Below are 57,671 nucleotides of genomic sequence, written 5' to 3'. Positions count from 1 at the left end.
AATGCTTCTTTTTTATAGGAAAAATTAATACTTCCCCCACATGAACCTACTTTTGTTATCAGAAATAACATTATCAAGAAGAATGCAAGAAAAATTAATATCAAAATTATTATATGGTTGAATAGAAGAAGTACTTTTGCTAAAAAGCATCTTTATATGGACAGATGCACAAATTTAATTAACAAAGCATGTAAGGTAAGGTCTGAACGAAGAGGGTACAGGCATTGTCGCCAACTACCCTTAAAATGCTATCGTATAATAATGTATTATTTAATACAACTTGCACATAGATTATATTATTTTTTAATCGACAAGCTGCCAACACCTTACCCGTAGGTTTCCAATTGTTTCCTATTTTAAGTTCTAAACTGTCACCAATATCAGGAAGATAGCTAGAAACACCTGAACACCAATAAAGAGCGCGATTATTAGCTCCACGATATTTAGCTCTTGCGACTATTTCTTGTCCTATATAACACCCCTTTGTAAAGCTGATACCACCAAGTGCTTGTATATTAACCGCTTGAGGAATAAATTCTTCGACATTAGCACTATCGATTATTGGATAACCTGCTTCTATTTCTAAAGATAACCATTGTTGACTATTATTCAGTTGAACTTGCCCCATCAGTATTTTTTGAAACATATCACATATAGTTGGCGTTGTTATTAATAAAAAACGCGGCTTTGGAAGATTAAAATAAAGAACTGTTGTATTCTGATGATATACAACAGGACAACTGATATCGGGTAAAACAGTAAACAATTTATTCATTGCAACCCTTGCTTGAAAACCAGCTAAACCTAATAATACAACACTATCATTAACAATGATTCTAGTTTTAGAAAAAACGGCATATTTTTTCATTTCTTTTAACTGAAAGTCTAGTACACTACGTCGTTCAAATAATCCAATTCCATCATAATAATGAAATACACATAGATAACTTAACATTTTACCTTTAGGGTTACAGTGAGCTGAAAAACAAAATTGGTTGCCTTTTAATGAACAAACATCACAGGTCAACTGCCCTTGAAGATACTTAATAGTATCTTTACCATTCAACATAACTAATACCCAATCTTCTAGAGAAATTAGAGTTAATGGAAGCTCGGCAGAATGCGAAGGTAAACGTGAAGGAAAAGGAGGTTGATATAACATGAAGTAATCTCCTAATAAGAAAAAAAATACTATCCTGGCAGTAAAAAAACTTTAGATAAAAAGGAAAAATTAAAACACTTAGATAAAATTTAAGCGATAGACGCTACAAAAAAAAGAATGTAGCTAAAGTTATTTTATTTTTCTGAAAACAGAAAAAAATAATACATTTATATATTAGTGATATTTTTATTTTTAAAAAATAAAAATTATTTTTTTATAAAAAAATCGTAATTGGAATTAGACTATATCTATATAGTTGAATTGATAAAAAAAGCTATCACTTTTCTATTAAAAATCAACATCTAACTTATAAAGTTTTTCTTCTATTAATTGAATCACATAAATTACTTTACTATACCAAGTAAAAATATTTTTCCCCTGTTAACCTTATAAAGTAGAAATTACATTCCTTCTTTTATATTTATTTTAAGTTCTAGGGTGATTTTTTTAAGAAAATATCTAGCAACTCTCTCATCAAAGAACTCGGTAGATTAAATTAATTAGTAACCCTTTTCACATATAAAAAGAAATTTGTAAAAATATACTTTTTAATGTCAATTCAGTTGATATTTACATTAGTATATGAACAATAAGTATCAGCATTGAGTATTTATGCAAATAGAAAAATAATAAAATTTATTAAATAAGAACATTGAGAAAAACTTAATTCTTTTAAGAATTTTATCCTTAATCAATGTATTGATTTCTAAAAATTCATGCTGTAATTTAAAATTAAACTCTTAAAATAACAATATTATTATGATACTAATGTTATGAAAAACAAACAACATATCTAGTATAAATGCTTGAATTATTATTTTAGAAAATACAGCGATTATTTTAAATAATAAGGATTTTGATAACCAAGCTCATTCATTATCTTAATTTCCAATGATTCCATATTGTATGCTTCTTTAATCTTAACGTGATCATATCCTAATAAATGAAGCGAACCATGAATAACCATATGAGCCCAATGCGATTCTAGCAATTTTTCTTGCTGATATGCTTGGCGTTCTACTATTTGACGACAAATCACTAGATCTCCTAACAACGGCAGTTTAATTTCTTCAAATACATTACATGGAAAGGATAACACATTAGTTGTCTGATTTTTACCACGATACATCATATTTAACGCGTAGATTTCAGGTTCATCTACAACCCGAATTGTAATTTCAACCTGTTTTTTGAATAATGAAAGCATTCCATAAAGCCAGCGAAGAAAATCTCTTTTTTTAGGCACACCATTAACTTCCTCACAAGCCATTTGTAAATTTAGTCTTATGTAGTTCATATATTCAAGTCTTTAGGGTATAGTAAAATATATCCACTTAACTGGATATCCTTATTTGAACCTATAACTTTTTTTAATTGTTTTATTGAAAAACACTTAATTAATTATTAGCATTCTTAATAACATTAAAATTAGATTTTAATTCTTTCTATATGGTAGAGAGAAGGGTATTTCCTATACATAACATCAAAATTAAAATACAATTCTTTATACAGGTTCCACTGAATATTATAATTTCACCACTATTTCTTAAAATCTAACCGAAGAATGGGATATAAATAGCAACACATCTACTACTATAATTTAAAATTATAAGCTATATTAGGCTTATAGCCTATAGACCAACTACAACCCCATCTTTTTAAGAAATTATTTTTATTAGTAATTTCTTATGAATTACGGCACCTTCACACATTCGTTTTTAATAAACGTGCTTTTATAACATACTAATTAATCAATTTTTCAAATCAAGAAAAACACGGCATATATTTATATGTTATATAAAAAATCAAAAACAACTGAAATTTAATCAGTTAACTTTTATAAAGTTTATAACATTCATTGTTTTACTGTATTTTAAACAATCATTTTCATAACCCATCCTCCATAAATAATTAGAGTTAGCTCATCAGATCATTATTATAATGATGTTATTTTTTTATAAAGTATCTAAAGACATATAATCTATTAATTTTTATGTACTATATATTATTATATCTAATTTAAAAAGATTACTCGCCTGATAATAACCATTGCGTATGAAAATCTCCTTCTTGATCAATACGCTTATATGTATGAGAACCAAAATAGTCTCGTTGAGCCTGAATAAGATTAGCAGGCAAGATTGCAGATCTATAACTATCATAATAAGCAATAGCTGAAGAAAAAGTCGGCATTGGTATACCATTTTCAATGGCATAGATTACTACATCACGTAATGCCTTCTGATAGTCATTAGTAATTTTTTTAAAGTAGGGAGCCAAAATTAAGTTACTAGTTTCCGGATCTACGATATAGACATCAACAATTTTTTGAAGAAACTGAGCCTGAATAATGCAACCAGATCGAAATATTCTCGCAATATTTGCGTAATTTACATTCCAACTATTTTTTTCAGAAGCTGATTTTAGTTGAGAAAAACCTTGAGAATAAGAAACAATTTTTCCTAAATAAAGCGCACGACGCACTTTTTCAATAAATGATGACTTTTCACCGAAAAATACTTTTTTCTTAGGACCGATCAGGACTTTAGAAGCAGTGATCCGCTGCTGTTTAAATAAAGAGAGATGACGAGCAAATACTGATTCCGTAATCAAACTTAATGGTTCCTCTAATTCTAAAGCGCTTTGAGAAATCCATTGTCCAGTACCTTTATTTTCTGCTTCGTCTCGAATAAAGTCGAGCAGATAACATCCATATTTATCTTTCTTTATAAGAATATTTTTTGTAATACCTATTAGATAACTGTTCAACTCTCCTTCATTCCACTTATTAAATATACTTGATAACTCATCATTATTTAACTCTAATCCATTTTTTAAAACCGAATAAGATTCGGCAATTAATTGCATATCCCCATACTCAATACCATTATGCACCATTTTTACATAATGACCAGAACCAGCGGAACCAATATATGTAACACAAGGTTCCCCATTGAATCGTGCAGCGATTTTTTTTAAAATGGGTGATATATGCTCATAAGCTTGTTTTGAACCACTTGGCATTAAAGAAGGTCCTTTCAAGGCGCCCTCTTCACCTCCAGAAATACCCATGCCAATCAGGTACACTCCTTCTTTTAACAAAGTCTTAGTACGACTAATGGTATCTTTATAAAATGTATTACCACCATCTATTAGTATATCACCTCTTTCCAAGAAAGGTCTTAATGAGTCAATACTTTTATCTGTATCTTTACCCGCTGGTACCATTAATAGAATGCAGCGCGGTTTTTCTAGTGAACTTACAAATTCTTTTAAGTTATAATAAGGTATTAATTTTTTTCCTAAATTACTCGCTACCACATCATCTGTCTTTTTTTTAGAACGATTGAAAATCGATACACTGTAACCACGACTCTCAATATTAATTGCTAAGTTTCTCCCCATCACTCCCATACCGATGACGCCTATTTTCTGTAAAAACATTAAAATACTCCCGCAGGTAGTAAGAATTGTTGTACCTTCTAATAAAAACTGTTACTTATATTGCATTAATATTTAAATAATATTTATCTATAATATTATTAATCTAATGGTCATTAATACAATCATAAATAACACTCTACTAATCTTCTTATAATTTCAGAATGATTAAATGTCATTTATAAACTTTCTTTCATTGTTTCGAACAGATATATCTTAAAAAACTAATTTTTCTCTATAAATTAATTCTATTGTATAAATAAAATAATTACATATTTTTATAAAAAATTAGATTATTTTTATATTTTAGAAATTAATCTGTTATAAAATCTCCAAAAAAATAAAGTTATTAACTATTTTTTTAATAGTTCATTATTTTACTATCATTATTTAGTTAGACTAAAAGATTTATGAATGAATCTAGTTCATAGAAATAAACTACACGCGAATTTAATTATCAATAAAAAATAATTTTTATCTAAATATTACTGTTTTTGGTAAACTTTTAATTATTAACTAACTGATAATAGGCAACTTACTTTTATCAAGATTTTTCTATAATGGTAAGTAAGTGACTTGTTTATTTCTACCATTTGTGTAAAATAAAACAATCCTCATCTTTTTAACTAAATTAATATTAATTATAAATTATGTGATGCTAAATTTTTTATTCAGTCTATGACTATTACAAAAGATGATGAATATCTTGCTTCCTAAGATTTCACTATTTCCCTGAAATCTTTAAGTGGTTTATGCTACATATGTATAATATAATTTTTATATCTTTAAATTTAGTGAAGTCTATTTTGTGTTTAATTTTAGACAAGGATATAGTTATATTTTTTATAATTCACTTATTAAAAACTTTTAAATTAAATTATTTATATTTATAGAATATAATTCTATTCGCGTGAGCAAATACGTGATACTATATCCAACTACCGATCTAGATTACTTACTAGAGCACTTATGTTAGTGTTAAAAAAATTAAAAAACTTTTATTTATAATAAAAAAGTAAATAACAAAATAATTTATTTTCTCTATGAGCGCGATGACTCTGATGATTCTGTAATATATTTAATTCATAAATCTAATAATTACGCTAATCCCGGCTCTCCCTTACGATGAGAAGACAACAAACTACCTCCTATATCGACGAGAAAAATTATACATAAAATTTACTAGTGCCTGAACACCTTCTAGTGGAAGAGCATTATAAAGAGACGCACGCATACCACCTGCCACTCTATGTCCTTTTAACGCACGTAAACCAACATTAAAGGACTCATCTAAAAAAAGTTTTTCTTGTTCTTGGTATTCTAATTGAAATGGTACATTAGTTCGAGAACGATTAGCTGGTGCAACAGTATTGCGATAAAAATTACTTTCATCAATTGCACGATATAATAGAGATGACTTAACCTGATTACGTTTGTCCATTTCTTCTAGACCTCCTTGAAGTTTTAACCATTTAAACACTAAACCCGACAAATACCATGAAAATGTTGGAGGAGTGTTAAACATAGAATGATTTTTAGCTAAAACTGTATAATCTAGAATAGATGGAGTTGCTCTATTAGCTCGACCCAATAGATCTTCACGCACGATAACTAACGCAAGACCAGCAGGACCAATATTTTTCTGAGCTCCAGCATAAATTATTCCAAATCGACGGACATCTAATGGATGAGATAAAATCGTGGAGGAAAAATCACCTACAATCACCTTATCCCGAAAATTCGGAACTTCATGGATAGCAATACCATCAATGGTTTCATTAGGACAATAATGTACATAGGCGCTATTAGGAGACAATTTCCATTCGCACATTGGTTTAATTGCCCGAAGACCATCTATTTTTGTAACAACATTAATAACTTTTGGATTACAATATTTTTTTGCTTCTTTTATAGCACTTCGCCCCCAATAACCACTATCGATATAATCAGCACACGTAGCTTTCCCAAGCAAATTCATTGGTACCGCAGAAAATTGTGCACGTGCTCCCCCGTGACAAAATAAGACTTTATAATTATCTGGAATTGCTAATAATTCACGTATATCTTCTTCGGAAGACTGAGCTACTTCTTGAAACTCTTTACTACGATGACTAACTTCCATCACAGATGTTCCCAGACCACACCAATTACATAAATCTCGCTTTGCTTGATGCAAAACCTCTATAGGCAACATTGATGGACCGGCGCTAAAATTAAACACCTGAATCATTTTCCCTCACAAAAATTTAGAAGTATAATTCAGCATTATAATAACTAATGATTACTATTCTCTACAGCTTGTTTTGTTTAATAAGTTAAATTTATAAGCAAGAATCTCTAAAAAAATCCCATGCTTGTTTTTAAGATTGGTCCTACGAAAACAGCAATATTTTACAACAATTGATTTATTTAATTGTAACATAGTTTAACTACGATAATATCGCAAAAAAATGTATTCATCAATGTTGTCTAAATATAATAAAACAAACTAAACGCTACGAAAAATTTGCTTCATAAACATAATCATACTTGTATTATATTGTTATAAATAATTTATATTAAAGTCATTTTCTTATTCCTATTTTTAATAGGATACCAGTTTCACTTAAAAAAACCCTAAATTGTGCTATCTAGAAATCCATTCACTAAAAAAACAACTCCCATTGCACAAAAAATATGCTTTTAAATAAAACTTACATCCCTATATCATTGCCAAAACGGTATTAACAATCTACAGTATGAAGATAAGAGAAAAGCTTTCAATCAATTATTATTAAAATAATAATATATTCATCTAGATAATTTATAACATAAAGCATGTCAATTTTTAGTGATTCATACAATACTCAATGTTATTTGAACCCTAATAATTTTTTCTCCTAAAAAAGATAATATCTATTGATATTCTTACTCAAGAATAAAATTATTTAATGCGCTATAAATCAAAAAAATATTATCGATTCCTTCTTCATTTTTAAAAAATATTCAAACTAAATTAACAAGATACTTTAAATATATCTAAGTATTTATAGTAAAGAAAAATTAATTAAAATCCAGTTAAATAAATTACCCCTAATTCACAATACTCATCGTTTAATTTTAAAAAATAGATAATTTTTAATAAATATTAAATATCCTGTGATCTGAAAAAGTTATTGGTTTTTTTAGATCGCTCAAAACACTAAAAAATAAATTTATTAAAATTTATATAACGTACTTATAAATATTTTATTTATAATATAGTTAATAACTATTTTTTTTAAAAGACACTATATAAAAAATGAGCTAAATTAAACCTCGTTTTTAATTTATTATTAAGTCTGTATAGATGAGTTCATTAATAGTCAATATTAAATTAACTATATTAAAATCTTTAAATTATTTAATTGAACCTCCTAACCAACATAAGATGCATATATTTTTAAATTTAAATTAAGACAGAAAATACTATTTACATTATTGCGCTGCACAATAAAATAATATAATTATTTATTAAGTATTTATTATATTAATCAGATTAATAAAATTAAAATGATAACAATTAAAGATTTAATTAACTAAATATTAAAATAATATTTGAGTTTGAAATAATCGAACTAATTTAAGTTAAGCATAAATATAGAGAAAAAACAATTAATAAGCTATGGTAAATTTATATAATATAAGTGAGATATGAATACATTTTAAGTTGCTATTAAATATAAGTAATAAAAATTACACCTTATATAATAACATATATAGACGTATAGATAGATTAAAAAGCTGAAATTAAATTTCTTAATCTATTTAACAATACTGCTAATATAAAAGATCATACTAAATTACATTGAACACCTTAATAAAATACTAGTCCATTGACTAACAATCAAGATAAGAAATATAACAAGCATTTGTAAATAGAGGTTATCTAATACTAAACTAATACTTCATCTTATTGATTTTGTTTTATAAATTTTTTTTAGTGACAATAATTGGCGCAAAAACAAAGACAGCTATAAAGATAGCTAGCATCGTAATCAACACAAACTTCAGTTTGTAACTTATTATGATAAAAAAATAAATAACAAGCACTGTAAATTAGAAATTAATAAACTGATAAAACGAGATATATTAACAGGTTGAAGATTAGAAACATGATGAATAATAACACGCACAACATCAACTAAAAAAACATCATCTATTAAGCTTCCTAAAAACCAGAAAAAGGCCTGTACTAATATTTTTACGGTTCCACAAATATCTGATAGACGAATTGCTGACGACTTGTCGGGGAATACAAAGTACATCAGTAACATTATATAAAATTACTAAATTGTTTACTGTAAAGCAAAAAAAATAAATATTCAATCATTACGTTTATCAAAATACTAAACTCTTAAAAAAAAAGAAAATACCAAATAAATTATTACAAAATAAAATAAAAAATACCCCAATATAAACTACTTACCATATTTGAATTATATAAAATCCTTTAAAACTAAAGATTTAAAAATATTATTTTCTTTTCTACACTAACAACATGAAATATTTTAATAATTATTTTAATGTCGATAAAAATAGAATGTTTTTATAAAAAAAGTAATATTATCATATTAATTAATTATTAAATCATTTAAGATGGTTTTAATATTTTTACGCAAATAATTTTGTTAATTTATTTGCTATAAATTAAGTCCAACTAAATATTTTTTCGCAATTTAAAAAAAATGTTCAATTAAACTTCAACAATTAAATAATAAATATTATTAAAAGTAATTAATAAAAACAGCTGATGCTGTTAAAATTTATTATTTTAATCATTTCTAATGATCTGCGTCTTTTATAAAATTAAGGTGATCAGAGCAATGAACATTCGACTTTATAATAAAAATTATACTTCAAGGTCTATTTAGCTTTTCATAAGATCTAATTTATTAAAATAATGAAAAATTAGCTTTAAATTATATATAAAACAAATCTTATAACAAACCCTCTGTTACAGAGTATATACTATTTAAGTATAAATGCTGACTACTCTTTATTTTCTTAACACAGCATTCTACTATTAGATTTTTACGACTTTATGTCTATATTGTTTATTTTTCAAAAAAAATTAAATATTAGTCTATGGATGATGTTGATAACACAAGTTTCTTTGTTCTGCATACATTTATTAATAAAGAAATGATTTATACAATTTTATTAAATTTTCTGCTTTATGAAAAATTAAAATTAATTAGACCTAATACGCCTCAAATAGAGAAGGATAAAATGACTTTATCATTTATTTAAAATAAATGTAGCTACAACTTAATAATAAAATATTTTATAAATACTTAAAATTTCTCTTTATTTTTTTAATATCAGATGAATCATCTAAGTATCTAACGAAGGATCCATTCTTACTTAAGCATTATCTTATCAGTAAAATATATTTTACTTCCAATGATTGTTTTCATGAATACCAAAGAAAAAACCCTTAAAAGTTAAAATAATAATAGTCTCTAAAAAAAATAAAAATTATCAAATTTTTTTACGCAATAAATCTATCTATAAATTTAATCGCGAAGTAAATTTACTTTATTTATTAAAATACTCACTCGTCATGATAACTAAATTACATTATTCTTGCTATTTATGAATCATTTTATAAATAAGGAGATTCTTATGTCTATCCACAGTTATAAGGTTAACCGTTATAGAGCAAAATTGCTTTCTCGCATTCAAGAAGATATTCCGTTATCTGTTAATATGGCACTAAAAGAAGATCTGGGTGGTAATGTTGACGCCCATGCCGATGTCAGCGCACTTTTACTTCCTGTAGAAAGTAAAGCTAAAGCTATCATTTTCGCACGTGAACATGGTATCTTTTGTGGCCAACTCTGGCTCGAAGAAGTTTTTAAACAATTGGGAGGTGGCGTAGCAATTGAATGGTTTGTAAAAGATGGAGACAAGGTTTTCCCTAATCATTCGCTTTGTCGATTGAGTGGTTCAACTCGACTACTACTTACTGGAGAACGAACTGCCCTTAATTTTATTCAGATGTTATGTGGAGTGGCTAGCGAAGTAAGACGATACGTTGCGGCAATAGCTGATACTACTACAACGGTAGTTGATACACGAAAAACTATACCTGGACTGCGCACAGCTCTAAAATACGCGGTGTTATGCGGTGGGGGCAGTAATCATCGACTTGGACTGGACGATGCATTTCTCATTAAAGAGAATCACATTATTGCTGCAGGCTCAATCAGTAACGCAATCGCTGGTGCCTTAGCATTGAGCAATGATCTACCAGTGGAAGTCGAAGTTGAATCTTTAAATGAACTCGTTCAAGCATTAGATGCTGGCGCTGACATTATTATGCTTGATAACTTTAACTATCACGACATTAGAAAAGCGGTAGAAATAACACGCAAACGCTCAGTGTTAGAGGTTTCCGGAAATATTACGCTAGCTACATTAAGAGATTACGCACTAACTGGTGTTGATTATATTTCTGTTGGTGCGCTAACCAAACATCTACGAGCACTTGATTTATCTATGCGTTTTCATTAAAACCATCATTAATATAATAGCGAGCAATATATTTTAACCTATTGATATCTAATTAATTTTACGTATCAAGTGTCGTTTTTTTTATAAAAAAAATAGTAATAAGGTTAAATATCTAGTGGATGTAATAAAAAAAGGACTACAGGACTACTATTCTACTTAAAACTACACTAATCAGTATAATTTTATAATCTATTAAAATTATTTTTTAGTGATATATTTAGCTCAAGAATGACTAAGTAAAAATTAAAACTAGTCTAATAATTTATAATCCAAAGAGTATGCTTCTTTTATTAACTAGAATTCTCTTGGTATATAAAAAGTTTTCTCTAGATTGAAAATCTTCAATTATCGAATAACACGTTTGTTCCTTATAATAAAACAAGGCTTCTTTAGATATCAATAGGATCTATATCTAATGACCATTTTACTTTATTCCCCAATGGTAGAGCACGTATTTTTGGCAAATTAATAGAAATTAAGCGTTGCAATCTTATACGCGAAGGGTGAAATAAAAATAATTGATATCGAAAAAGCCCCCGACGCTTTGGTGGTAATGCAGGGGTGGGGCCTATAAACCATAAGGTATTATCAAATAAAGAACTATTGATCAACACCTGACGCAATTGCTCTAAAAATAACCCTGCCTGATAATCATCATAAGAATCTGCACGAAACAAGATATTTTTGGTGAAAGGAGGCAAACCAACTTCTCGCCGTTCTTTTAAAATCTCTTGCGCACATTGCATATAACCATAATCCAGCAACATTTTTAGAAAAGGATGTTCTGGATAATATGTTTGCAACAATACTTCTCCTAATTTTTTCGCACGCCCCGCCCGACCTGCAACTTGAGTATATAACTGAGCAAAACGTTCAGTGGCTCTAAAGTCAGAAGAACATAGCACTCCATCTACCTCTAATAAAGCAACAAGTGTAACATCTGGGAAATGATGCCCTTTTGCTAGCATTTGAGTGCCAATTAAAATACGCGCTCCACCTCGTTTTATATTAACTAAAAAATTTTCTAAGGAGTTTTGACGCGCCGTTGTGTCGCGATCAATACGTGTTATTTCTATATTAGGAAATAAAGACGACAATCCTATTTCTAATTGCTCTGTACCTACTCCAAAAGCAACAAGCTGAGTAGAGCCGCATTGAAGACATGAAAATGGTAGAGACTGGTGCGTGCTGCAGTTATGACAACGCAATTGACGACAATGTTGATGTAAGATATGATTCAGATCACATCGTAGACATTTAGCTATCCAACCACATTCATGACAGAGTAATATTGGAGAAAAACCACGTCGGTTAAGAAATAACATAACCTGATTGCCTTGTGATAAATGCATACGCATTTTTTTTAGCAACAACACTGAAAGTCCACATGTTAACTCTAAACCTTTAATATCTATTAGCTTCTGCATCGGTAATTTAGCACTACCGACACGTTTACCTAATGTCAGTTGTCGATATTTTCTTTTATACACATTATACAACGCCTCTAAAGAAGGAGTAGCGGTCCCCAAAACAATTGGTATATTTTCCTCCCGAGCCCGAAAAACTGCCAAATCTCTGGCGTGATATCTCCACCCTACATGTTGTTTGTAAGAGCTATCATGTTCCTCATCAACAATAATCATGCCTAGTTGAAAAAATGAAGTAAACAATGCCGATCGAGTTCCGATAACAATGGCGCATTGACCGTAACGAGCGTGTTTCCAAACAGATAAACGTTTACTATCACTTAACCCGGAGTGTAAAACTTCAATAAGAACATTAAAACGCTTGCGAAACCGAGAAATAGTTTGAGGTATCAAACCGATTTCTGGCACAAGCACTAAAGCTTGCTGACCTTTACTTAAAATTGTTTCGAGTACTTTTAAATAGACTTCAGTTTTTCCAGAACCAGTAACCCCAACTAAGAGCCAGACAAAAAACTTTTTTTCTACACTGCAAATAGCATGTATCGCTTTAGATTGTTCAGCATTTAATTGAAACTGAAAATTTTTGTTATTTACTTGGAAGTCAGAACTCCAATCGCACCCATCTTTTTCTATGAATCGAAAATTACATAAACCTTTGTCACGCAATGACGTTATATTGCTCTTCGCCAATTTTAACTCACATATCTGATGATGATATATTGATTTTTGACAAAGAGCTTTTAGAGCTTTTTTCTGTTTCGGAAGCCCGTTTAAACTATCAAGAGATACGCTTTGTCCTTTTTCTGTAATAAACCACTCCTGAAGTGGTGTTTTTTTTATAGGTTCTCCTTGGCGAAGCAAAACAGGTAAAGTGTGAAATAATACTGCGCCTGGGGGATGATGGTAATAAGTTATAGCCCAAACTAAAGTACGCCAAAGGTTACTGGAAAACAGAGACTCGTTATCAACGATGTCCGTAATAGGTTTTAAGTAAGTCAAAGCTACCTTACTATGATCGGTTAAAGCTATAACAATCCCAATAATCTGACGTTGACCAAATGGAACTAGTACTCTCCCGCCAATCGGCGGTACTATGTTATCTGGTGCAAGATAATCAAAAATCCGGACTACAGGAATAGGTAATACAACTTTAATAAAAGGCATAAATTAATAATCCTAAGCATTGTTTTTATTAATTCTATTTGAATATCTTCTTGCGTTTTTGTATAATATGATGCATTTTATATGCAATTTGATGTTTTTCAGTTTTATAATGGACTCTACTTTTTTATAAAAATCTATAATTATCTATAGACATTAATATCAGTTGACCAAGAGGTTTATATGAAAAAAAACATTCATCCAATTTATAAAAAAATTCTTGCCACTTGTTCTTGCGGCAATATTATAGAGATTCGTTCTACCATCGAACATAATTTGAGCTTAGACGTATGCAGTTCGTGTCATCCGTTTTATACCGGAACGCAACGTGTCATTAATACTGGGGGTCGTATTGACCGATTCAACAAGCGTTTTAAGATACCAAAAGAAAAATAACAAATAGAAGATTAACTTTCCGTATAAAACTATATCTTGATTTTTTTTCTTTTATAAAAAAACAAGTGTATTTTTTAGTTAAAATTAAAAAAAATATATGGTATTATATCATATTTATATAGATATTTACTATAATTAGATCAATTTTAGTTATTAATCGTAAATCTATTTTAAAATAAAACACTTAACGCAAATATAAATTTTTTAGTTGTTTATAACCAATTTTCTTATTTTTAGCTCTGCACTCTAAAGTCAGCAATGAATTTTCAATATTCTTATTGGATTAGTAATATTAACGTTATTTTCTTAGATTGTATTAATTATAAAACTTTTCTTAAAAAATCCTTTTTTATTAATAATTTTTTATATTAACTATTTAACTTCTAATATCATTATTTTTCTTAAATATAGCTATCGCCCAATACGTCAACTGACTAGATTCATAACGAATATTTCCTTAAAATGGTATCGATGAAAAAATCTCTACGAGTAAAACTCGAAACAAAAAAATACACACATGCGCGTAATTTAATTGTAGATAGTTTATTCTGCCCAACAACACCCTGAAAAAGCACATCAAGACTCAATCACAATCTTTAAAAAAAGATCGTCAACAAAAAAAACCAGCTAATATCTCTAAACCTTATAGCAATAAGAAATTTCTTTCTAAAAACATTAATTATTTTATGTTTATTAATTTACGGTTTTTATTTCCACGATTACGTGAACTATTAGCACTCAGTTCTGGAGCTTGTGGTACATTAGCTTTTTCCCCATATGATTTATGGCCCGCTGCCATAGTATCACTCAGTGGTCTACTAGCAATTAATCTGAAGTGTAATGTACGACAAGCCGGATGGTATGGTTTCCTCTGGGGTGTAGGCCTGTTCGGCACAGGTGTTAATTGGATCCATATAAGTATTACACAGTTGAGTGGATCATTCCCTCTACATATCATCCTGATGATAATTTTAACTGCTTATTTAGCACTTTATCCTCTCCTTTTTTCTATACTACTAGTGATATTTTGGCCCCACACCTCTATATGGCGATTAGCATTCGGTACTCCGGTGCTCTGGTCAATTACTGAGTATTTACGCGCGTGGATCTTTACAGGGTTTCCTTGGTTAGAATTTGGCTATAGCCAGATAGATGGTCCATTAAGAGGAATTGCGCCGCTATTTGGTGTACAAGCAATCACTTTTATATTATTGTTAGTAAGTGGACTATTCGTCTATACTTTTACAAAACAGAATTTTTTACCTGCTCTTATCGCAGTAGCTATTCTAGTTTTACTCTACCCTTTATGTTTACTACGTTGGTACAAATCACAACCAAATCGTACAATTAACGTCACACTAGTACAAGGCAACATTTCTCAAGTAGCTAAGGGGCAAGTAAACCAAATAAAACCAATGCTAGACATTTATCTAAAATACACCCTTCCAGCTATTGGTAATGCACAAATAGTAATTTGGCCAGAATCAGCTATACCCGATAATGAACTAACTCACCATACGTTATTAATGGAACTTGATAAACAGTTACGGGCGGGGAACACTCGATTAATTACTGGGATTATTGAGGCGTCTCCTACTACAAACGGCTATAATTACTACAACAGTATTATTGTATTAGGCGAATCTACACCCTATTTTCTTTCTTCAAAGAATCGCTATAAAAAGCATCACTTAGTACCATTTGGTGAAACCGTTTTCTTAAAAAGAATTATTCAATCGCTCTTACGAACTTGCAATCTACAGATGCTATCATTTAGTAAAGGACGTTATTTACAAGACCAACTTCTCGTGTCAGACATGAAAATAACTGCCACAATCTGCTACGAAATTATTTTAGGTACTCAGGTGCGAGATAATTTTCGCTCTGACACTGATTTTCTTTTAACAGTTTCAAATGATGGATGGTTTGGAGATTCTATTGGACCCTGGCAACATTTCCAAATGGCACGTATGCGTTCACTAGAACTTGGACGTCCACTTTTACGTAGTACAAATAATGGAATTACCGCACTTGTTAACGCAGATGGTAAACCAGTAGCTCAATTACCGCAATTTACACGCAATGTGTTAAACATTCGTATAACACCAACAAAAGGTATAACTCCCTACGCTTACCTTGGATCTTGGCCTCTATGGACTGTAGTTTTTCTAATCGGATATATCGCACTATTTTTTAGTCGACAAGATATTTTAAATAAATCTTATATTAAAAAAATTGATAACAAATAAACTCAAACATGTTAACTTTACCTATAATCTTTATTAAATTATTAAATTACTTGATCTTATTAAATTTTCTTCAAGAAAGAAAATCATAAACTTTTTTTTAAAAATCTTGTTTTTTACATTTTTTTATAATTACATGAACTTTATTGCATTCTGTTAGTTTTAAGAATCTAGTTTAATATATTGTGATAATTTTTAAAATTAATTATTTAATAAATAAAAAATAAGAATCTAATGATACATTAATACTAATTCCTTTTTTTTCAAAACAAGTATATATTATTAATGCTATATAGAATAATATTCTTATAAGTTACATACTTTGATTGTGCGCCCTGTAGGACTTGAACCTACGACCTACGGCTTAGAAGGCCGTTGCTCTATCCCGCTAAGCTAAGGGCGCTTATAAAATTATTTTATCTCTTGTCCTTCACGTAGACTGCATTATACTGGAGTAAGTATTTCAGTAAATATTTTTTTTGTCTACTAATAGAAAAAATTACGTTCTTGATAAAATATTATCTCCTAATCTTACTTAAATTAACGAATTGCTCATTTGGATGCTAGCAAAAATAATGGATGGTAAAACTGTTGCAAAACAGATTAGAAACGAAGTAGCTGTGCGAGTTAAAGCGCGAATTAAGGCTTGCAAACGCCCACCAGGGCTAGCAGTAGTACTTGTTGGACACGACCCTGCTTCGGAAATTTATGTCGAAAATAAACGAAAAGCCTGCAAAGACGTCGGATTTTTTTCCCTATTTTATAATCTTCCCAGTACGGTAAAGGAAGAAACATTATTAGTGTTAATTGATCAACTGAATGCTGATCACCGAATTGATGGGATTTTAATACAACTGCCCTTGCCACCAAACATGAACTATCTTAATATAATAGAGCGAATTACCCCTGATAAAGATGTAGATGGTCTCCATCCATATAATATTGGTCGACTTTGCCAACGTTCACCTCGGCTACGTTCTTGTGCTCCCCGCGGCGTTCTTATGTTATTAGAATATTATCACATTAATACTTTTGGTCTTAATGCCGTTGTAGTTGGCGCTTCTAATATCGTTGGCCGACCAATGAGTCTTGAATTATTACTAGCAGGCTGTACGGTAACTATTACTCATCGTTTTACACGTAATTTACAATGGCATATTCAACATGCTGATCTATTAGTTGTAGGAGTAGGCAAAGCAAATTTTATTCCTGGTGAATGGATAAAACCTGGTTCAGTAGTCATCGATGTGGGGATTAATCGTATGAAAGATGGTAAAGTGGTAGGTGATGTAGATTATATTAGTGCCGCACAACACGCGGCTTACATTACACCTGTTCCAGGTGGGACAGGACCAATGACAGTTGCTACGCTTATCCAAAACACTCTACATGCATGTGAGAATTATCATGATATAACACCATCATCCTAATTTTCAATTAAACGATCTCATGAAAATATAATCTATTTATTTTTTTGCATTTATTGAGATTCTAGTCATAAAGTAGCTAACTTTACTCCAAATATCACCCATACATAAGAGTCGCTTAACACCCAATAACATTCATTAAAAAACTTTGAATATGATTAGAAAAAAGTATTTTCTTCTATATAAAATAAACAATTTAAATAATAGAAGAAAATTAGAGATAGCATACTTCCAACACTTTAACTGCTACCGACGCCTCCAAAATGTTTTTTCTTCAGAATCTTCTAAAATAATATCAAGTGCAGTTAGCTTGTTCCGAACTGCATCTGCTACATCCCACTGCTTAACTTTACGCGCTTCATTTCGCTTTTGGATTAGCGCTTCTATTATGATATTTTTTTCTAAATTATCTTCTCTTATTTTTTTTAAAAAAAGATGAGTTGGTTGCTTAAACAAACCTAATATCCCGCCTAAATAGCGTAATGTTGCCGCCATACCTTCTACCTCTTTTGTTAATTTTTTTCTTTTTAAAGAATTGACTACATGTGCAACATTAAAGAGTACAGAGTAAGCTTCTGGCGTATTAAAGTCATCATTCATAGCTTTGATAAACCGTTCAATAAATTCTTCACCTCCCGATGGAAGAGCAGTTGTGCTAGTACCGCGAAGAGCAAGATACAAATGCTCAAGTGCTGAACGAGCCTGTTTAAGGTTAGATTCACTATAATGTATTGGACTTCTGTAATGAGCTGACATTAAAAAATAACGCACAGTTTCAGGATCGTAATCCTGCAACACTTCTCTCACGGTGAAAAAATTATTTGATGATTTTGATATTTTTTCACGATTAAACATAACCATTCCAGCATGCATCCAGATATTTACATAAGGACCATCCTGAGAACAGGTAGACTGAGCAATCTCATTTTCATGGTGAGGAAAAATTAAATCTGATCCACCACCATGAATATCAAAATGATGTCCAAGCTGTTGTCTATTTATAGCTGAACACTCAATATGCCAGCCGGGACGACCAGCACCCCATGGCGACTCCCAACTTGGCTCGTTAGGTTTTGCTTTTTTCCATAAAACAAAATCGCGAAAATCTCTTTTTATGCTCGGAATTTTAGCTCGAGTATCTACTTGAAGTTGATCTAAATCTTGACGTGACAATAATCCATAATTTTTATCAGTATCCACCGAAAACATTACATCACCATTATCGGCTATATAAGCATGATCTCTTCTTATTAGTTTAGCAACAAACTCTATAATTTCAGGTATATGTTGCGTTGCACAGGGTTCTTTGTTTGGAGGTAAAATGTGTAACTTTTCAAAATCACTGCGCATAGAACTAATCATGCGTAAAGTGAGATTATGACATGTCTCTTTATTTTCAGCAGCACGACGAATAATCTTATCTTCAATATCAGTGATATTACGAATGTAATTAACAGTATATCCACAGTGACGAAGATATCTAGTAACCATGTCAAAAACGATGAAAGTTCTTGCATGACCAATATGACAAAAGTCATAAACAGTAACACCGCAAACATATATGCTGACTTTACCAACACAGATAGGTTTAAAAACTTCTTTTTGATGTCGTAAAGTATTGAAAATCTTTAACATCGAAAATTGTCCCATTTATGTTCAAACTATGCATTGAAATCTAATTACCAAAATAATATATTATCCAATAATATCAATTATCACAATAGTTTCATGCAAGTATTGCAAAAAAAACATTGTTTTGATTAGATTTAACCAAATAAAAATGTGGCATTTGTCAATATGCTATACGAGTGTTATTCTTGCGATAATGTTCATAAAAAATCCATATTAGTAAACTCCACACCTAATCAAATAACACCTTAATTCTATTAAATCTTGTGTCATGTATTACTAAACTAACAATAGTGAAGCAATCTTCTTAAACCATTCAACTATCAATCGCACATGAAAAAAGTAAAACATATGTCTTAATAAAGACAGCGATATATGTTATATACAACAATTATATTTGCTAAATCCGCAACTAAATATACTGTAAACAACGAATGATCTTAAATATTTAAGTATTTTACCAAAAAAAACATTGCTTCATTTCTATTGATAAATTTTTTATAAATAGATTTTCTAGCAACATTAAAACATCTCCGTGCAAATAAATTCATTATTATAGCATTTCGATGCTATCCAGATATCTAATAAAAACATTTTATGGTTGACTTTACTATGCTTATGAGCAGATACTGTTCTAATGGTAAAAGCTCCTTTAAAAATGCATATTATTTTATTTATTGACAATTCCAATAACTCAGTAACGCATGATAGATAGAAATTATTAAAAAATTTCATAAAGGAAAATTGATTACTGTGAACAATAAAAAAAAGAGAGACTCTGTTTGATTTTTTTTTACATTGACAATAAGAATATTAAGATAGCCTGTATTTGTAAAATATTTTTACTCTAATATCTGCTACAATATAAAACTAAAAAAAACAGTTAACTAAAATAATTCAAACATGTGAACTATTAAATGAAATCTTTAATAGACAAGCAATTTTTTATTACCAATAAATCTATTGTATCCAGTTTCTCCTATTAAGACAATATTAAGCTTAAAGAGGTAAACATTTACTTGATTTAACTAAATCAACATTTACATGAATTAGTAAGTTTCCTATAAAATAATTACAGTACATGAGATGCTTTCATTTCCAAAACTAAGTAAGAAGGATATAATTATATCTTTTTTTCTAATAAACTTAAAATATGATGTTGGCTACATTAATATTACAAGCATAATAAAAACATCGATAATTAACGTTTCAGTTAGAGCAACAACTAACAGAAGATTCGCTATTATATTTCTTATAAAAAAACTATGTTCCACTTTATAACTTATTAGGTTAAATATTACTTAACTCCTATCAATCATTGTATAAAATCAATATAAAAAATAATAAAAATTCTTTATAAAAAGGCTTACAAACTGCGCTAAAAATACTCTTAACTGAACATTAAGTTATTATTAACACCAAATATCGAACATGAAAACTATTTTTGCATAATAACATCATTTGACATTTTATTTACTAGAATATATTATGATGGAATAAAATCTTTTAGTGTTAGAAAAATATCTAAAAACAGTATCTTTAAGTTTACCTTTATTAAAATCAGACTCGTAATTATCAAAATAACACTACTTAAAAACATACATAAAATGTAATCTAGATTGATTAATAACGATTTGACTATAATCTATCAACTTTGCATAATTAATTTTACGATTTAAGTTAATAAAATATAAAAAATAATTATAGTGTTAAACTTTAAAATTTCGATCCTTTCTAAATATATACGGGAGTGGCGAAATCGGTAGACGCACCAGATTTAGATTCTGGCGCTGCGAAGCATGCGAGTTCAAGTCTCGCCTCCCGTATTATATTTAAAGCACACAACAATGGGGTATAGCCAAGCGGTAAGGCAGCGGGTTTTGATCCCGCCATACCCAGGTTCGAATCCTGGTACCCCAGAATTTTTACACTTTAAATACTAAATATAGTTAGTAAAGAAATACTATAGATTTATAAGTTGTTATTGATAATTTAACTCTAATTGAAGAAAAATTTAAAAATAAATTTCTTTATTAACAAAATCTTTATTAAAAAATCACGCAACAAGGCTACGTAGCTCAGATGGTTAGAGCACAGCACTCATAATGCTGATGTCACAGGTTCAATTCCTGTCGTAGCCACCATTTGTTTTTTTTTGGGGTATGGCCAAGCGGTAAGGCATCGGATTCTGACTCCGATATGCCCAGGTTCGAATCCTGGTACCCCAGATAAATAAAACGTAGCTAAACAGCTATATTTTCTAATTTAATAAAAAAACATTTAAGTTATTTTAGTGTCTTTGAATAATGCAAACAATGACATTTCTAATATTTATCTATACCTGATTTTATTTCATTAGATAACACAAAGTATTCCCTATTTTAAATACACTCACTCTAAGCAAGATCTATGTCTTATCCTGATATTTTTTTAAATGTATTATTTAATATAACAAAATTAAAAAAAAGGTAGCTTGTGCTTAATTACTTTTAAGTAGACTTAAAAATCTTAAAATAAAAATCCCACTTTTTAGTGACTTTAAAAATAACGATCTGCTTGCCAAATTATGATTATTTTCATTTATAAAATAATTTTCATTCTTAACTCATGCTTAGTAGTATAAAATTAATAGATTAATATTTATTAGATAAAAGTGTTTTTATAAACATACAGAAACAATAAAACTCTTAACTTACAAAACAAAAGTGCTCTAGTAGTATAGAAAAACATTTCTAATGTGTTTTTTTTAAAAACCTCAATCAAATTGCTTTGTGAATATAAAATATTTTTATCACTAATTACCTTTTTTCTAAAACTTCAAGATGTAATTTATATTTTTATATTTTAGATTTGACATCTATAATATCTAAACTTATAGATAATAAGTGCGCAGTTCTCTGTTATTACTTTTAGAAGTAATACTTAATTTAAAGTAAATATTTTGTCTTTTTATTATATCTATTGATTTTAATATGCATTAAATTTTAGCTTTTTTCAAAAGAGAGGAAAAATTCTAAACTAGAATTAGTTAAATAATTTATTCTACAAAGCAAAAATTTTTATAACAAATAAAAAAAATCATAATTCAATCACTTCTCAAATAAAAATGATCTTATTCTGAAAAAAAATTTTAACACTTTACTAAAATCTAAAAATTAGATAAAAACACTTTTAAAAAAAAAGACTCAGAAAGACGAATTTTATCTAATTGATAAAACCTTAAAATAGCATAAAAAGATTACCTATTAGAGATGTCTAGCTAATATAATATTATTATATTTATGAAAATTGTAATCAAAAAAAATATCTTAGTGTTCTTAAAAAGAACTAAATATAGTATGATGAAATATGCAAATAAAAAGACCAAAAAAAACCACATCATCTATTATTTTACAAAATAAACGTGTTCGATATGAATATTGTATAGAAAAAGAATTCGAGGCTGGGCTATCTCTACATGGATGGGAAGTAAAATCGCTACGTGCGGGCAAGGCAAGTATAAATGATAGCTATGTTTTACTGAAAAATGGAGAAGCCTATCTTTTTGGTGCAACCTTCTCACCGTTAACAGTAACTTCTTCTCATACAATATGCGATCCAATGCGGATCCGAAAACTTTTACTTAATAAAACTGAACTTAATTTATTAATTAAGCAAAAAAACCACGATGGTTATACTATTTTAGCTCTCTCTCTCTACTGGAAAAAAGTATGGATAAAAGTAAAAATTGGTATAGCAAAAGGTAAAAAAAAGTACGACAAACGCGAAGATCTTAAAAAACGTGACTGGCAACTGGATAAAGCTCGAATTATAAAGTATTATGGAAAATAACATTTACCCTCTAACTATACAATTAATATTATAGTGTGATATAATATTTTTTTTGGGGCTGATTATGGATTCGACGAAATTTACAAAACTCAAGGTGCATGCCGAGGTGAGGTTGGCCTCGTAAAACAACCTCAAAAAAAATAAATGCAAATGATTCACAATTCGAATCTAAAACTGCTTTAGCAGCTTAAAATTAAAGATTCCCTTTCTACCTAGCCTCCGCTCTTAGGACGGGCAAAAAGAAAGGTCAAACCTAAAAAGAGATCGCGTTGTTATCTTGCCTGAGATAACACGTTAAATTCTAATAAGGCTAGTTTATTATTAGCGTGTCTATCCGCTGCTAATAAATAAATATAAAGACTAGACTAAGCATGTAGTACCAACAGGAAAGAAATTTCGGACGCGGGTTCAAATCCCGCCAGCTCCATAAATTTACGCTAAAATACAAGCATAAAAATCTTTATATAATAAAAAATGTTACTATCTACTAAAGTTCTATTATACAAAAAAACTTTTCATTAAATCGATACCTCAATGAAGAAAAATTAACATAAAGAAAATAAAGACGTTTATTTACAAGTTACCACTGTACAAACCATCTTTATAATACCCTAATCACACACTTAGCAATAGAATTAATTAAATTAATTTTTAATACAATAATTAATCTTGTTTTAATTAATAAATAAACTTATGATTAACATGCTAATCTACATTTCTGTGAGTATGATGCATAACTAAATGAAGCGGAAAATAATTTAATCAGCAGTAAATTAGAAATTTATAACAATAAAAAGCAAGCGCCGCATCAACCTAATTTAATTCTTCATTCTATGATTTCAATATAAATGAATAATCCAGAATGAGTGCGTTAAGTACGAAAAATATACGATAAATTATCAACTGTAAAAAAATGACTTTTGATTTTTTTATTTAATTTCCTCTATCCGAGATAATGTGACTTGTTTAGTCTGTTATGAGCAGCATCATAAAAAGCATCATAATTAACATGCTATACAGAAAAACACCTGTTATTTACTCTACTAACTACAGAGTTGCACATTAACCTAGTACTTTTATACCCATAAAAATGCTCATCAAATAATTGGAAAGAAACCTGATATTGAAATCGTCGAAAAAATACGGTTAAATAGAAAAGTATTGTAGATGAATACATTACAATGTTAACTGAATAAGTTTAGTGTAAATTCAAAGATATCTCACGTAAATTCACAAAAAAAAATGACTCTTACTATGTAGAAAAACCGATCCGTTTCTACCATTCTAGGTTACAGTATTATAATCCAGAAAAAAACACTTTCTGCTCCTGTAGTTTTTTTATAGATTCTTGATATGTTTTAAGCTTATCTCGTTCTTTCATCACTACTGCCTCGGGAGCATAACTGATAAAACCCTGGTTTCCGAGTTTGGCTTTAATACGATCAATTTCTTTATTAAGACGCATGAACTCTTGTTCTAAACGATCTAACTCAATGTCCTTGTCAACAGAGCTTTCCATTACAATTAATAATTCAGCACCATCAATAATCTCTATAATAACAGCTGGACATTCATCTTCCGATAAAACAAAAGTTAAAGATTTGAGTTTCGCTAAACTTATAATCAAATCCATGTTTTCATTAACCCTACGCACTACAGAAGTAGAAGCGTTACGCAATAACACTGCTATCGGCTTGGTAGTAGGAATATTCATTTTTACACGAACAGTGCGTATGACAATAACAATTTTTTTAATCCACATAAAATCTACACAGGCATTCGAATCAACCATAGATACATCACAGGATGGAAACGCTTGTAACATTAATGTATCACCATCATGTTTAGTGATATTCTTTACCTGATACCAGATCTTTTCGGTAATAAATGGAATCATTGGATGCGCTAAATGCAAAATCGCATCTAACATTGTAATGAGAGTATAACGAGTACCACGAAGTTTTTTAATATCTATGCTTTCGTTAAGCAATAATTTTGTAGCTTCTAAATACCAACCACAAAACTCATTCCAAATAAATTCATATAAAAGACTAGCCGCTAAATCAAATCGATAATTATCTAATGCTTGACGAAATTCTTTTACTATTTTATTAAATTCGACTTGTATCCAATAATCAGCTAACGATAAAACTTTAGATCCACCCTGAAAACCACAATCCTGTTGTTTTGTATTTAGTAATACAAAACGACTAGCATTCCATAACTTATTGCAAAAATTTCGATAACCTTCCAAACGCTTCATATCCCAATTAATATCGCGACTAGTACTCGCTAATATCAGCATAGTAAAACGAAGCGCATCAGTGCCATATGCTTTTATACCATAGGGAAACTGTTGTGCAGTGAGCTTGCGAATTTTTTTTGCTAACTTCGGCTGCATCATATTTCTGGTTCGTTTCTTTATTAAATCCGTCAAAGAGATGCCATCAACTATGTCTAGTGGATCAATAGTATTTCCTTTAGACTTAGACATTTTTTCTCCAAACTCGTCTCTAATTAAACCAGTAATATAAACTGTTTTAAAAGGAACCTGCGGATTTCCGTCTTCATCCTTAATAAAATGCATGGTTAACATAACCATGCGTGCAATCCAGAAAAAGATAATATCAAAACCACTCACTATTACATTTGTTGGATGGAAATTGCGAAGCGCATTAGTATTTTCTGGCCAACCTAGAGTAGAAAATGTCCATAATCCGGAAGAAAACCAAGTATCTAAAACATCTTTATCTTGACATAACGCTACATCATTTTTTATTTGATGCTGCTTCCGTATTTCTTCTTCGCTACGACCTACATACACTCGCCCCAAGGAATCATACCAGGCCGGTATGCGATGACCCCACCAAAGCTGACGAGAAATACACCAGTCTCGAATATCATACATCCAACGAAAATATATATTTTCATATTGCTTAGGCACGAATTGGATTTCACCCTTTTTAACCGCTTCAAGTGCTACCTTTGCTAGTGGCTCCATACGTATGTACCATTGGATGGTTAACATCGGCTCAATAACTACACCACCACGATCGCTATAAGGAAGCATAACATCATGATCTTTGATATCTAATAGCAATCCAAGACGATTAAACTCTTCTACTATTTCCTTTCGTGCAGAAAAACGATCTAAGCCACGGAAATTCTTTGGAATTTCTCCTGATACTAAATCGCTAGGTTTACCAAAAGAGTCAAATACCTCGCCAGACTCCCGGACAGTACCATTTAAGGTAAATATGTTAATCATCGGCAATAGATGCCGTTTTCCAACCTCATAATCGTTAAAATCATGCGCTGGTGTAATTTTAACACATCCAGTACCTGTTGTTTTAACAACGTATTTATCAGCAATAATCGGAATACGACGACCCACTAAAGGTAAATTAACGAAATTACCTATTAAGTTACTATAACGAGGATCTTCAGGATGAACTGCCACCGCTGTGTCTCCAAGCACCGTTTCAGGTCGTGTAGTGGCAACTACTAAATAATCTAATCCATCCATAGTCTTTACACCATCGGAAAGATAGTAGCGAAGATACCACATTGAACCTTTTGATAAACGGCTCTCCACCTCAAGATCAGAAACTACAGTTCCTAGTTTTGGATCCCAATTCACCAAACGCTGACCACGATAAATCAAATTTTCTTCATATAAGCGCACAAAAACTTCGTTTACAGAATTAGAAAACCTTTCGTCCATAGTAAAGCGCTCACGCTGCCAGTCTATAGAATTACCGAGTCTACGCATTTGATTAGTAATTGTCTTACCAGTTTTCTCTTTCCAACACCAAATCTTTTTGATAAAAGCATCACGACCATAATCGTGGCGAGTTTTTCCTTCTTCATGAGCGATTTTTCTCTCCACTACCATCTGAGTCGCAATACCGGCATGATCAGTGCCCACTTGCCACAAAGTATTTTTACCCTGCATTCGATGATATCGAATCAGGGTATCCATAATAGTTTGTTGGAAAGCATGCCCCATATGTAAACTACCGGTTACATTGGGCGGTGGAATCATGATGCAGTAACTATTTTGCATCCGATGATTATTTGGCTTAAAATAACCTTTTTGCTCCCATTTCTCATACAAGGGCTGTTCGATATTTTTTGGGTTGTATGTTTTATCCATTATGAGAAATTAATCACTATGTTGAAGACTTAGATGTAATCACATGAAACCCGAGGTTTCGATATTGTTTATAACGACAGCGCGCCAATTCTTTTAAAGTATTATCATTTGGAACAAAATCTATTACTGAATTAAAAGAGAAAGGAAAAGTCACATCAGTTTCCAATAGATTGATCAATAAATCTCGGTATATATTGCGACCTTCTAAACGCTGAGGCCAACAAATTTCTATTGGAGACCCGTCAGGGAAACCTTCTCCCACTAAATTGTGCGGTATAAATTCATCAGCAGAACGCCCCCACAAAGCTTCATCAAGTCTAAATGCTTGAGTATCATCTTTACAGAAGATGAGTATTCTTTTTACTTGCCGCCATTGTTTAGCAACGAAATCACAAACAAACTGCTCTATCGCAGCTAGATCATCTATTGTTACATGTTGGTTAAGGACGTAAAACGTTACACTTTTCATGCGAAACCAGATGAAGAAAGAAATAATTAAACAGTAAAAATGTTGTTTTTTTTAAAATCATATTTTTTAAATCAACAGCCACTTCTAAATTTAATAAAAACCACTAAAAACTAATAATGTTGTTTAATAATTAGAAATGTTGAATATGTTTCTCATTAAACTAAATTTTTAAGATAAAAATAAATGATATATAAACTAATTTACTTAATTCGCTAAAAAAACAAACTAGCTATTTTTCCTAGAATTATTTGTAGAATCGAGGTTCTAATCTTAACTAATCAAAAAGAGTATAGATGATTTTTTTTTGAATAAAATTTGATTATTATTGAGCAATAAATTCTATAAAAAAATTTTTAACAATAGTATGCTTGTTAAGCACTTTCACTATACAAACATCATAGCGTTTACTATTTTTATATCAAATGCATATAAATTTCAATTATTTATTTATAGAAAATCAAAAACTTTAAATATAAACATATTATCTACAAGAAAAAGATAAATCAGGATTATTAATAATCATTTTTTTTGATTAATTATTTCTAACCTACACTTACCTAATCAACTAAGTTTATTATACCTAATTTGCTCTTTAACTTTAACTTTCTTAACAATTAACTCCTCCCTAATTATCTAACTATTTAAAAACAATAATCAAGGTGATGTCATCTATTTAACATATGTTAATTTTAGATTTTAATAAATTCATAACTCTTTTCGGGTCTTCCCGATATCTTGATAAACCACACGCACGTAAATGGCAAGCCTGACATTGAGCACAACCATCTCCTTTAACTCCATTATAACAAGTTAAAGTGTCATAACGTATAAGATTAAGCTGATGGTAATAATCTGCTAAAGCCCAAATCTCAGCTTTACTCAACCACATTAATGGCGTAATAAAACTAAGTTCATACTCCATACCAAGATTAATAGCCATATTTAACGCTTTGATGAAATCATTACGACAATCCGGATAACCAGAAAAATCCGTTTCACAAACACCGGTAATCACTACAGTTGATTCAATTTGATAACTATAAATGGCAGCTAAAGTTAAAAATAAGATATTTCTTCCAGGAACAAAAGTGTGTGGAATCTGGCTTGTATCATTTTCATAACTTATTAATGGAATTTTATCTTGAATCAGACTACTTACAGTCATATTATTAAGAATATTCATGTCAAATATTTTATGCGAGGTTATTCCTAATTTAGCTACCAACTTACTCGCAACAACGATTTCCTCGCGATGACGTTGACCATAGTTAAAAGTCACACAATGCACTTCATCATACTGAGTTATTGCCTGGATAAGGCAGGTTGTTGAGTCTTGTCCACCACTAAATACTACCACTGCTCGTTTCATCTATATCTATATACTCTCTCAACGTTACAAGATCGAAAAAACCACAAGCCTCTAACTAAAATTAATTCTATAAAGATCACAATCCATTTTTTCTATTTTTTAAAAACATCTTTTAGTCACAATGAGTTTGTTAATTAATTGCAAATTTCCAAATCTAGATAACTTTAAATTTTAAAATGTTACGGTCAAATCAAAAATAAAAAAAACAAATTAATTTAGCGCATGCTAATAAAACTCCTAAAATAAAAAATTTTTAATATATCAAACATATTAATTAATTATATATTTTTTTATATGAAAAAAAACTACCTCATATAAAAAATCAGCTTAAAGAGATTCAGAAACCAAACTTTAACATTACTTTAGATATTAACTATAAATCAAAAAAAATGATATATGATAAAGAACAACTTCTTTCTTAATTATTATAATTTTAGTAAATTTTGGTCAAGTAACAATGATGTATTTTGATAATAGAAGAACTTTATAAGTTATATATTTGAAAAAGTACTCACACATTACCAAGCAAAATTAAATACCCTTAATGTCGATATAAAAAATACTACTTAAATTACTTTTAAGATAACAAATCTTGATTTTATATTCTAAATATTTAAATATTTCAATAAAATAATAAAATCTTTAAGTCAATTAAAATCAATGATTTAATCATAATGCATATATTTTAAAATCGATATGAAATATAAAAAAATTTATGCCAAACATCTCTTTATTTAGATTTTTTCATAGTAATTAAACAACAAGAATAAAAAAAACAATCAACATTTATAATCTCATAAATTATATTTTTTAACACTAATTATAAGTAAAGTTAATACTACTAGTTTTAGTAAAACACATTAATCAATTACGCCATTATAACACCTTAGATTTAAATGAAAACTGTTAATGTATTAACAATAAAGTAGCGTACAATTTCATCTATAAAGTTTTTGTGTGAATTGATACTAACCAATTACCTTATTCTCAAATTATTTCTTAATAAACACATTAGAACTATTACCCGATTGTCTCACAACTAATACAAGCTCTCTTTAAAACTTTTTTGATTTTTTATTGAAGTATGCTATTTAAAAAAAGTAAAGTCATACTTTAAGTATTATAACCATTATCAACCTAAAAACTTAATTAACATTCTGTCTGTATGTTGTGTAGACATGGTTGGATTATTAAGAATAATATACGAAAACAATCTATTCTAAATTATAACTTTATAATTTTTATTAAGTGTTTGAATGATTAAAAATAAACTAACTGTATTTATAAAAAGACCGCCATAAAATTTACTTTGTTATGCAGACTAAATTAAGGTAACTCTCAAATATGGCTGAGTTAATCAAAAACATCAAAACTTTAATAATTGAGAAAACATCTCAAGGCACTTTACAATTTTTTGTCTCTAAACGAAAATTTCATGTTTATATGAAATTTAAACACTAAAATATTTTTTTCGTACAGCGTAAAAGTTAATTAAATGAACAAGGTTGAAGTTCGTGGTGCTCGTACCCATAACCTAAAAATATTAACTTAACAATACCCCGAAATAAGTTATTTATTATTAAAACCTTATCAGGTTCTGATAAATCATCTTTAGCCTTCGATACACTATACGCTGAAGGCTAGCGTCGCTATGTTAAATCACTTTCTACTTATACACGTCAATTCCTTTAATTAATGGAAAGACTAGATGTAGATCATATAGCAGGATTCTCACCAGCTATTTCGATTGAATAAAAATCCACATCTCAAAATCCGCGTTCAACAGTAGGAACAATAACTGAAATTACCGATTATCTTCGTCTTCTTTTCGCTTGATTAGATGAACCACGATGCCACTACCATAATATGGCACTAACAACAAAAACTATTAGTCAAAATGGTGGACCATGTTCTAGTCCAACCTGGATACAAACAACTTATGTTACTTGCATCTATTATTAAAGAACGCAAGGTCATACATAGCAAAATACTAGCAAATCTGCTAGCGCAAAGCTATGTCCGTTCCCGCATTGACGGAGAAATCTATAATTTATTAAGCACGTCTAAACTAGAACGTCAAAAAATATACTATTGAAGTAATTGTTGATCGTTTCACAGTCCAGGAAGGTCTTTCTCAATGCCTAGCAAAATCTTTTGAATCCGCTTTATCGCTCTCAGGAGGAACTGCAATCGTATTAGAGATGGATAACGCCGCCATAATAGAAAAGAATTGCTCTTCTGTGTGAACTATACCTGCTCTATATGTAATTATAGCACCCCCGGAACTAGAACCCCGCTTTTTTCCTTTAACAATCCACCTAGAGCTTGCCCTGCCAATGATGGCCTCGGTATACAACAATACTTCGACTTTAGTTGAGAGGTGAAAGATGTAAATCTTTTTCTTTTTTATGGTGCTATTTGCGGATAGAATCGTCATAATTTAGACTATTTCCTAACAATACGCTCATTAGCTACATATTATCAGTTTGATATTGAAACACCCTTTAAATCGTTAAAAACTGAAGTACAAAACAACATTCCATTTGGATCCGAAAAAGAAAATATCATTTTTCAACATATCAACAATCGAGGAAACATTCCAGTTCGCCATTATCCTTTTGAGGGAGCGCCCCCTCAACATAGAACGACGTTATAAAGAAACTTCACCTAATATAATACGAAAAACTTTCTCAATATATTAGTAATCGTATTTGCGCTCACCGTAAAGGTGTTCGATTTCAGCATGCAGCCTGTCACGTCGTCTTGCAAGAAATCACCCCCATCAAAAACCTCTGAAATGGGAATTGCTCAGGCGCTATTGTTTTTTTTAAAAATCTTCAATTAATTGAACAACGTGCTAATATTGCAAGAAAAATACTCAAATAAATTCAAGTTAGACTTGAATTTTTAGTCAACATTAGTCTCAATTACCTATCCTCTTATCACGAGCAGCAGAAACTTTATATGGAAGAGAAGCTCAACGTATCCGTTTAGCTAAACAAGTAGGTGTGGGATTAGTCGAAGTTATGTATGTTTTAGATGAACATCTATATGGCTTACACAAATGTGATAAACATCAGTTGCTAAAAACATTAACAGATCTTCGAGATATAGGAAATACTGTGATCGTTGTAAAACATGATGAAAAAGCTATCCGACCTGCTGATCATGTTATTGATATAGGTCCAGGCGCTGGCATGCGGGACGGTGAGTTAGTCGCTAAGGGAACTACCAAAGAAGTTATAACTAATTCACGATCACTCACCGGTCAATTTCTTAGCGGAAAACGCAAAGTTTCTATACCAAAAAAATCGTATTCCACCTAACACCAGTCGAATATTAAAGCTTATCGGGACAACTAGTAATAATTTTAAAGATATAACTTTAACCCTTCCATTAGGATTATTTACATGCATCACTGGTGTTTCTGAATCAGGAAAATCCACTGTTATTGACAACATATTATTTCCAAAAATCTACCAACAACTTACCGATGAACCTTCTATAAACGTGGGTCTTTATCGCGATGCACAGGATCTAGAAACATTTCGATAAATTTGTCAATATTGATCAAAAATCCAATTAGACGAACTCCTCGGTCTAATCCTACCACCTATACTGATGTTTTTATGGCCAATACGTGAGCTATTTTCTAGCGTTCCAGAATCTCGCTCCCGAGGTTATACGCCAAGCCGTTTTAGCTTTAACATCCGAGCCGGACGCTGTGAAGCTTGTCAAGGCGATGGTCGAATTAAATGTAGAAATTCATTTCTTGTCGGGTGCACATGTTTCCTGCGATCCTTGTAAAGGCCAACGCTATAACCGTGACACACTTTCCATATAGTATAAAAAAAGAGTATCTATCAAGTAGTGGAAATGACCACAGAGGAAGCTCCCAATTTTTTATGCATATCCCGCATTAACGCATAAGCCAAAAACACTCATCGATGTCGGATTATCTTATATTCCTTTAGGGTATTCAGCTTCTATGCTATCTGGAGGTAAAACTCAAAAAATAAAATTAGCGCGCGAATTATCTAAACGTGCTACCAGAAAAAACACTGTATATACTTGATGAACCAACAACCGACTTACATTTCGCTGCTATCTAACAATTATTAACAATACTATATAAGTTTCGGGGTTAAGGAAATACAATGGTAATTATCGAGTATAATCTAGATTTGATCAAAACTGCAGATTAAACTATCGATCTCGGTCCAGAAGAAGGTAATGGTGGTGCGCAAATCTTGGTTTCTGGAACCCCAGAAACAGTAATTAGGTCTAACATATCACATACTACTCGCTTTCTACGTCCAATCTTAAATTGTAGCGCTGATCATCACGGAGACAACAAGTAAAATAAAATAAATAATAACATTATCCTATTTACTGTCTTTAATAAAATTAAAGTAGCATATAACTATACTAAACTTTATATATACCATATCACTATAATGATTGTAATCATCAATATAATTTGTAGTGTTTTCAATAATATCTATTTCACATGCTCTCTCATGATCATCTTGTTTACTTAAACAGATCTCATCAAAAAATTTTGATTATAAAAAAGGTTTCATTATGAAATGATAATAGTTATTTAAACTAGTAAATGAATTCTCATAAATAACTTCTTTTATTCTCTAAACTTTAAAAGCTTTATCTGTTATTTCATGAAAAAATGTTATTTTACTAATGATTAGTAAAATGCATTATATTAGAGAGCATCACTAATACCTTTTCTGTAGATCCAACAACTGAATGTCTATACTAGTAATAATAATTACTATGTATCTACATTCTGATATGAAAAAAAAACAAACAACCATACGATTGCATATTTTTTTTAAATCCAGTTAACTTGCAGATTATATCTATAATAATAACTAAAAAATTCTACTAGATTTGATTTGTTTAAGACATATAGTAGTTCACTAGTTAAAAAAAAGAACTATTACAATATTTTATCTCTTTAGTACTTGTGGAATCCCAAGCTGTTTAAAATCTATTCATACTATAAATAAACTTATATTTTACAGAACTATTAAATCAATTTCCCGAAGAATCTAAATAAATATAAATAATCTTAATACAAACTTATTTTACTAAAAATATAACAAAGATAGCATCGGTTAGATGAAAATTAAATAATAATATTAATAATATTTAACCTATTATATAAAAATCGAACTCAAAAAATTTTAGGCGATAAATACTAGAGACGCTTAATAGCGCCTAAACTTTGATAATTTGATAAAATTAAGAAAACATGATAAACAACATGTATTTTCGAGAAGTTAAGACACAATATTAACCAAATTGTGATATATTAATAATTAAAGCTATAAACAATTTAATAAAATTAGCCATCCCAACATTCAGAGTCTACAAAAAGGTCATATTGTCCCTAAAAAATCCACATGGAACAATATCTAGATCTATAATGATTTGGTGAAAAAAATAAAATCATAAAAAATAATAAAATATTTAATTAAAACGTTACCAGTAAAAACTTAAAGAGGATCTAAATCTCATAACACTTCATTTTTTAATGGAGTAATTTGGAGATAATTATCATACTTTTTAATACACGATGCCGAATTAAAGAAGCTAGCCTTTCATTAAAGTTCAGTCATAATCAGTCATTATATACGTTTTACTACGATAAAATAAAAGTTTTAGCTAACACAGCTCAGCTACATTTTGCTTATTAGTGGTACAACTGTACCTAATTAACTGGTTTTTATCCCAATTTATAGGTTTTTTATGCGTATACAGACCCAAGCTTCAAAAAAAATACATAGATTTGAAGTCGTTAAGTGGTTAATTGTTATTATTCTATTAGTGGTCACCATTATCGGCAACCATTATCACCGCAATGCCCCTCTGTTTTTAAGAGTGCTAGGTTTCATATTTATGCTTTCGATTGCAGCCGGTATGGCCATGATTACCGCTAAAGGCAAATCTATCCTTTTATTTGGACGAGAAGCTCGTACCGAAATGCGTAAAGTTATTTGGCCAACTCCACAGGAAACCTTACATACCACGTTCATTGTAACCACAGTAATTGCTGCAATGTCACTGATTTTGTGGAGCCTAGATAGTATTCTTGTCCGTATGATATCGTTTATTACTACGCTGAGGTTTTAACATGTCAGAAACTCTACAAAAACGCTGGTACGTCGTTCAAGCATTTTCCGGTTTCGAAGGACGGGTAGCCCAATCCCTTCGCGAACACATCAAGCTTCACAATATAGAACATCTATTTGGTGAAGTCATGGTGCCAACGGAAGAAGTAGTTGAAATTCGCAGTGGCCAACGTCGCAAAAGTGAACGTAAATTTTTCCCCGGTTATGTTCTCGTGCAGATGTTGATGAATGATGCTAGTTGGCATTTGGTAAGAAACGTGCCTCGTGTGATGGGGTTTATTGGCGGGACGTCTGATCGACCTTTACCTATTAGTGAGAAAGAAGTGAGCGCGATCATGAATCGCTTACAAAAAATTGGCGAAAAACCAAGACCTAAAACTCTTTTTGAACCTGGTGAGCTAGTTCGTGTTAATGACGGTCACTTCTCCGATTTTAATGGAATCGTAGAAGAGGTAGATTACGACAAAAGCCGTCTAAAAGTATCAGTGTCAATTTTCGGTAGAGCTACACCAGTTGAGTTAGATTTTGCTCAAGTTGAAAAAAGTTGATGTTACAAAAAAATAATTTCTTGTCTCAAAAACCAATCTAATATAAAGTTGTCATCTTTTCTTTAAATTTTATTTATTTTTTTCGCATAAACGCTATGCAAGTACGAGCAACCTTAATTAGAATTCAGAACTCGTTAGGAAAAATAACCATGGCCAAGAAAGTAAAAGCCTATGTTAAATTGCAGGTTGCTGCCGGTATGGCAAATCCAAGTCCGCCAGTAGGTCCAGCTCTAGGTCAGCAAGGTGTTAATATTATGGAATTCTGTAAAGCCTTTAATACAAAAACTGAAAATATGGAAAAAGGCCTGCCCATTCCCGTTGTTATTACCGTATATTCTGACCGTTCATTTAATTTTATCACTAAGACCCCACCAGCTGCTATTTTATTAAAAAAAGCTGCAGGAATTAAATGTGGTTCTAGTAAAGCAAAAAAAGATACAGCTGGTAAAGTAAGCAGCCAACAAATCCGTGAGATTGCAAAAATCAAAGCAGCCGACATGACCTGTGCTGATATGGAAGCAATGTATCGTTCTATTTCAGGTACGGCAAGCTCTATGGGACTAGAAGTGGAGGATTCAAGAAATGCCTCAACTGACTAAACGAATGCATATGATTCGTGAAAAAGTTGACTACACCAAACAATACGAAATTAACTCAGCTTTAATGCTTATAAAAAATCTAGCTACCGCTAAATTTATTGAAAGTGTCGACGTTGCTATAAATCTAGGTATCGATCCTCGAAAATCTGATCAAAACATTCGTGGTACTACCCTACTGCCTCATGGTACTGGACGCAATGTACGCGTTGCAGTATTTGCTCAAGGTTCTAATGCAGAAGCAGCGAGAACAGCTGGAGCACATCTGGTTGGTATGGATGACCTAGCTGATCACATAAAAAAAGGTGAAGTCAATTTTGATGTTGTTATTGCATCTCCAGATGCTATGCGTGTCGTCGGTCAGCTAGGCCCGCTCCTCGGGCCACGTGGCTTAATGCCTAACCCAAAAGTTGGAACAATAACTTCAAATATTTCTGAAGCTGTTAAAAATGTAAAAGCAGGTCAGATACGCTATCGAAACGACAAAAATGGAATCGTTCATGCCAGCATTGGAAAAATAAATTTTGACTCTAACAAGCTACGAGAAAATCTAGAAGCTCTTCTTTTTTCGTTAAAAAAAGCCAAACCGCCACAGACTAAAGGTATTTATATTAAAAAAATCACCATTTCTACAACTATGGGTACAGGTGTTTCTTTGGATCTACTTGCTCTATTAACTAAAACTGCTTAATTATTGCTTTACTCGAACGTTCGGTTTGTCTAAGATTTCTAGACAAAGCTTAAACTGAATCTTTTCCTTATATGACTTTAGGTGTTATTCGTATATTTTTAGGTTAAAGGTTGATATTTTTATCTAATAATCTGCCTAAAAACCACAGGTTGTTTTAAAAACTTACTTTTCCTGCTTAGAAAGTGACAGAAACTACATAACAATTTCGTATTCTAGATTTCTGATTACCATATATCAACGCTTAAGATCGCTGCAGTAATATGTAAAATAAGTCCCGGGAGACCTCCGGTTAAATCCAGGAGAAAGCTAATGGCATTAAATCTTCAAGACAAACAAGCGATTGTTGCTGAAGTTAATAAAGCAGCTAGATCTGCATTGTCTGCTGTTGTCGCAGATTCTCGCGGCGTTACAGTAAATCAGATAACTCAGCTTCGCAAAGCAGGTCGTGAAGCTGGTGTTTATATGCGAGTTGTACGCAACACTCTCTTGCGTCGCATCGTTGATGATACTCCTTTTGAATGCCTGAAAAATAGTTTTACCGGCCCAAATCTGATTGCGTTTTCTAATGAACATCCAGGCGCAGCAGCTCGTTTATTTAAAGCCTTTTCTAAAGAAAATAATAATTTCACAATTAAAACCGCAGCTTTTGAGGGAAAAATAATCTCAGCATCACTGATTGATTCCCTCGCTACTTTACCTACTTATAAAGAAGCAATCGCCTACCTCATGTCGACAATCACAACTGTATATGCAGGTAAGCTAGTTCGAACATTAGCCGCACTGCGTGATCGAAAAGCAGCGACTTAATCGCCGGCTTTACTCTAAAGCTATTGTAAATGTATAAGCACTTTCTGAATTGTAGGAATCCTTGTTATGTCTATAACTAAAGAACAAATTCTAGACACAGTAGCCGAAATGTCCGTTATGGATGTAATGCAACTAATCTCCATGATGGAAGAAAAATTCGGAGTTTCTGCCGCTACTGCCGTTCCAACTAGCGCTCCACCTGAACCAGTAGAAGAAAAAACCGAATTTGAAGTAATTCTTAGCGCAATCGGATCAAATAAAATTGCTGTTATCAAGGCCGTTCGTAGCGTGACAGGTTTAGGTCTAAAAGAAGCAAAAGACCTAGTTGAATCTGCGCCTATTGCTTTAAAAGAAGGAGTGAGCAAAGATGACGCTGAAACACTGAAGAAAACACTAGAAGAAGCCGGAGCTTCTATTGAGATTAAATAAATTAACCTTCTACGTTGCCGCCTCCATGAAACTGATGGCTGGTGACTTTTCAGTCACCAGCCTTTTTGCACTGTAGGGAATTAAGTAGAATTTTATCCCATTCATCTACTACATTCAGCTTAATCTGTTTCTTATCTACGACTCAATATATTAAATTTCCTCCCTATATTTCTCGTTAGGAACGTGCAACAAAACAATTAAGAGTGATAGAAAGAAGTATTACATAAGAGGATATCAATCCTATAGACCGTGATAAATAGCGTTGCATGTACTGTCCTTAAAAACAGACAGAGTTGTATCGACTTGTCAGCTAGTTGAGGAACCCTATGGTTTACTCCTATACCGAAAAAAAACGCATTCGTAAAGATTTTGGGAAACGTCCCCAAGTATTAGATATTCCCTATCTCCTATCTATACAGCTTGATTCCTTTCAAAAATTTATCGAGCAAGATCCAGAAGGTCAATGCGGATTAGAATCAGCTTTCCGTTCCGTATTTCCTATTCAAAGCTACAGCGGTAATGCTGAACTACAATATGTTAGTTACCGTCTAGGCGAAACCATCTTTGATGTCAAAGAATGTCAGATTAGAGGAGTAACGTTTTCTGCACCCCTACGAGTTAAACTTCGACTTATTATTTATGAGAGGGAAGCCAAAGAAGGTGCAGTAAAAGACATTAAAGAGCAAGAAGTCTATATGGGTGAAATCCCGATTATGACCGATAACGGTACCTTTATTATCAACGGAACCGAACGTGTTATTGTTTCCCAGTTACACCGTAGTCCTGGTGTATTTTTTGACAGCGATAAAGGCAAGACCCACTCTTCTGGTAAAGTTTTGTATAACGCTCGTATTATTCCTTATCGCGGATCTTGGTTAGATTTCGAGTTCGACCCGAAAGATAACTTATTCGTACGTATTGATCGCCGTCGAAAATTGCCGGCAACTATTATTTTGCGTGCATTGAACTATACCACCACCCAAATATTAGATATATTTTTCGATAAAGTAGTCTATGAAGTTCATGATAAACAATTGAAAATGGAACTAATTCCTGAACGATTACGTGGTGAAACTGCCTCCTTTAATATAGAAATTAATGGTAAAATATACGTTGAAAAAGGGCGTCGTATTACAGCACGTCATATTCGCGAATTAAAAAAAGATCGCGTTGCACATATAGCAGTTCCTCTTGAATATATCATTGGCAAAGTTGTCGGAAAGGACTATATCGATAGTAATACTGGTAAAATTATTGTTACAGCCAACATGGAACTAACGCTAGACCTTTTGGCGGAGCTAACCCAAGCCGGACACAAATGCCTTGAAATACTCTTTACTAATGACTTAGACCATGGCGCTTATATTTCCGAGACTTTGCGAATTGATCCCACTAACGATCGCTTGAGCGCTCTAGTAGAAATCTACCGAATGATGCGTCCTGGAGAACCACCAACGCGAGAAGCGGCTGAAAATCTATTTGAAAACCTCTTTTTTGGAGAAGAGCGCTACGATCTATCCGCCGTAGGGCGAATGAAATTTAACCGTTCACTTCTTCGTGATGAAATTGAAGGACCAGGAATCCTGAGTAACGACGATATTATTTCAGTAATGAAAAAACTCATCGATATTCGTAACGGTAAAGGCGAAGTCGACGATATTGATCATCTAGGAAATCGTCGTATCCGTTCAGTAGGTGAAATGGCAGAGAATCAATTTCGTATAGGCTTAGTGCGTGTCGAACGCGCAGTAAAAGAACGTCTATCTTTAGGTGACTTGGATACACTAATGCCTCAAGATATGATCAATGCAAAACCTATTTCGGCTGCAGTAAAAGAATTTTTTGGATCAAGTCAGTTGTCGCAGTTTATGGATCAGAACAACCCTCTTTCCGAAATTACTCATAAGCGTCGTATCTCCGCATTAGGATCAGGAGGGTTAACCCGCGAACGCGCCGGTTTTGAAGTGCGTGATGTTCATCCCACTCATTACGGGCGTGTATGCCCTATAGAAACTCCCGAGGGACCGAATATTGGTCTTATCAACTCCCTTTCAGTCTACGCTCAAACCAATGAATACGGATTTCTAGAAACACCGTATCGTCGCGTACAAAATAGTGTTGTAACTGACGAAATCCACTATTTATCTGCAATTGAGGAAGGTAAATTTGTCATTGCACAAGCTAATACCAACCTAGATGATAACGGTTTTTTTATTGATGATTTCGTTACCTGTCGCAGCAAAGGAGAAGCTAGTCTATTTAGCCGAGATCAAGTTGATTACATGGACGTATCTACCCAGCAAATAGTCTCAGTTGGTGCTTCGCTAATTCCTTTTTTGGAACATAACGATGCAAATCGTGCTTTAATGGGTGCAAATATGCAACGTCAAGCAGTACCAACTCTTCGTACTGATAAACCACTAGTTGGAACTGGTATGGAACGTGCAGTTGCCGTTGATTCTGGTGTGACTGCTGTAGCTAAACGTGGTGGAAAGGTACAATATGTAGATGCATCTCGAATCGTGATTAACGTCAACTTAAATGAAATGTATCCTGGCGAAGCCGGAATCGATATTTATAATTTAACAAAATATGTTCGCTCTAATCAAAATACCTGTATTAGCCAGACACCATGCGTATCACTAGGTGATCAAATTGAACGTGGTGATGTATTAGCTGATGGTCCGTCTACCGATCTAGGCGAGCTAGCACTAGGTCAGAATATGCGTATTGCGTTTATGCCTTGGAACGGTTATAACTTTGAAGATTCTATGCTGGTATCAGAACGAGTAGTACAGGAAGATCGTTTTACTAGTATTCATATCCAAGAATTGGCCTGCGTTTCCCGTGACACTAAACTCGGTTCTGAAGAAATCACCGCTGATATTCCCAATGTTGGTGAAGCTGCCCTTTCTAAACTAGATGAATCAGGGATCGTCTATATCGGTGCAGAAGTAACCGGTGGAGATATCTTGGTAGGTAAAGTTACTCCAAAAGGGGAAACCCAATTAACACCAGAAGAAAAACTACTACGAGCTATTTTTGGTGAAAAAGCTTCTGATGTAAAAGATTCCTCTCTGCGTGTCCCTAATGGAGTTTCTGGCACTGTTATTGATGTACAGATATTTACCCGAGATGGTTTAGGAAAAGATAAACGCGCGCTAGAAATTGAGGAAATGCAACTTAAAAAAGCTAAGAAAGATCTAACTGAAGAGTTAAAGATATTTGAATCCGGTCTATTTTCCCGCATTCATGAAGTACTAATCTCTGGGGGGATTGAACTAGCACATCTAAATACACTACATCGTACACGATGGTTAGAACTAAATTTATCTGATGAAGATAAGCAAAACCAACTTGAACAACTCGCCGAACAGTATGAAGAACTTAAACATAAATTCGAAAAAAAATTGGAAGAAAAACGACGTAAAATTACTCAAGCTGATGACTTAGCTCCAGGTGTATTAAAAATCGTCAAGGTTTATCTAGCGGTAAAACGTCAAATACAACCGGGTGATAAGATGGCTGGGCGTCATGGTAACAAAGGTGTTATTTCTAAAATCAACCCAATTGAAGATATGCCTGTTGATGAAAATGGCGTTCCAGTAGATATAGTTTTAAATCCTCTAGGTGTACCATCTCGTATGAATATTGGTCAAATTCTAGAAACTCATTTAGGTATGGCATCGAAAGGAATTGGCGATAAGATTAATACTCTACTTAAACAGCATAAAAAAGTAGCTGAGTTGCGCCAGTTTATTCAAAAAGCGTATAACCTAGGTGATGAAGTAAGACAAAAAGTAGATCTTAATACCTTTTCTGATGAGGAGGTGATCCGTTTAGCAGAAAACCTCAAAGAAGGAATGCCAATCGCTACTCCAGTCTTTGATGGAGCAAAAGAAACAGAAATTAAGGAACTACTAAAATTCGGCGATATACCAACATCAGGTCAAATCACTTTATTTGATGGCCGGACCGGTGAAAAATTTGAGAGACAGGTCACTGTTGGTTATATGTACATGTTAAAACTTAATCATCTAGTCGATGATAAAATGCATGCACGTTCTACTGGCTCTTATAGCCTGGTGACTCAACAACCACTGGGAGGAAAAGCACAGTTTGGCGGGCAGCGCTTTGGAGAGATGGAAGTCTGGGCGCTTGAAGCTTACGGTGCATCCTATACACTACAGGAAATGCTGACTGTCAAGTCGGATGATGTTAACGGTCGTACCAAGATGTATAAAAATATCGTAGATGGCAATCACATGATGGAACCAGGAATGCCGGAGTCTTTTAATGTTTTATTAAAGGAAATCCGCTCACTAGGCATCAATATCGAATTGGAAGAAGATTAATATGTTCTTCCCTCCGTATGCGATTCGCATCGCTAACAAAGATACATGAGCGTTTCATAACCTAATAGATCTCACTCCGACAGAGGCTAATCCGTGAAAGATTTACTAAAGTTTCTGAAAACGAAAACTCAGACCGAAGAGTTTGATGCGATTAAAATCGCACTGGCTTCTCCAGACATGATCCGTTCTTGGTCATTTGGTGAAGTAAAAAAACCAGAAACCATTAACTATCGCACCTTTAAACCAGAACGAGATGGTCTTTTCTGTGCCCGTATTTTTGGACCGGTGAAAGATTACGAATGTCTATGTGGTAAGTATAAACGCTTAAAACACCGAGGTGTTATTTGTGAAAAATGCGGCGTTGAGGTAACACAAACTAAAGTACGCCGCGAACGCATGGGACATATCGAACTAGCGTCTCCTACTGCTCATATCTGGTTTTTAAAATCGCTTCCATCTCGTATCGGTCTCCTTCTCGATATGCCATTACGTGATATTGAACGCGTATTGTATTTTGAATCTTATGTTGTTGTTGAAAGCGGAATGACTAAACTTGAACAACGTCAAATTTTAACCGAAGAACAGTATCTAGATGCATTAGAGGAATTTGGTGATGAGTTTAATGCTAATATGGGCGCCGAAGCAATTCAAACCCTCTTAAGGAACATCAACCTAGAACAAGAATGCGAACAGCTACGAGAAGAATTAGAAGAAACCAGTTCAGAAACAAAACGTAAAAAATTAACGAAAAGAATTAAACTATTAGATGCTTTCTTACTATCCGGAAATAAACCAGAATGGATGATTTTAACAGTATTACCGATATTACCACCAGACCTTCGACCTCTAGTACCACTAGATGGTGGCCGTTTTGCAACATCAGATCTCAACGACCTGTATCGCCGAGTGATCAACCGTAATAACAGGTTAAAACGTCTGCTAGATCTATCTGCGCCAGATATTATCGTACGAAATGAAAAACGAATGCTACAAGAAGCAGTCGATGCATTGCTAGATAACGGTAGACGGGGTCGTGCCATTACCGGATCCAATAAGCGTCCATTAAAATCTCTTGCGGATATGATTAAAGGTAAACAAGGACGATTTCGCCAAAATTTACTAGGTAAACGTGTTGACTACTCCGGACGCTCTGTGATCACCGTAGGTCCATATTTACATTTACATCAATGCGGCCTACCAAAGAAAATGGCATTAGAGTTGTTTAAGCCTTTCATTTATGGAAAATTGGAGTTACGAGGTCTAGCAACAACTATTAAAGCAGCTAAGAAAATGGTTGAGCGCGAAGAAGCTGTTGTATGGGATATTCTTGACGAAGTTATTCGAGAACATCCTGTTATGCTAAATAGAGCACCAACGCTACATCGTTTAGGAATTCAAGCTTTTGAGCCAGTATTAATTGAAGGTAAAGCAATTCAGTTACATCCTCTAGTATGTGCCGCTTACAATGCCGATTTCGATGGTGATCAAATGGCGGTCCATGTCCCATTAACGCTAGAAGCTCAGCTAGAAGCACGCGCACTAATGATGTCGACAAACAATATTTTATCCCCCGCTAACGGAGAACCAATTATTGTTCCATCCCAAGACGTTGTATTAGGTCTGTATTATATGACTCGTGACAGCGTGAATGCTAGAGGAGAGGGAATGGTCTTAACCGGACCAAAAGAAGCAGAACGTATTTATCGGGCTGGTATAGCGGAGCTACATGCGCGCGTTAAAGTAAGAATTACAGAATATGAGAAACTTAACAACACATGGATAGAAAAAACCTATCTAGTTGATACTACAGTTGGCCGAGCCATTTTATGGATGATAGTTCCTAAAGGACTGACCTTTGCACTTGTCAATGAGACACTAGGTAAAAAAGCTATTTCGAAAATGCTTAATAATTGCTATCGCCTTCTCGGTTTAGAGCCAACTGTCGTCTTCGCTGATCAGATTATGTATACTGGATTCGCTTATGCAGCCCGATCCGGTTCCTCTGTTGGTATTGATGACATGGTCATTCCAATGAAAAAGGCGGAAATTATTGATGAAGCAGAAACTGAAGTTGCTGAAATCCAAGAACAATTTCAATCAGGTCTAGTCACCGCAGGTGAACGTTATAATAAAGTTATTGATATCTGGGCCGCAGCTAACGAACGTGTCGCTAAAGCGATGATGGACAATTTATCCACCGAAACTGTTATTAACAGTAATGGAAAAGAAGAGCGTCAAGTCTCTTTTAATAGTATCTTTATGATGGCTGATTCCGGAGCACGAGGTTCAGCAGCACAGATTCGCCAACTAGCTGGTATGCGTGGTCTAATGGCGAAACCTGATGGATCAATCATCGAAACGCCAATTACAGCAAACTTCCGTGAAGGGTTAAACGTACTTCAATATTTTATCTCTACCCATGGTGCTCGTAAAGGTCTAGCGGACACCGCACTAAAAACTGCAAATTCTGGTTACCTAACACGTCGTCTGGTTGACGTTGCACAAGATTTGGTCATCACTCAAGATGATTGCGATACTTTTTCAGGTATCTTAATGACACCCCTAATTGAAGGAGGTGACGTAAAAGAAGCGCTCCGCGAACGGGTTTTAGGACGCGTAACTGCAGAAAACATCCTGAAACCAGGAACTGACGATATTTTAATAAAACGCAATACTTTGATAAATGAACAGTGGTGTGATGTATTAGAAAAAAATTCTATCGATAGTGTCAAAGCCCGATCTGTTGTAACATGCGATACTGACTTTGGAGTGTGCGCTAACTGCTATGGACGCGATTTAGCACGAGGACACCTGGTCAATAAAGGTGAAGCTATTGGTGTTATTGCTGCACAATCTATCGGTGAACCAGGTACACAGCTAACCATGCGCACTTTTCATATAGGAGGAGCTGCATCTCGCGCAGCGGCAGAATCCAGCATTCAGGTAAAAAATAAAGGAACTCTATATCTTAACAATGCTAAATTTGTGATCAATAGTAGCGGCAAGCTTGTTATTACTTCACGTAATACTGAGTTGAAGTTAATTGACGAATACGGACGTACAAAAGAAAACTATAAAATACCTTATGGTGCGGTGATGGCCAAAGGAAACGGTGTACAAGTTATGGGTGGAGATACAGTTGCAAACTGGGATCCGCATACCATGCCAGTAATAACTGAAGTTGATGGATTCCTTCGATTCACGGATATGGTTGATGGGCAAACTATTACTCGTCAGACAGATGAATTAACCGGGTTATCATCTATTGTTATACTAGATACTGCCGAGTGTACAGGTAGCGCTAAAGATCTTCGTCCAGCACTACGCATTGTTGATTCTCATAATAATGATGTTTTTTTACCTGGTACTGATATACCTGCTCAGTATTTCCTACCTGGAAAAACAATTGTTCAACTAGAAGATGGCGCTAAAATAACCGCTGGTGACACACTTGCTCGTCTTCCACAAGAAACCAGTGGAATCAAAGATATCACAGGTGGTTTACCTCGTGTTGCTGATCTCTTTGAAGCCCGACGTCCTAAAGAACCTGCTATTTTAGCTGAAATAAGTGGCATCGTTTCTTTTGGTAAAGAAACTAAAGGAAAGCGTCGCTTAGTCATCTCTCCATTAGACGGTAACGACGTATATGAAGAAATGATCCCTAAATGGCGTCAACTTAACGTATTTGAAGGAGAACGAGTCGAACGAGGAGATGTAATTTCCGATGGCCCAGAATCTCCTCATGATATTTTAAGGCTACGAGGCGTCCATGCAGTTACTCGTTATATCGTCAATGAAGTTCAGGATGTCTACCGTCTTCAAGGAGTAAAAATTAACGATAAACATATTGAAGTTATTGTTCGTCAGATGCTACGAAAAGCAACAATTACTAGTAGCGGAAAATCTGAATTTTTAGAAGGTGAACAAGCTGAATATTCTCGGATAAAGATTGCAAATCGTCAATTAGAAAACGACCCTAAGATAAAAATCCACTATGTTCGTGATCTACTTGGTATTACAAAGGCCTCTTTAGCTACGGAATCGTTTATCTCTGCGGCATCTTTCCAAGAAACCACTCGAGTACTAACAGAAGCTGCTGTGGCTGGAAAGCGCGATGAATTACGTGGACTTAAAGAAAATGTAATTGTAGGACGCTTAATCCCAGCTGGAACTGGCTATGCCTATCATCAAGAACGAGCACGTTATCGTCAAACCGACGTTTCAGTATTTCCAACACCAATTACTGCTGATGAAGCTTCTGCTAACCTTACTGAACTACTTAATTCGGATCTAGGAAGAAGCAAAAATCAAGAATGATCTTTTCATGCCTTTATCGTTTTTATGAAAATAAAAAACCTCCTCTAAAGAGGCGGTTTTTTATATATTAAAAATAATAAAATAGGCAATGGTCGCAAATTGTTATTTTATTTATTGCTACATTGACAATAAAAATAAAATTAATAGTTGTATGTAAAAATATAAAAGTGATTTGCTATTAAACGTAAAAATCTAATAACAATTAGTTAAAACTAACATCATAGAAATATGCTACATAGTATGTATAGCTACATATATTTACAAGCAAAATTATCATATTAATTACTATGCATGTTAACAAATTAATTTTACATATATATACAATTAAATATTTGACCTAAACGTTCGTATTTTTATTAATTTAACTTATTTTTAAATATTGTAAGAATAGATAGCAGTCTGACAGTATTAATAAACTAATATAATAATACGGTAAAATCATAAATCTATGTATAAAAAATTTATTCCAAAGTATACTTTTTATAAGTTATTAATGTGTATATCACTCTATTTTTTAATATATGAGATTATATAGAGCAGCAACATCTAACAATAAAAATTGTCTTTTTTATAAATTAAATATATAATTCATCATAGCCTTGTAATGTAATGTAATGTATTTTTCAGATATTATTTTTACTATACTGATAACAATAGTTATTCAGTTTTTTTTAAAAAGTTATATAAGAATATATTCTTTTTAATTTATTAATTAAAAAAAATACAATAATGTGTTAAATTAATATTTTATGTATAAGTAATGATTGATGTTACAATATTTATCAACAAAAACTATAAAAAAATAAAATTAGCTATAGGTCATGTAAAATTATATATACTTATTTATCTTTTTTCTACCATTCATCACCCCCGTAAATTAAAATGAATTAACTGATTTTTATTGCTATATTTATAATAAAAAATCTTATATTAATAACTTAAAATTACTTTTTCGTAAAAAACTATAGTATCGCAATCATTACAGACCATTATCTATAATAGTTTTTTTTATAAAAAAATGTATTTAAAATAAAAATAAACTAGTAATTCACATAACCATCAATAGAATTTAATTTAATATTTTATTTAACGTTAAAATTTAAATTAGATATAAAGTGCTATCTTATAACTAACAATTTTCATATGAATAAAATTTGTTCAAAAGTCTTTCTAAAAATATCACACAATAGATTAGTGTGCTTGAGTTTACTAGTTTCTTAGAAAGTTCTATCTTTTTTTTCTTAAAAAGACGAACTTTATAATATAACCACAAAAATTCTTTTTTAAATAAAAAATATTAAATGTCGAATAAATAAATCTAAATAAAATTCAATTTTTTAATTTTGATAAGGTTGCTATTGACCAACGCGGATTCACAAAAATAGGACCGGTAGATTTTAAACTTTCATCTATCCGAATTAAACCTGCATAAGCGATCATTGCGCCATTATCCGTACAAAATTCAGGTCGAGCATAAAAAATTTCTCTACCATTTTGATGAATAATATCGTTCATACTTGCACGTAAAAATTTATTTGCACTAACACCACCCCCTATCACTAACCGATTGAAACCCGTCAGTTCAAGTGCGCGTTGGCATTTAATGATTAAGGTGTCAACTACTGCCTCTTCAAAAGCTCGTGCAATATCTGCTCGAATTTGCAAATTATTGATACTAGTGCGTACTGTATTTGCTGCAAAAGTTTTTAATCCAGAAAAACTAAATTCTAATCCTTGACAAGAAGTCATTGGACGAGGAAACCTATAACGTCCCGATAAACCACTTTTTGCTAGTTTTTCTAGCTTTGGACCACCAGGATAGCCAAGTCCTAATATTTTAGCTGTTTTATCAAAAGCTTCTCCAGCTGCATCATCGATAGATTCCCCCAACAATCGATATTCACCGACATTGGTAACAGAAAGTAATTGCGTGTGGCCACCGGAAACCAATAAAGCTACAAACGGACATGACGGCGGATTTTTTTCAAGCATCGGAGCTAATAAATGTCCTTCCATATGATTAACGGGAACTACTGGTATTCCTCTAGCATAAGCGAATGCGCAAGCAACTGTAGCTCCAACTATTAATGGTCCTACCAAACCCGGACCAGCAGTGTAAGCCACCCCATCAATATCAGAAGCCTGCAAACCAATTTTAGTTAATGTCGATAAGATTAGTGGAACAATTTTACGAATATGATCACGAGAAGCTAATTCTGGAACCACTCCACCATAATCAGCATGTAGATTTACTTGGCTATAAACCTGGTTAGCCAAAAGACCTTTTTTTTTATCATAAATCGCTATACCAGTTTCATCGCACGAAGTCTCAATCCCTAATATACGCATATCATCAAACATCCTTTTTAATTTACAAAGGAATAGTTTATTAAAAAGCTAATAATAACCACACATCTAAAAAGATAGTTACCTGTTAACTTTCACAATACTACTCAGTATTTTTTTTAAATATGTTTATTTCAGTAATTTCCACAAGATTAGAGTCTATATTACAATTTTTTTAATTAACCAATATCGATCTCATCTCCCTTTCTTATTTTTCTTCATTTTCCACTAATAGAATAGCATGAAATAAAGTTACACAATACGAAGCAGATGTCTTAATTAAGACTAACTTTTCTTTGAAAAGAATAAAGACTTTTAATTTTTCTACTTACTTAGTAGAGATAAGATTTACTTATATCACAATTTCTTCACACGAAACTATACACTTTTGATCAGAATTCACGATCAACACTATCATTAAATCTTAACTTTAATAATATAATCTAAAACACAGAAGATGATTATAAGATCATACTTTCATTTATTTAAAATTATATACGATTAAAAACAAACTTTTTACACTATAATTATAATTTTTTTGATTTATTTTCTATGAAAATCTTTCCTGATGGTTTATTAAAAAAAATTTTAATCTCACAATAAATAAACATTTTATATCATTTCACAATTTTTACTCTTAATTTGTAAAAACCTATTTTAAAAAAATAATCCCATTTATATTAAAAATATAAATCAATTAAAGCTACATTACACCCACATAACTATACGATTTTAATTAAATAATTCACATCTTTTGACAAAGAGTCTTTAAATAATAATTTAGAGGCTTCCTGTATAAATACAAGAAATCAATAAGTTAATTTATTATATTTATAATTTTATAACATGTTTATAACTACTTAATGAGTTAAGTATGACATCAAAAATTAAAATTTAAGAAATAATCGTTTTATATATTAAAGTATGTTATTTTAAATTTCTGAATTCTGTAAATAGTTCAATGAAAGTCATGTTATAAACACATATTGTCCAAAATGAATACAATAAAAGTTATCGATATTTCACTAAAATCGCTATTTAAAAAAAATCAATATAAATTCACTGGTTGATTCACTTTAATCATCTAATTCAAAATTTTCTAAAAAATATTAAAAAAAAAGAACAATATTAATCATATGCTTTATTATATTAATATATTATAAACACTACATAATCCCACGTGAGATTCTACTGAGATAAACTTTTTGTTCTTTAAGTAAAAAATGTTTTACATTACAGGAAGACCTACTTTATGACCACGATTTCTCATTTACAAACATGGAAACAACAAAAGCGAAAATTTGCTTCTATTACCGCTTACGACGCTGCATTTTCTCGACTCTTTTCTAAAGAAGGAATTGAAGTTATGTTAGTCGGAGATTCTTTGGGTATGGTCATCCAAGGATACAACTCAACCTTACCCGTTACTTTAGAGGACATGGTTTATCATACTCGCTGTGTACGACGTGGCGCTCCATCATGCTTCCTTCTTGCTGATCTTCCATTTATGAACTACTCAACGCCAATAGAAGCCTGTAAAAATGCAGCTGCGTTAATCCGAGCTGGAGCCAACATAGTTAAAGTTGAAGGCGGCGGTACATGGCTAGTTGATACCATTCATTATCTAACCGAAAGGGCCGTACCCGTTTGTGCGCATTTAGGACTAACTCCCCAATCAGTGAATATTTTTGGCGGCTATAAAGTTCAGGGGAGAGATCCAGCCGGAGCAGAAAAATTATTAGCTAACGCACAAGCAGTTGAAAAATCTGGCGCAGAACTACTAGTGCTAGAATGTGTACCAATTGCGTTAGCAGAAAGTATAACACAAACACTTACCATTCCAGTTATCGGAATTGGGGCTGGTTCCGCAACTGATGGTCAAATACTAGTCATGCATGACGCTTTTGGTATTACGAACGAGAAAGCACCTTCTTTTACTAAAGATTTTCTTGCAGAAAGTAAAAACATTACTGAAGCAATACGCCGCTACGTGAAAGAAGTTGAGTCGGGTGAATTTCCCTCAATGACACATAGCTTTATTTAAAAAAAATAAAGGAAATTACTGTGTTAATTATCGAAAAACCATTAAAGTTGCGTAAAATTGTAAAACAGTGGTCTCAAGAAAAACAACGTATTGCTTTAGTACCCACAATGGGAAATTTACACAAAGGACATATGCGTCTCATTGATAGAGGACGCGCGCTTTCCGATAAAGTTATCGTTAGCATTTTTGTAAATCCAATGCAATTTGAAAATCAAGAAGATTTAGAAAATTACCCTCGTACTCTAGAAGAAGACTATAAAAAATTGAGTAATCGCGGAATAGACGCTGTATTCACACCAGACACAACAGCAATCTACCCTGGCACTCTCACCAACCAAACTTATGTTGATGTGCCTAGTTTTAACAATATTTTAGAAGGTAAAAGTCGTCCTGGACATTTTCGAGGCGTAGCCACTATAATTTGTAAACTTTTTAATTTAGTTCAACCAGATCTAGCTTGTTTTGGTGAAAAAGATTTTCAACAATTGATGTTAATTCGTCAACTTGTACATGACATGAATTATGATATAGAGATTGTTAGCGTACCAACAGTACGCAGCTATGATGGACTTGCACTTAGCTCGAGAAATAAACATCTTAGCGATAAAGAACGTTGTCAAGCACCGAAACTGTATCAAGTACTTATGCAAGTTACAGTAGAATTGCAAGAAAGGAAATATCATATTGATGAATTATTAAATAAAGCAAAAAGAGAACTTTTAGAAGCTGGCTGGAAGCCAGATACTCTTGTTGTTCAAGATGCAGAAACATTAGGCGAATTAACAAAAAACACCCGACGAGCAGTAGTCCTCTTTAGTGCTTGGTTAGGCAAAACCCGATTAATTGATAATGCGCATGTTGATCTTATTTTATAATAGTTAAAACATAAAATTTTATTAATAATCGATAGCTAATTTAAACTAGACATCTTTTTATTAATTATAATCCTGTTATTATAATACATAAACTGCGCTAAGACTTCTAAAAATCTTAATAATTTACCAAAAAATAGAAATATTACCGACTATCGCATACTAAATCCAGAATAAACAAATACTATTTTAATAGATTTTGAGATATAAAATATATAATATTTTCTAGAATTTTTAAGAAACTATTATTTTTACACCACATATTTTAACGATTAGTTACACTTAAAATCAACTATCTAAATTTTTAGATTTTTCAAAAAAAGAGATATTATTCATTTAATTATTATGCCATCAATAAAATTGATGTCATAGATATTTAACACTTAATATTAATACTATTAATAAATTAATAACAATAAACATTATATCTTTAAGTTTTTTTTAAAATATAAAATCACCAATATTTTTAACAAGTAATAATAATATATTATTATCCTTTTATATATCTTTAAAAAATTTATTTCTATAATATTAATAAATAACAACATTATCCTTCCAATAAATTGATATTTGAATATCCGTTAAAAACATTTATACAAATTAAAAATAATTAAAAAGTGCAATAGAAGATTTAAATAAAGCTAAATAAGTCTTGCTTCTTATCTAAAAAAATCTAAATCTACTCTCTATCATTAAAAAGTTACTAACCGATTATATAAATTATAGAAAAAAAATGATTAAGATATTTTAAAAAAAAATCTTTATCTTCTCCTTTCATAAATAGAAGAACTTGAAAATTTACTTATGAAATAACTAAAAAATAGTGAAAAATTATTCCATGCCAAACCAGCTTTGTTATATAAAGTAACAATTAATATTAAATTCAATGAATTTCTAATAAACTTTATTAAAAAACTATGTGGTTAATTATTGATAACAAAAAAAAACACTATAGTTTTTTCATCCTATTTGTTTAATATTCAAAGAAAAAGAATAACTTTACATCAATAGATTTTTATGAGAGACAGTTATCAATCAACAAACTTGATAAGTTGAAATTTCTTTCTAGAAATTTTTTCAACTTAATAAATTAATGCACTTATAGTGCACACTTCAATTTAACCATCATCGCTCACAGCAACTGATAAATTTAAGCTTTACCGCTAACAATTTCATAAGAATAGAATTAAATTCTTGTCTCAAAGTTAACAACTAAATAAATTGACCAAGGATTTTATTAAAAAAATATTTTTTATCACTTTGAAAAGTGCTAATATAGATCATAACACCTTTTAAAGGTAATCTTAATGATGGTAGTTTTATACAAAAGTAAAAAAGTTTAAATAAAAAAACGAGAAATGCTAATTATCGCACAAATCCATAGATTTTCGTGTAATAAGCGACTTCTAATCTAGTATCTAGAAAATTTTACAGATATATTATGACAATGCGCTTAGAGAAATGAAAACTATAAATTAATCCTAAATTATTATTGTTTATAGCTTTTATCAAAAAAAACTAGGAATAGATTAAATTACTAATAGTTTTTAACGAAAAAAATATTATCAAGAAAACTAATCATATTTAACCTAATTTTGATAAATAAACACATTAATATTAACAAAGATAAATCATTACTATAAAAATATGATGAATTGACATTGTTACTTAATGTTAAAATAAATCATATAACAACGTATCTGAAAAACTGAGTTATAAACAAATTAAAAAGCCAGGAAAATACTATTAGGTTATAATAAATATTTACTACTTAAATTGTTTTTAGTTAATTGCGGTTTAATAGATATTACAACTAACTTTCTAACATTAAGTTAAAGTTTTCAAAAAAATAACGTTTTTATTAAAAAAATTACAACAATCTTGATTTATATATATAAAATATGATGATTTAATAAAATTAAACACTATTTAACTGAATACTTTAAAAAACTATACTTTCCTAAAGTACAATAATTAATTATCTATTTGATAAATAAAATTAATACATAAAAACATTATTACGCCTTAAGATCACTTGCACTAAATTATCTATTCAAAACACATACGATAAAAGTATAGCCTTATTTCTGTAACATAGAAATATAAAAAATTTAGAAGATGTTACCTCATATTAGATGTGAAAGTTAAATACTGTGTAGATTCAATAAAATTAATATTTTCAGAAAATCGAAAATCAGTATATTAACAATACATTATAATATAATAATTGTTAAAAACTAATAATTTAGTAGTTAAACAATTTTCAGTTACAATCTCTATATAAGAAAAGATCAAGAGTTGTGTAAAATATTCAACAAAACTAATCAAGCATATTATATTTTTTTCAATTAAAATTAAATATAACGAAAAAATCTTGATTCCTTGTCATCTCCCTATTTAATTTTTTTCGTAGAAGATTTATTAAGTTTTAAAATAATAAAATTTTTTACCCTATCTTGATTAATCATTTCAATTATTGTTTGTTTTATTTTATATTAATCTTGCTCAGGTAGTAATGTTCAATGGGCTTCATGTTCTCACTAAATTCGTAGATTAATGGTATTCCTGTTGGAACGTTCAATTCTAGCAATTCTCCTTCACTCAAGTTATCAAGAAATTGCCTTATCGCACGAATTGTGTTACCATGTGCTGCGATAATTATTCGATTACCAAGCTTAATGCGAGGAAAAATTACTTTATTCCAATAATGAAAAACTCGATTAATAGTTAAAGCTAAACTTTCAGTTGTTGGGAGGTCAGCAGGACTAATATTAGCATAACGTGGATCATTTCCTGAAAAACGTCCATCTTCACGACTAAGTGCTGGTGGAGTTATTCCAAAACTGCGACGCCACTGCTTTACTTGCTCGTTACCGTATTGTTGTACTGTCTCAGTTTTATTCAGTCCTTGTAATGCTCCATAATGACGCTCATTTAAATACCAAGATTTTTCCACCGGAAGCCAGGTTTGATCTAATTCGTCTAAAATGACCCATAAAGTATGGATAGCACGCTTTAGTACTGATGTGTATGAAAAATCAAAAAAATAACCTTCTTGTTTAAGAATCTGACCTGCTTTTTTTGCTTCTCTGCGACCCTGAATAGACAAATCTATATCTGTCCAGCCTGTAAAACGATTTTCTCGATTCCACTGACTTTCACCGTGACGAATCAATACAACTTTGGTTACATTCATAATATTGATTTCCTCTTCTAAAATTATAAATTATAACTTTATATTACATAGTTAATTTATATTGAACAACACTTCTCTCACTACTAATAAAAAGACAACTTTCTTTATAAAACCTTTAAAGATCAAAACTATTAAAAAATATTTTAATAAGTTTATATTAAAAAATAGAATTTATTTCTATAATCTTTCTTGGAAAATATTTCAAGTTTTAATTGGTTAAAAATAGATCAAGATAGATTAAAAAAATTACTTAATCGCTATTGTTTCCAATGGTGAGCAAATATACTCTTCCTATCAATAAGAAAATAAACAAAAATATAAAAATAACGACGCCTCAATCACTTAATTAACCTAACAACTATAATACTCACTTTATCTTTATGGTAGTATGGTTAAATAGTGATATTTTTAAATTTTTACAAGTACTTTATATTGATTCTTACTATCTAAAATTTTAAGGAAAACTTTTCCTATTGTAAAAAAACGTTACCATAAAATATAAGTATTAAGAAAAATGATTGACCAATAAAAAACTTATCTTCTATGTTCTTTTAAAGAAGTTGACAGATTATCTGTTAAATAACAATGTTTTTGTTTCCTGTTTAAAAATTAATTCTTACTAATTACATAATCAATGTAAACCGCTCTTCTCAAAAATATTCTAATAATTTTAATTTATTGGAGGATTTTCACATTTATTTGCATATTGAAATAAGAAATATATTCTTATACCATAATGTGTAAACTCCTAATTTTTATAAACATATTTTACACACTATTCATTAAGCGTTAAAACGGTTCTAATGCTTATGGAGAAGATGTTACTAGCAAGCTAAAAATTATCCAGAGTTTGTTTAATAACTGTTAAACTAATATGTAAAAAGAATCAGTAAAAGGACAGTCAACATTAATCAGCAAAAGAAAGTAATTAGTAATTACGAGTCATAAAACTAACCGATGTTATAATTTACTTAATTATAAAAAAGCACTATTTTTAATAAAAACAATATATCTAAAAACTCATAATTAAAAAATTTTTATATGATACAATATAAGAAAATTTTTTTTCATTATGATGAACTTTTCTTCTAAAAAAATCTAATGATGCATAATAACATTATTTTAAATGTTTTGATTAGAAGAATCACGATTTTTTTTGTTGTCTAACACCAATAACAATCGACATTTTATTTTAAAAATCATATTGATCACTTGAAACATTATTTTCTAAAAAAAAAGAAAAAACTATAATTATTAGTTTTATAGTCTAACTAAATTCCGCTATGTTATATATCAAGAAAAGCAATATATTGATGTTTTAACAAAGTTATAAATATTAGAAAGCCTATCAGAGAAAATTTTTGCCAAAATTTTTAATTAAGTCTGATTTCTTAGAGAAGTGCGATAATTTTATACAATTAAAGAAAATTAAAGAAAAAGCATTCTTGTTCATGCTAGAGAGAATATCTCTATAAAATATGAAGTTATTTCTTTATTCTACTGAAATATAAATTTTTTGCTTATTGTATTTCTTTTTTTTATTATAAACAACCTATAGGAATTTTACCAAAATTATTAGATCTCTATTATCAATCCAGATAGTTTTTTTATATCAATTGTGATTTTTCTTGATTTATATTAATGTTCAATACGAACCAACTATGGATTAACTAATTAAAAATATCATTTTAGATAAAACTAAGTTAATAGTTTTCTTTGAAATATGAAACACTTTACAAAAAAACGCTCTAGCAACAAACTACCAGTGATAACTATATCTACACAATTAAAATAACTGACTATTTAAATTAGACATTTTTTCAAAAAATTCTAATAATTAATTTTATTAAATGAAATTCTTAAAAAAACAAAAAAATATTCAAAAATTATAGTATAACTTGATATTTATTTTTAATTATTACTCCCTTACTTAAAAATGAAAGTTATGTATAAAATTATTAATTTTCAACTATTCTACATGATAACTTGAATAAAAAAAACAAAAATAAAAGAAACGATTTCTTTAAAAGATCAAATTTTATGTGAACCTTATCAATTAAAAATACA

General features: G+C 31.2%; 27 protein-coding genes, 5 tRNA genes, 1 other RNA gene and 1 pseudogene. 21 read left to right on the top strand and 13 right to left on the bottom strand.

Annotation, left to right across the window (positions count from 1 at the left end; translation table 11 throughout):
• Positions 1-178: 178 nt before the first annotated feature.
• From ygfZ to A35E_RS03225, 5 genes are all read right to left on the bottom strand, one after another.
• Entirely contained in the window at positions 179-1,162 is a 984-nt protein-coding gene (gene ygfZ / locus A35E_RS01670) for a tRNA-modifying protein YgfZ (RefSeq protein ID WP_014888949.1), read from the bottom strand.
• A gap of 835 nt (positions 1,163-1,997) precedes the next feature.
• Positions 1,998-2,459 (bottom strand): rRNA maturation RNase YbeY, encoded by a 462-nt coding sequence (ybeY, locus tag A35E_RS01665; RefSeq protein WP_014888948.1) that lies wholly within the window; start codon positions 2,457-2,459, stop codon positions 1,998-2,000.
• Positions 2,460-3,190: 731 nt separating this feature from the next.
• The gene (gene gndA, locus A35E_RS01660; RefSeq protein ID WP_014888947.1) at positions 3,191-4,606 is read right to left on the bottom strand and encodes an NADP-dependent phosphogluconate dehydrogenase; all 1,416 of its coding nucleotides are present in this window, start codon (positions 4,604-4,606) and stop codon (positions 3,191-3,193) included.
• Positions 4,607-5,744: 1,138 nt separating this feature from the next.
• Entirely contained in the window at positions 5,745-6,833 is a 1,089-nt protein-coding gene (serC, locus tag A35E_RS01655; RefSeq protein WP_014888946.1) for a 3-phosphoserine/phosphohydroxythreonine transaminase, read from the bottom strand.
• Between the two features lie 1,813 nt (positions 6,834-8,646).
• Positions 8,647-8,889 (bottom strand): hypothetical protein, encoded by a 243-nt coding sequence (locus tag A35E_RS03225; RefSeq protein WP_160142536.1) that lies wholly within the window; start codon positions 8,887-8,889, stop codon positions 8,647-8,649.
• 1,360 nt (positions 8,890-10,249) lie between these two features.
• Here A35E_RS03225 and nadC point away from each other — a divergent pair.
• On the top strand, positions 10,250-11,140 hold the full coding sequence (nadC, locus tag A35E_RS01650; protein WP_014888944.1) for a carboxylating nicotinate-nucleotide diphosphorylase: 891 nt from the start codon (positions 10,250-10,252) through the stop codon (positions 11,138-11,140).
• 389 nt (positions 11,141-11,529) lie between these two features.
• On the opposite strand, the gene priA is transcribed toward nadC, so the two are convergent.
• The gene (gene priA / locus A35E_RS01645) at positions 11,530-13,731 is read right to left on the bottom strand and encodes a primosomal protein N' (RefSeq protein WP_014888943.1); all 2,202 of its coding nucleotides are present in this window, start codon (positions 13,729-13,731) and stop codon (positions 11,530-11,532) included.
• A 180-nt stretch (positions 13,732-13,911) separates the two neighbouring features.
• Between priA and rpmE the strand changes: the two genes are divergently transcribed.
• The gene (gene rpmE, locus A35E_RS01640; RefSeq protein WP_014888942.1) at positions 13,912-14,124 is read left to right on the top strand and encodes a 50S ribosomal protein L31; all 213 of its coding nucleotides are present in this window, start codon (positions 13,912-13,914) and stop codon (positions 14,122-14,124) included.
• 686 nt (positions 14,125-14,810) lie between these two features.
• Positions 14,811-16,373 carry an apolipoprotein N-acyltransferase gene (gene lnt / locus A35E_RS01635; protein ID WP_014888941.1) on the top strand — a complete coding sequence of 521 codons (1,563 nt, stop codon included), beginning with the start codon at positions 14,811-14,813 and terminating at the stop codon, positions 16,371-16,373.
• Positions 16,374-16,699: 326 nt separating this feature from the next.
• Here the strand turns inward: lnt and A35E_RS01630 are convergent.
• Positions 16,700-16,773: transfer RNA gene (locus A35E_RS01630), tRNA-Arg, on the bottom strand.
• A gap of 157 nt (positions 16,774-16,930) precedes the next feature.
• On the opposite strand from A35E_RS01630, the gene folD reads away from it, so the two are divergent.
• Positions 16,931-17,800: a bifunctional methylenetetrahydrofolate dehydrogenase/methenyltetrahydrofolate cyclohydrolase FolD gene (gene folD / locus A35E_RS01625; RefSeq protein ID WP_044105116.1), complete on the top strand. Its 870-nt coding sequence runs from the start codon at positions 16,931-16,933 to the stop codon at positions 17,798-17,800.
• Between the two features lie 243 nt (positions 17,801-18,043).
• Here the strand turns inward: folD and cysS are convergent, their stop codons facing one another.
• Entirely contained in the window at positions 18,044-19,432 is a 1,389-nt protein-coding gene (cysS, locus tag A35E_RS01620) for a cysteine--tRNA ligase (RefSeq protein ID WP_014888939.1), read from the bottom strand.
• Between the two features lie 1,738 nt (positions 19,433-21,170).
• Between cysS and A35E_RS01615 the strand changes: the two genes are divergently transcribed.
• From A35E_RS01615 to ssrA, 6 genes are all read left to right on the top strand, one after another.
• Positions 21,171-21,252: transfer RNA gene (locus A35E_RS01615), tRNA-Leu, on the top strand.
• 22 nt (positions 21,253-21,274) lie between these two features.
• Positions 21,275-21,346 (top strand) — tRNA-Gln (locus A35E_RS01610).
• Between the two features lie 147 nt (positions 21,347-21,493).
• Positions 21,494-21,570, top strand: a tRNA-Met gene (locus A35E_RS01605).
• A gap of 12 nt (positions 21,571-21,582) precedes the next feature.
• Positions 21,583-21,654: transfer RNA gene (locus A35E_RS01600), tRNA-Gln, on the top strand.
• A gap of 1,120 nt (positions 21,655-22,774) precedes the next feature.
• On the top strand, positions 22,775-23,257 hold the full coding sequence (gene smpB / locus A35E_RS01595; RefSeq protein WP_014888938.1) for an SsrA-binding protein SmpB: 483 nt from the start codon (positions 22,775-22,777) through the stop codon (positions 23,255-23,257).
• Positions 23,258-23,311: 54 nt separating this feature from the next.
• Positions 23,312-23,687: a transfer-messenger RNA gene (ssrA, locus tag A35E_RS03065) on the top strand.
• An 867-nt stretch (positions 23,688-24,554) separates the two neighbouring features.
• On the opposite strand, the gene A35E_RS01590 is transcribed toward ssrA, so the two are convergent.
• The 3 genes from A35E_RS01590 to queC form a co-directional block, all read right to left on the bottom strand.
• On the bottom strand, positions 24,555-27,413 hold the full coding sequence (locus A35E_RS01590) for a valine--tRNA ligase (protein ID WP_014888937.1): 2,859 nt from the start codon (positions 27,411-27,413) through the stop codon (positions 24,555-24,557).
• A 16-nt stretch (positions 27,414-27,429) separates the two neighbouring features.
• Positions 27,430-27,882, bottom strand: a complete 453-nt coding sequence (locus A35E_RS01585) for a DNA polymerase III subunit chi (RefSeq protein ID WP_014888936.1) — start codon at positions 27,880-27,882, stop codon at positions 27,430-27,432.
• A gap of 673 nt (positions 27,883-28,555) precedes the next feature.
• Positions 28,556-29,251 (bottom strand): 7-cyano-7-deazaguanine synthase QueC, encoded by a 696-nt coding sequence (gene queC, locus A35E_RS01580; RefSeq protein ID WP_014888935.1) that lies wholly within the window; start codon positions 29,249-29,251, stop codon positions 28,556-28,558.
• Positions 29,252-30,746: 1,495 nt separating this feature from the next.
• Between queC and uvrA the strand changes: the two are divergent.
• From uvrA to rpoC, 9 genes and pseudogenes are all read left to right on the top strand, one after another.
• Positions 30,747-33,612: pseudogene (gene uvrA / locus A35E_RS01575) on the top strand (excinuclease ABC subunit UvrA).
• Between the two features lie 1,408 nt (positions 33,613-35,020).
• Positions 35,021-35,404, top strand: coding sequence for a preprotein translocase subunit SecE (gene secE, locus A35E_RS01570; RefSeq protein ID WP_014888929.1), 384 nt, complete (start codon positions 35,021-35,023; stop codon positions 35,402-35,404).
• A 1-nt stretch (position 35,405) separates the two neighbouring features.
• Positions 35,406-35,951 carry a transcription termination/antitermination protein NusG gene (nusG, locus tag A35E_RS01565; RefSeq protein ID WP_014888928.1) on the top strand — a complete coding sequence of 182 codons (546 nt, stop codon included), beginning with the start codon at positions 35,406-35,408 and terminating at the stop codon, positions 35,949-35,951.
• Between the two features lie 149 nt (positions 35,952-36,100).
• Positions 36,101-36,550, top strand: a complete 450-nt coding sequence (rplK, locus tag A35E_RS01560) for a 50S ribosomal protein L11 (protein WP_014888927.1) — start codon at positions 36,101-36,103, stop codon at positions 36,548-36,550.
• The gene (rplA, locus tag A35E_RS01555; RefSeq protein ID WP_014888926.1) at positions 36,534-37,238 is read left to right on the top strand and encodes a 50S ribosomal protein L1; all 705 of its coding nucleotides are present in this window, start codon (positions 36,534-36,536) and stop codon (positions 37,236-37,238) included. The genes rplK and rplA overlap by 17 nt, the downstream gene beginning before the upstream one ends.
• A gap of 309 nt (positions 37,239-37,547) precedes the next feature.
• Positions 37,548-38,045: a 50S ribosomal protein L10 gene (gene rplJ / locus A35E_RS01550; RefSeq protein ID WP_014888925.1), complete on the top strand. Its 498-nt coding sequence runs from the start codon at positions 37,548-37,550 to the stop codon at positions 38,043-38,045.
• A gap of 66 nt (positions 38,046-38,111) precedes the next feature.
• Positions 38,112-38,474: a 50S ribosomal protein L7/L12 gene (gene rplL, locus A35E_RS01545; protein ID WP_014888924.1), complete on the top strand. Its 363-nt coding sequence runs from the start codon at positions 38,112-38,114 to the stop codon at positions 38,472-38,474.
• 326 nt (positions 38,475-38,800) lie between these two features.
• Positions 38,801-42,829 (top strand): DNA-directed RNA polymerase subunit beta, encoded by a 4,029-nt coding sequence (gene rpoB, locus A35E_RS01540; protein WP_014888923.1) that lies wholly within the window; start codon positions 38,801-38,803, stop codon positions 42,827-42,829.
• A 93-nt stretch (positions 42,830-42,922) separates the two neighbouring features.
• Positions 42,923-47,146, top strand: a complete 4,224-nt coding sequence (gene rpoC, locus A35E_RS01535) for a DNA-directed RNA polymerase subunit beta' (protein WP_014888922.1) — start codon at positions 42,923-42,925, stop codon at positions 47,144-47,146.
• Between the two features lie 1,329 nt (positions 47,147-48,475).
• On the opposite strand, the gene tsaD is transcribed toward rpoC, so the two are convergent.
• Positions 48,476-49,495, bottom strand: a complete 1,020-nt coding sequence (tsaD, locus tag A35E_RS01530; protein ID WP_014888921.1) for a tRNA (adenosine(37)-N6)-threonylcarbamoyltransferase complex transferase subunit TsaD — start codon at positions 49,493-49,495, stop codon at positions 48,476-48,478.
• Between the two features lie 1,249 nt (positions 49,496-50,744).
• Between tsaD and panB the strand changes: the two genes are divergently transcribed.
• Complete coding sequence (gene panB / locus A35E_RS01525) at positions 50,745-51,536, top strand: 3-methyl-2-oxobutanoate hydroxymethyltransferase (RefSeq protein ID WP_014888920.1); 792 nt, start codon at positions 50,745-50,747, stop codon at positions 51,534-51,536.
• Between the two features lie 20 nt (positions 51,537-51,556).
• Positions 51,557-52,411, top strand: coding sequence for a pantoate--beta-alanine ligase (gene panC / locus A35E_RS01520; RefSeq protein ID WP_014888919.1), 855 nt, complete (start codon positions 51,557-51,559; stop codon positions 52,409-52,411).
• Positions 52,412-54,893: 2,482 nt separating this feature from the next.
• On the opposite strand, the gene gpmA is transcribed toward panC, so the two are convergent.
• A complete protein-coding gene (gene gpmA / locus A35E_RS01515; protein WP_014888918.1) occupies positions 54,894-55,604 on the bottom strand; it encodes a 2,3-diphosphoglycerate-dependent phosphoglycerate mutase in 711 nt (236 codons plus the stop codon).
• Positions 55,605-57,671 lie beyond the last annotated feature (2,067 nt).

It is taken from the genome of secondary endosymbiont of Heteropsylla cubana, assembly GCF_000287355.1.
Classification (GTDB): Bacteria; Pseudomonadota; Gammaproteobacteria; order Enterobacterales; family Enterobacteriaceae.
The sequence above is the reverse complement of the archived record's forward strand: the minus strand, read 5'-3'. Positions and strand labels throughout refer to the sequence as shown.

What these genes read in the sequence shown, in the direction of transcription:
- nadC (WP_014888944.1), top strand. Translation starts at nt 10,250, where the DNA reads ATGTCTATCCACAGTTATAAGGTTAACCGTTATAGAGCAAAATTGCTT.
- A35E_RS01585 (WP_014888936.1), bottom strand. Translation starts at nt 27,882, where the DNA reads ATGAAAAGTGTAACGTTTTACGTCCTTAACCAACATGTAACAATAGAT.
- smpB (WP_014888938.1), top strand. Translation starts at nt 22,775, where the DNA reads ATGCAAATAAAAAGACCAAAAAAAACCACATCATCTATTATTTTACAA.
- gndA (WP_014888947.1), bottom strand. Translation starts at nt 4,606, where the DNA reads ATGTTTTTACAGAAAATAGGCGTCATCGGTATGGGAGTGATGGGGAGA.
- nusG (WP_014888928.1), top strand. Translation starts at nt 35,406, where the DNA reads ATGTCAGAAACTCTACAAAAACGCTGGTACGTCGTTCAAGCATTTTCC.
- priA (WP_014888943.1), bottom strand. Translation starts at nt 13,731, where the DNA reads ATGCCTTTTATTAAAGTTGTATTACCTATTCCTGTAGTCCGGATTTTT.
- queC (WP_014888935.1), bottom strand. Translation starts at nt 29,251, where the DNA reads ATGAAACGAGCAGTGGTAGTATTTAGTGGTGGACAAGACTCAACAACC.
- tsaD (WP_014888921.1), bottom strand. Translation starts at nt 49,495, where the DNA reads ATGCGTATATTAGGGATTGAGACTTCGTGCGATGAAACTGGTATAGCG.
- gpmA (WP_014888918.1), bottom strand. Translation starts at nt 55,604, where the DNA reads ATGAATGTAACCAAAGTTGTATTGATTCGTCACGGTGAAAGTCAGTGG.
- rplJ (WP_014888925.1), top strand. Translation starts at nt 37,548, where the DNA reads ATGGCATTAAATCTTCAAGACAAACAAGCGATTGTTGCTGAAGTTAAT.
- rpoB (WP_014888923.1), top strand. Translation starts at nt 38,801, where the DNA reads ATGGTTTACTCCTATACCGAAAAAAAACGCATTCGTAAAGATTTTGGG.
- folD (WP_044105116.1), top strand. Translation starts at nt 16,931, where the DNA reads ATGCTAGCAAAAATAATGGATGGTAAAACTGTTGCAAAACAGATTAGA.
- A35E_RS01590 (WP_014888937.1), bottom strand. Translation starts at nt 27,413, where the DNA reads ATGGATAAAACATACAACCCAAAAAATATCGAACAGCCCTTGTATGAG.
- rplK (WP_014888927.1), top strand. Translation starts at nt 36,101, where the DNA reads ATGGCCAAGAAAGTAAAAGCCTATGTTAAATTGCAGGTTGCTGCCGGT.
- serC (WP_014888946.1), bottom strand. Translation starts at nt 6,833, where the DNA reads ATGATTCAGGTGTTTAATTTTAGCGCCGGTCCATCAATGTTGCCTATA.
- ygfZ (WP_014888949.1), bottom strand. Translation starts at nt 1,162, where the DNA reads ATGTTATATCAACCTCCTTTTCCTTCACGTTTACCTTCGCATTCTGCC.
- rpmE (WP_014888942.1), top strand. Translation starts at nt 13,912, where the DNA reads ATGAAAAAAAACATTCATCCAATTTATAAAAAAATTCTTGCCACTTGT.
- rplA (WP_014888926.1), top strand. Translation starts at nt 36,534, where the DNA reads ATGCCTCAACTGACTAAACGAATGCATATGATTCGTGAAAAAGTTGAC.
- cysS (WP_014888939.1), bottom strand. Translation starts at nt 19,432, where the DNA reads ATGTTAAAGATTTTCAATACTTTACGACATCAAAAAGAAGTTTTTAAA.
- lnt (WP_014888941.1), top strand. Translation starts at nt 14,811, where the DNA reads ATGTTTATTAATTTACGGTTTTTATTTCCACGATTACGTGAACTATTA.
- ybeY (WP_014888948.1), bottom strand. Translation starts at nt 2,459, where the DNA reads ATGAACTACATAAGACTAAATTTACAAATGGCTTGTGAGGAAGTTAAT.
- panB (WP_014888920.1), top strand. Translation starts at nt 50,745, where the DNA reads ATGACCACGATTTCTCATTTACAAACATGGAAACAACAAAAGCGAAAA.
- secE (WP_014888929.1), top strand. Translation starts at nt 35,021, where the DNA reads ATGCGTATACAGACCCAAGCTTCAAAAAAAATACATAGATTTGAAGTC.
- A35E_RS03225 (WP_160142536.1), bottom strand. Translation starts at nt 8,889, where the DNA reads ATGTACTTTGTATTCCCCGACAAGTCGTCAGCAATTCGTCTATCAGAT.
- rplL (WP_014888924.1), top strand. Translation starts at nt 38,112, where the DNA reads ATGTCTATAACTAAAGAACAAATTCTAGACACAGTAGCCGAAATGTCC.